Source organism: Acinetobacter sp. GW821-FHT09D10, from assembly GCF_059416285.1.
Map to the genome: position 1 here is coordinate 1 of NZ_JBWKOW010000003.1, position 57,671 is coordinate 57,671.

Below are 57,671 nucleotides of genomic sequence, written 5' to 3' on the forward strand. Positions count from 1 at the left end.
ACCCAGGTCTACGTTTTGCGATCCGTGAAGGTGGTCGTACTGTAGGTGCTGGTGTTGTTGCGAAAGTAACTGCATAAGCATAATATAGTGACGGATTACGTCTCAGGTTGAGGGCTTTGGCTCTCAACTTGCATTATAGGTCAGTAGTTCAATTGGTAGAGCGTCGGTCTCCAAAACCGAATGTTGGGGGTTCGAGTCCCTCCTGGCCTGCCATATTTTCAAATAAAAAGCTTGATGCTGGCTTAGTTGTTCATATAATAAGTCGCGAGTTCTACGACGAGTACAAAAATGTCGAATGATAAATCGCGTGACGCATTGAGCGACGCGCCAATTCCTCAAAGAAATAATTCTGCTGAAGTTGTTCGTTCTGGTTCGCCTCTAGATATTGTTCTATGGGTGATTGCGATTGCATTATTGGTTTTAGCTGTTATGGCGAATCAGTATTTGCCAGCGCATTGGGCACCTGCAAACAATATTTGGGTGCGCGTTGGGGCAATTTTTGCTTGTGTCGTTGTGGCTTTAGGTTTATTATACGCCACCCATCAAGGTAAAGGCTTCGTTCGTTTGCTAAAAGATGCACGAGTCGAATTGCGTCGAGTAACTTGGCCAACAAAACAAGAAACAGTCACTACATCGTGGCAGGTTCTATTGGTTGTAGTTGTTGCATCATTGGTTTTATGGTGTTTTGACTATGGTTTGGGTTGGTTAATTAAGTTGATTATCGGGTAAAAGAGCTATGAAACGTTGGTACATTATTCATGCCTACTCTGGCTATGAAAAACAAGTGTTACGTTCACTTACAGAACGAATCCAGCGTAGCGCTGTTGCTGATAGCTTTGGTGATGTCCTTGTTCCTACCGAAGAAGTGGTAGAAATGAAGGATGGTAAGAAACGTAAATCTGAGCGCAAATTCTTTCCTGGCTATGTGTTAGTCGAAATGGAAATGAATGATGATACTTGGCATATCGTTAAAGAATGTCCAAAGGTTCTAGGTTTTATCGGTGGTACACCTGAAAAACCAGCACCAATCACTCAGCGTGAAGCGGATGCGATTCTTGCGCGTGTACGTAATACTGGTGAAGCACCACGTCCTAAGACGATGTTTGAGCCAGGCGAAGAATTACTTGTTATTGACGGTCCATTCACAGACTTTAAAGGTGTTGTGGAAGAAGTTCAATACGAGAAGTCACGTTTAACGTTGACGATTAACGTATTTAATCGACCAACTCAGGTTGAACTCGAATTTCGCCAAGTCGAAAAAACGATTTAATCTTAATTGGTTGAAAAACGCCCGATTTTATCGGGCATTGTTGTTGTAATAAAAGTGTAGCGTAAACATTGGGGAGCCTAGCGGCGTTTGTACCCAGAGGTATTTTAAAATGGCTAAGAAGATTGACGGCTATATCAAGCTGCAAGTTCCAGCTGGTAAAGCAAATCCATCTCCACCAATTGGTCCTGCATTAGGTCAACGTGGCGTAAACATCATGGCATTCTGTAAAGAATTCAATGCTGCTACACAAAAAGTTGAACAAGGTCTTCCAATTCCTGTAGTGATTACTGTGTACAACGACAAGTCGTTCACATTCATCATGAAAACTCCACCAGCTTCTATTCTTCTTAAGAAAGCTGCTGGTATCCAAAAAGGTTCACCTGTACCAAACAAAACTAAAGTTGGTAAGTTGACTCGTGCTCAGTTAGAAGAAATTGCGACTACTAAAGAACCAGATTTAACTGGTGCTGATTTAGACGCACGTGTACGTACCATCGCTGGTTCTGCGCGTTCTATGGGCTTGGAAGTGGAGCTATAAGACATGGCAAAGTTAACTAAACGTCAAAAAGCCATTGCTGCTGCTGTTGAAGCAAACAAAGTTTACACTTTGGAAGAAGCGGTTCAAGTTCTTAACAGCTTACCTGCTGCGAAGTTCAAAGAATCTTTAGATGTAGCTGTAAACCTTGGTGTAGACCCGCGTAAATCTGATCAGGTTGTTCGTGGTGCGACTACATTGCCTGCTGGTACTGGTAAAACTGTACGTGTAGCGGTATTTGCTCAAGGCGCGCAAGCAGAAGCTGCTAAAGAAGCTGGTGCAGACATCGTAGGTTTTGATGACCTTGCTGAAAGCATCCAAGGTGGAAACCTTAACTTTGATGTTGTAATCGCTGCTCCTGACGCTATGCGTGTTGTTGGTAAGCTCGGTACAATCCTTGGTCCACGTGGTTTAATGCCAAACCCTAAAGTTGGTACTGTAACTCCTGATGTAGCGAATGCTGTTAAAAACGCTAAATCTGGTCAGGCTCGTTACCGTGTAGACAAAGCGGGTATTATCCATGCTGCGATCGGTCAGTTAGGCTTTGATGCTGCTGCTATTCGTCAAAACGTTGAAACCTTAGTTGCTGACTTGAAAAAGTTAAAACCTGCAACTTCTAAAGGTGTATACATCAAAAAGATCACTTTGAGCTCAACTATGGGTCCTGGTCTTACTGTTGATGTAAGCAACGTTTCTAACTAAGTTTAAAACTTAGTCAAGAATTTTAAAGTCCTGATTGAGGGCAGGGTGTAAAAAGTCATAGATTTTTTACACTCATTCAAAGTAATGCTTTGTTTCCTCACTCATCAGGCGGACTTTGAATTGATAAATGTAAATTTATCAGCGTCAAAGACCACAGGCGAAGAGACTTCTTTTGAATATCTTCTTAATAGCCCAGCCTGCGTAGACGCGGTGGTGTGATTTATTCCTCCTCCGCGTGTAAGTCAAATCTTTGTTGACTTGCGAATTGGGAGTGTACTTTTTTGAGTACATAAATCACCGTTAGGAGGTTTTACAATGGCTCTTCTTATTGAAAGCAAAAAACAGATCGTTGCTGAAGTGGCTCAAACTGCTTCTACAGCGTTCGCTGCCGTTGTTGCTGACTATCAAGGTTTAACTGTTGAGCAATTAACTGCTCTTCGTGTTGAAGCTCGTAAACTAGGTGTTGCTACACGTGTTGTACGTAATACTTTGGCTAAACGTGCTCTTCAAGATACGCAATTTGCAATCTTGAATGACAACCTTGTTGGCCCAACAATCTTAGCATTCTCAACTTCTGAAGACGATATGGGTGCAGCTGCACGCTTGTTTGAAGAATTTGCTAAAACTAACAAAGCATTTGAATTAAAAGCTGCTGCATTTGACGGCAAACTTTATCAAGGTGCTGAAGTTAGCGTTATCGCAAACCTTCCAAACCAAGAAAAAGCGCTTACTATGCTCGCATCTGTTCTTCAAGCTCCTATTTCGAAATTGGGTCGCTTACTTACAGCGCTTCAAGAGAAAAACGAGTCAGAAGCTGCTTAAGCTTAAATCTACTTCCACACCATTCAATACCCATTTGGAGTTAATCTCATGGCTTTAACAAACGAAGAAATCCTAAACGCAGTTGCTGAAAAAACTGTTCTTGAACTTGTTGAACTTATTTCTGCTTTTGAAGAAAAATTCAACGTATCTGCTGCTGCTGTAGCTGTAGCTGCTGCTCCTGCTGCTGCTGCTGCTGAAGAACAATCTGAATTCAACGTTGAGTTGACTTCTTTTGGTGCTAACAAAGTAGCTGTAATTAAAGCAGTTCGTGAAGCAACTGGCCTTGGTCTTAAAGAAGCTAAAGACCTAGTTGAAGGTGCTCCTCAAGTTCTTAAAGAAGGCGTTTCTAAAGAAGAAGGCGAAGAACTTAAGAAGAAACTTGAAGAAGCTGGTGCTACAGTTACACTTAAGTAATTGTAAAAGGAGTCGGTTTTTAAATCGGCTCCATAAAATGGCTGATGGCTCTTGGGTCATCAGCCTTTTTGCGTTACAATAATCGGCTCGATTTTTGTTTGTTCTGTACAATAATTGTCGTGTTTTAGAATAATCAGAGTAATTTCAAATGTTTACCAATATTTTTCTTTTTAAAAAATATTGTTAAGCGTTTTAATACCACTAAAAATTGCAGCATTTGTAAACAGTGGTGGCCATATCGGCCTGTGTAATTCCTTCTGAGCCCGTTCTGCAGGCGGGCTTGGTTTACTTTCCGAGGACTCCAGATGGCATACTCATATACCGAAAAGAAACGGATCCGTAAGAATTTTGGTAAATTGCCCCAAGTAATGGAAGCACCGTACTTACTTTCGATCCAGGTCGATTCGTATAGAACGTTCTTGCAAGGTGGCAAATCTCCAAAAAACCGCGAAGATATCGGTCTCCAAGCCGCATTTCGTTCAGTTTTCCCTATAGAAAGTTATTCTGGCAATGCTGCTTTAGAATTTGTTGAGTATAGCCTTGGTAAGCCTGAGTTTGATGTGCGTGAATGTATTTTACGTGGTTCGACTTATGCGGCACCAATGCGCGTAAAAATTCGTTTGATTATTAAAGATCGCGAAACTAAATCTATTAAAGACGTACGTGAACAAGAAGTCTACATGGGTGAAATGCCACTCATGACAGACAATGGTACCTTTGTGATCAATGGTACTGAGCGTGTAATCGTATCTCAATTACACCGTTCACCTGGTGTGTTCTTTGATCACGATAAAGGCAAAACACATTCAAGTGGTAAAGTACTTTATTCTGCACGTATTATTCCTTACCGTGGTTCATGGTTAGATTTCGAATTTGATGCAAAAGATTTAGTTTATGTACGTATTGACCGTCGTCGTAAATTATTAGCAACTGTTGTGTTGCGTGCATTGGGTTATAACAATGAACAAATTTTGAATTTGTTCTATGAAAAAGTGCCTGTATATCTTGATATGGGTAGCTATCAAATTGACCTCGTTCCAGATCGTCTGCGTGGCGAAATGGCGCAATTTGATATTGCAGACAATGATGGCAAAATCATTGTTGAGCAAGGTAAACGTATTAATGCACGTCACGTACGTCAAATGGAAGCTTCTGGTTTAGCTAAGCTATCAGTTCCTGATGAGTACCTGTATGAGCGTATCACTGCTGAAGATATTACTTTACGTAATGGTGATGTGATTGCTGCAAATACATTGTTAAGCCATGAAGTTATGGTGAAACTGGCAGAAGGCGGTGTTAAACAGTTCAATATCTTGTTTACGAACGATATTGACCGTGGTTCATTTGTTGCTGACTCATTACGTGCTGACACAACATCTGGTCGTGAAGAAGCATTAGTTGAAATCTATAAAGTAATGCGTCCAGGCGAGCCACCAACAAAAGAAGCTGCTGAAAACTTATTTAATAACTTATTCTTCTCTTCTGAACGTTATGACTTATCTCCAGTAGGTCGTATGAAATTCAACCGTCGTTTGGGTCGCCCATACGAAGTTGGTACTGACCAGAAGTCACGTGAAGTAGAAGGTATTTTATCGCACGAAGATATCATCGATGTATTACGTACATTAGTTGAAATCCGTAACGGTAAAGGTGAAGTCGATGATATCGATCACTTAGGTAACCGTCGTGTACGTTCTGTTGGTGAAATGACTGAAAACCAATTCCGTGTTGGTTTGGTTCGTGTTGAACGTGCTGTTAAAGAACGTTTAAGCCAAGCAGAAACAGATAATTTATCTCCGCAAGATCTCATTAACGCAAAACCAGTTGCAGCTGCAATCAAAGAATTCTTTGGTTCGAGCCAATTGTCTCAGTTTATGGATCAAAACAACCCATTATCTGAGATTACACATAAACGTCGTGTTTCAGCGCTTGGGCCTGGTGGTTTAACGCGTGAACGTGCGGGCTTTGAAGTACGTGACGTACATCAAACTCACTATGGTCGTGTATGTCCAATTGAAACGCCGGAAGGTCCAAACATTGGTTTGATCAACTCGCTTTCTGTGTATGCAAAAGCAAATGATTTTGGTTTCTTGGAAACACCTTACCGTAAAGTGGTAGATGGCCGAGTAACTGATGCTGTTGAATACCTTTCTGCTATTGAAGAAGTAGGTACTGTTATTGCACAGGCCGATTCTGCGATAGATAAAGATGGTAACTTAACAGAAGATTTTGTTTCTGTTCGTCACCAAGGTGACTTTGTACGTATGCCACCTGAAAAAGTGACGCATATGGATGTATCTGCACAGCAGGTTGTATCTGTAGCTGCATCACTTATTCCATTCCTTGAACACGATGACGCGAACCGTGCATTGATGGGTTCAAACATGCAACGTCAGGCAGTTCCTACTCTACGTGCGGATAAACCGCTTGTAGGTACAGGTATGGAAGCGAACGTTGCACGTGACTCGGGCGTATGTGTGATCGCGAACCGTGGTGGTGCGATTGAATATGTAGATGCTTCTCGTATCGTTATTCGTGTAAACGAAGATGAAATGATTGCAGGTGAGGCTGGTGTAGATATTTACAACCTCATTAAATATACACGTTCTAACCAAAACACTTGTATCAACCAAAATATTATCGTGAATTTGGGTGACAAAGTTGCTCGCGGTGACATTCTGGCAGACGGTCCGTCAACAGATATGGGTGAGCTTGCGCTTGGTCAAAACATGCGTGTAGCGTTCATGACGTGGAATGGTTACAACTACGAAGACTCGATCTTATTATCTGAGCGTGTACTTCAAGAAGACCGTTTAACTTCTATTCATATTCAAGAATTATCATGTGTAGCGCGTGATACTAAGTTAGGTGCGGAAGAAATTACTGCTGATATTCCTAACGTAGGTGAAGCTGCACTTTCTAAACTTGATGAGTCAGGTATCGTTTATATCGGTGCGGAAGTTACTGCTGGTGACATCCTTGTTGGTAAAGTAACGCCTAAAGGTGAAACTCAGTTAACTCCTGAAGAAAAATTGCTTCGTGCAATCTTTGGTGAGAAAGCAGCTGACGTTAAAGACTCATCTTTACGTGTTCCATCTGGTACTAAAGGTACAGTTATCGATGTTCAAGTCTTCACTCGTGATGGCTTAGAGAAAGATGACCGTGCGATGGCAATTGAAAAAGCACAGCTTGACGCTTACCGTAAAGACTTGAAAGAAGAATACAAGATCTTTGAAGAAGCAGCTCGTGAGCGTGTAATTCGTTTGCTTAACGGCCAAGAGTCTAACGGTGGTGGTTCGACTAAACGTGGCGACAAGCTCGTTGCAGATATGTTGTCTGGTTTAGAACTTGTTGACTTACTTGAAATCCAACCTACAGACGAAGCAATTGCTGAACGTTTATCTCAAATTCAAGTGTTCTTGAAAGAGAAGAGCGCAGAAATTGATGAGAAGTTTGCAGAGAAGAAACGTAAGCTTTCAACTGGTGATGAGTTAACAACTGGCGTTCTGAAAGTTGTTAAGGTTTACCTAGCAGTTAAACGTCGTATTCAGCCTGGTGATAAAATGGCTGGTCGTCACGGTAACAAAGGTGTTGTATCTAACATTTTACCTGTTGAAGACATGCCACACGATGCTAACGGTGTGCCGGTAGATATCGTATTGAACCCATTGGGTGTACCATCTCGTATGAACGTGGGTCAGATTCTTGAGACTCACTTGGGTATGGCAGCTAAAGGGCTTGGTGATAAAATCGAAAAAATGTTGAAAGAACAGCGCACAGTTTTAGAACTTCGCGAATTCTTAGACAAGATTTATAACAAAGTCGGCGGCGAGCAAGAAGATCTTGATAGCTTAACTGATGCTGAAGTCTTAGCACTTTCAGGCAACTTGCGTGCTGGTGTGCCTTTGGCTACTCCTGTATTTGATGGTGCTGAAGAAAGTCAAATTAAAGACTTACTTGAATTAGCTGATATTTCGCGTACTGGTCAAACAGTATTGTTTGATGGTCGTACGGGTGAACAGTTTGATCGTCCTGTAACTGTAGGTTACATGTACATGCTCAAATTGAACCACTTGGTTGATGACAAAATGCATGCGCGTTCAACTGGTTCTTACTCACTTGTTACACAACAACCGCTTGGTGGTAAAGCACAGTTCGGTGGTCAGCGTTTCGGTGAGATGGAGGTCTGGGCACTCGAAGCTTACGGCGCAGCATATACACTTCAAGAGATGTTAACTGTTAAGTCGGATGACGTTGAAGGTCGTACACGCATCTATAAGAATATTGTAGATGGCAACCATTATATGGATCCGGGTATGCCTGAATCGTTCAACGTATTGACCAAAGAGATCCGTTCTTTAGGTATCAACATTGAACTGAAAAATGGTGACTAAGTCGTAAGACTCACGATTTTTTAGGAAAAAACAATATTTGTGACCCAGTCGGGTAAGCGTTGCTTCCCGACACACGGAGAAAAAAATTGAAAGACTTGCTCGATATCATGCGTAAGAAAACGGACTCAGATGGTCATGCACCAATTGAGTTTGACCGTATCCGTATTGGTCTTGCGTCACCAGAAATGATTAAGTCATGGTCTCATGGTGAAGTTAAAAAACCCGAGACAATTAACTACCGTACTTTCAAACCAGAACGTGACGGTTTGTTCTGTGCCAAAATTTTTGGTCCAGTAAAAGATTACGAATGCTTGTGTGGTAAATACAAGCGTATGAAATACAAAGGCGTCATTTGTGAAAAATGTGGCGTTGAAGTAACTACAGCGAAAGTTCGTCGTGAACGTATGGGTCACATTGAACTTGCTTCTCCAGTTGCACATATCTGGTTCTTAAAATCGTTACCATCTCGTATCGGTTTATTACTTGATATGACGCTTCGTGATATCGAACGTGTATTGTATTTCGAATCATACGTTGTAACTGACCCAGGTATGACTCCGTTTGAAAAGTATCAACTTTTAACAGACGAAGAATACTTCAATGCACTTGAAGAGCACGGTGATGAATTCACTGCAAAAATGGGTGCAGAAGCGATTCAGGACTTATTAAAAGATATCGATCTTGAAGCTGAAATCGCACGTTTACGTGAAGAAATTCCTCAAACAACTTCTGAAACGAAGTTGAAAAAAGCGTCTAAACGCTTGAAATTGATGGAAGCATTCAACGATTCAAACAATAAGCCAGAATGGATGGTGATGAATGTACTTCCGGTACTTCCACCTGATTTACGTCCATTAGTTCCACTTGAAGGTGGTCGTTTCGCGACTTCTGACTTGAACGATTTATATCGTCGTGTCATTAACCGTAACAACCGTTTGAAGCGTCTTCTTGATCTTGCAGCACCAGACATTATCGTACGTAACGAAAAACGTATGTTACAAGAGTCTGTAGATGCATTACTTGATAACGGTCGTCGTGGTCGTGCAATTACTGGTTCTAACAAACGTCCATTAAAATCTTTGGCAGATATGATCAAAGGTAAACAAGGTCGTTTCCGTCAGAACTTACTTGGTAAGCGTGTTGACTATTCTGGTCGTTCGGTAATTACTGTAGGTCCTACTTTACGTCTTCACCAATGTGGTCTTCCGAAGAAAATGGCACTTGAATTATTCAAGCCATTCATTTTCGCGAAACTACAAGCTTCAGGTCAGGCAACAACCATTAAAGCTGCGAAAAAAATGGTTGAGCGTGAGACTCCAGAAGTTTGGGACGTTCTTGCTTCTGTAATTCGTCAACATCCAGTAATGTTGAACCGTGCGCCAACACTTCACCGTTTAGGTCTTCAAGCATTTGAACCTATTCTTATTGAAGGTAAGGCCATCCGTCTTCACCCACTCGTTTGTGCTGCGTTTAACGCCGACTTCGATGGTGACCAAATGGCGGTACACGTTCCATTGACACTTGAAGCACAGTTAGAAGCTCGTGCATTGATGATGTCAACAAACAACATCTTGTCACCAGCAAATGGTGAGCCGATCATCGTTCCTTCTCAGGACGTTGTCTTGGGTCTTTACTACATCACACGTGATGCAGTAAATGCTAAAGGCGAAGGCATGGTGTTTGCTGATACTCACGAAGTAAACCGTGCACTTGCAACTGGTCAGGTTGCGATTCATGCTCGTGTTAAAGTACGTGTGCATCAAACTGTTATCAATGAAGATGGTGAACGTGAACACGGCACTATTATTGTTGAGACAACACCAGGTCGTTGTTTGCTTTGGGAAGTTGTTCCACAAGGCTTAAGCTTTGACATGATCAACCTTGAGATGACTAAAAAGAATATCTCAAAGTTAATCAACTCTTGTTACCGTAAACTTGGTTTGAAAGATACAGTTATCTTTGCTGACCAATTAATGTACTTGGGCTTCCGTCAAGCGACTCGTTCAGGTGTATCTGTAGGTATGGAAGACATGTTAATTCCACCTACTAAGCACACAATTATTGATAAAGCAGAAACAGAAGTTCGTGAAATCGAACAACAGTTCGAACAAGGTTTCGTAACTGCTGGTGAGCGTTATAACAAAGTTGTCGATATCTGGGCGCGTACAAACGACCAAGTTGCTAAAGCAATGATGGATAACTTGTCTTATACCGTTGTGAAAAACAAACAAGGTGAAGACGAGAAGCAAAAATCATTCAACAGCATCTATATGATGTCTGACTCTGGTGCCCGTGGTAGTGCGGCACAGATTCGTCAGCTTGCTGGTATGCGTGGCTTGATGGCAAAACCGGACGGTTCGATTATCGAAACGCCGATTAAAGCGAACTTCCGTGAAGGTTTGACAGTACTTCAGTACTTCATTTCAACACACGGTGCGCGTAAAGGTTTGGCCGATACAGCATTAAAAACTGCGAACTCTGGTTATTTGACACGTCGTCTTGTAGACGTAGCACAAGATTTGGTAATTACTGAGCCTGACTGTGGTACAGCGGGTGGTTTAGTAATGACTCCATTCATTCAAGGTGGTGATGTAATCGAACCATTACGTGACCGTGTATTAGGTCGTGTAACTGCTGAAGATGTACGTCGTGCATCTGATGATGAAGTTGTATTACCTCGCGGTACGTTAATTGACGAAAAAATCGCAGCTCATCTTGAAGAAGCGGGTGTGGATGAAGTCAAAGTACGTTCAGTAATTGCTTGTGAATCTGCTTTTGGTGTATGTGCTAGATGTTATGGCCGTGACCTTGCACGTGGTCACTTGGTTAACCCAGGTGAATCAGTAGGTGTAATGGCAGCACAGTCTATTGGTGAACCAGGTACACAGTTAACGATGCGTACGTTCCACGTTGGTGGTGCTGCGAGCCGAACTTCTGCTGCAAACAGTGTTCAAGTACGTAACAAAGGTACTGTACGTTTCCATAACGTGAAAACTGTACAGCATGCAAAAGGTCACTTGGTTTCAGTTTCTCGTTCAGGTGAAATTGGTATTGCCGATGATTTAGGTCGTGAACGCGAGCGCTATAAACTTCCTTACGGTGCAAGCATCTTGTTGAAAGATGGTGAATCTGTAGAAGCTGGCGGTATTGTGGCGACTTGGGATCCGCATACGCATCCACTTGTTACAGAAGTTGCTGGTAAAGCACGTTTCAGCCAAATCGCTGATGGTGTAACTGCAACATCAAAAACTGATGATGCAACTGGTATGACTACCGTTGAAATCTTGCCTGTAACAGCTCGTCCTGCTTCTGGTAAAGATTTACGTCCTGCAATCGTGTTGGATACAACAGATGGCGGCGAACAGTTCTACTTCTTGCCACAAAACACAATCGTAACTGTTCGCGATGGCGAAACGATTGGTGTGGGTGACGTTATTGGTCGTGTACCACAAGAAACATCACGTACTCGTGATATTACCGGTGGTCTTCCGCGTGTAGCTGACTTGTTCGAAGCACGTAAGCCGAAAGAACATGCAATTCTTGCTGAAGTTTCAGGTGTTGTAAGCTTCGGTAAAGAGACTAAGGGTAAAAACCGTCTGGTAATTAGCCCTGATGATGGTTCTGAGATCTACGAAGAGTTGATTCCAAAATGGCGTCAAATCAACGTGTTCGAAGGCGAGCATGTGAACCGTGGTGAAACTGTTTCTGACGGTCCACAAAACCCGCATGACATCTTACGTTTGAAAGGTGAAGTTGCATTAACTAACTACATCGTGAACGAAGTTCAAGACGTATACCGTCTCCAAGGTGTAAAAATCAACGACAAACATATTGAAGTTATCGTACGTCAAATGTTGCGTAAAGTTGATATCACCGATGGTGGCGATACAAGCTTCATCAAAGGCGAGCAAGTGGATTACATCCGCGTTGTTCAAGAGAACCAAGCTGTCTTGGCTCAGAACAAGTTCCCTGCGAAGTTCGAACGTCTATTGATGGGTATCACTAAAGCATCGCTTTCTACTGACTCGTTCATCTCTGCTGCATCGTTCCAGGAAACAACTCGTGTGTTAACTGAAGCGGCTGTAACAGGTAAAGAAGATGATTTACGTGGCTTGAAAGAAAACGTTGTAGTAGGTCGCTTGATTCCAGCTGGTACTGGTCTTGCATACCACCTAGAACGTCGTCGTCAAGAAGCAGAAGCTGCTGAACATGAGCTTCACAATGACTTCAGCGAAGTAGACCAAGCATTCAGCCAAGCATTAAACTCAGAACAATTCTAAGTTTAGACTGGCAATAAAAAAGGCACCTAAGGGTGCCTTTTTTATTTATAACAATTAAAAGTGGTAATTACAAAAACATATTGAAGAGCCATTATTTCATTACTTAAGCGGGATAAACCCTCCACAAAAACGTATTAGGCTACATCCTTATGAAGACTGGAGTAAATCTAATGAAAAAAATGATGATGATTGTTAGTGTTGGCCTGATGTCAACAACTTTGTTTGTTGGTTGTCAAAATGCAAGCCCAGAAAGTAAACGTATTGGTTCAGCTGCGATTGGCGGTGGTGCAGGTGGTGCTGTCGGAAAACATGTGGGCGGTAATATTGGTGCCGGTTTAGGAGCGGCACTTGGTGCAGGGGTTGCAGCTAATGCAAAAGGGTCTAACAGTAAAACAGTACGTAATAGTGCAATTGGTGCCGGTGTGGGTGCCGTGTTAGGTGGCGCAATCATTGGTGGTGATACTGGTGCTGCTGCAGGCGGAGCACTAGGTGGTAGTGCTGGCGCAGCTTATGAAGAGAAGAAAGGGAAGTACTAAAAGTACACTTAATAATGTTTAAACCTTAGAAGTCTTTATCTTATTAGAGACTTCTTTTTTATGCCTTTTTTATAATTAAAATTTCAATGAGTAGGTATAAAAGGAAGAGCTTTACAAAATATCAATCGATTAGGACAGACGAATAACACAATCTGATCAAATTCCTCATAAAAGAGGATTATGCTTTTTATTAGAACAGATAATAGTGAGTATGGTCATGAAAAAAACAATTGGATTAGTTTCTGCTGTGATGCTGTCTACGCTTATGTTTACAGGTTGTCAAAATATGAGTCCATCTGACCAGCGTATTGGTGCAGCAGCAGCAGGTGGTGCACTAGGTGGTGGCTTAGGTAACCATGTAGGTGGCGGTGTTGGTGCAGGTTTAGGTGCAGCAGTAGGTGCTGGTGTTGGTTCAAATACCCAAGGCGGTAGTAAGCAAACCACGACTAAGAGCGCGATCGGAGCGGGTATTGGTTCTGTAGTAGGTAAAGCAATATTGGGTGGTGACTCTGGTGCTGCAATTGGCGGTGCGATTGGTGGTGGTGCTGGTGCAGCGATTGAAGAGAAAAAATAAAAATTTAGCACATTAATAAAAATAAGCGCTTATTCAGCGCTTATTTTTATTGTTGAAAGGGTTTTGCTTTTTTACGTCTGATATAAAGCGTTTTTTGAACTTCAGCAATTCTTACTCCAGTTTCATCAAAAATGTTTAAATGATAGGTTCTTAAAACAGGTTCGAAGTTGTCGGCAAGTTCACGAATTTGCTCAATTTCAGCCAAGTCGACTCGAATATCTGCATGCACAGTGCTTCGACCAGGGGAAAGAAAATTAATCTCAGCAGCTTTATCCCAAACAATATATTTTGATCCGAGATGATGCAGCAGAATCATCATATAAAATGGATCAACCATTGAATAAATACTGCCCCCGAAATGCGTTCCAACCAAATTTTGGTTTTTCCAAGTCAGAGGCATTTTTACTCGTACATGACAAAGTTCTAAATTCATGATTTCAATATAAATCCCTGCTCCCCGATAAGGTGGGTAGTGATTAAATAGAAATTTTGAAATCGTAGGATTGTTCTGAAGTCTTCTTAAAATAGCCATAATAGTCAATTTTTTTTATTGAAACAGTATTCATACTAGATAAGTATCATCTTTTTTATATTGATGGCAATGCTCTATCCGACTAACGACATGATCGATTGAAAAACAAGATAGGAAATGATTATGCAGCCAAAAGTTCATACAGTAACAACAAGTGACCAACAAACGCTTTGTGCCAAGACATGGGGCGACGAAAAAAATACACCGTTGGTTTTAGTACATGGTTATCCTGACAATCAAGAAGTATGGGAATCCATCATTGAATATTTAATCAATGACTTCTACATTGTCACCTATGATGTACGTGGGGCGGGTTTGTCTTCTATACCAAAACGTATACGTGATTACCGTTTGGAGCGTTTATCTCTAGACTTACAAGAAGTCGTTGATGAATTATTACTAAATCGTCAATTTCATATGGCTGCGCACGATTGGGGTTCGATCCAGTCTTGGGAGTCGGCAACAGAGCCTAAATTTAAAGGGCGTTTATTGTCATATACAACAATTTCTGGACCATGTCTTGATCATGCAGCTTTATTTTTGCGTGATAAATTTAAATCTTCACCAGGTCAAATCTTAAAAATATTAACCAAATCTTGGTATATCGGTGCATTCCATCTTCCGTTGCTAGCACCAACAGTGTGGTCTCTTTTTAGCCCTGAAAAATGGGGGAAAGTTCTGACTCAGCTGGAGAGGAAAAGTAATTTACCTTTAAATAATAATATTAGTGCTGATGGTAAATATGGCATTAATTTATATCGTGCCAATTTTATTCCTCGTTTAACTGGCCCACGTCAACGTTATGCGCAATGTCCAGTTAAAGCGGTTATTTTAAAATATGATACTTTTGTGAGCCCTGAATATATCACTGAGGCTATGCCAAAGTGGGTAGAAAAATTTGAATATGTAGAGCTTGAAGCAAATCACTGGGCAATTCTGAGTGAGCCTGCGAAAATTGCAGATCATATTCGTCAGTTTATTAAGGCTCAAGCTTAATGATTGAGTGACTGCATAAAACAGTTAATTCGGCGATATTTTCGGCTTCATAGATCTGAATCTGATAGAATATCGCCTTTTGTTTTGCTCTGAATTTATTCATGAATGCTGTCGTTATTGCGATTGCAGTGATGTTTTTATTATCACTGGCACGCGTTTCTGTCGTACTGACTTTAGTGGTTTCTGCCATTGTAGGCGGCCTCGTAGCAGGTTTAAGCCTTTCTCAAACCGTTGATGCCTTTAACGCTGGTCTTGGTGATGGTGCTGAAGTCGCACTTGCCTATGCAGTGCTAGGAGCATTCGCTCTAGCACTTTCAAAATCTGGTTTACCTGATTTACTTGCTCATAAACTTATTGGTTTGTTAGGAATGGAAGCGGGAAAAAGCCGTCAAACTAAAGTGAAATATCTACTATTAGGTATTTTACTTATTTCAGCTATTTTCTCTCAGAACCTTATTCCGGTTCATATTGCCTTTATTCCTGTACTCGTTCCGCCATTATTACGGGTAATGAACCATTTAAAGTTAGACCGTAGAGCCGCAGCCTGTGTGCTTACTCTAGGTTTAGTCGGAACTTATATTTTCCTTCCAGTTGGGTTTGGTGCAATTTTCCTTGAACAAATTTTGATGGGAAATATCAACAAGGTCGGTGCGGCGTACGGCTTGCATGTAGAGCGTGGGATGATGTCAATTGGCATGGCCATTCCAGTTTTAGGAATGGTTTTAGGTACTTTGGTTGCTGTATTTATTAGCTACCGGAAGCCAAGGATTTATGCCGATCGCGCTATTACGCCAACCACAACGATTGATTTAGATAAGCCTCTTCGTGCAACTAATCAAGTCGAAACAGCTGACTTAAAAGCAGATGCTGAAGAGTTAAAGCATGAGGCAGAGCAGGCACCAGTGATTGCGAAGAAAACCATTTTTATGGCACTTCTTGCAATCGGTCTGACACTCGCTGCACAGCTCTATTCCGGTTCAATGATTTTGGGTGGTTTAGTCGGTTTTGCTGTTCTATCTACTGCTGGAATTTTTAAGTGGCAAGATGCAGATGATGTCTTTGTACAAGGCATGCGGATGATGGCTCTAGTGGGTTTCATTATGATTTCCGCTGCGGGCTTCGCATCAGTGATGACCCATACGGGAGATATTAATCAGCTAGTGAACGGTGTAGTCGATATTATCGGAGATAACCGAGCACTTGCTGCTTTCTTAATGCTATGCATTGGTTTATTTGTCACAATTGGTATTGGTTCATCTTTCTCAAGTGTACCTGTACTTGCTGTCATTTATGTACCTTTATGCGTACAGTTTGGATTTTCACCATTAGCGACTATTGCTCTTATTGGGACAGCCGCAGCATTAGGTGATGCAGGTTCACCAGCTTCTGATTCAACCTTAGGACCAACAGCTGGTTTAGGTGTAGATGGGCAACATGATCATATTTGGGATACGGTTGTACCTACATTTATTCATTTTAATATTCCGCTATTAATTTTTGGCTGGATTGCTGCAATGGTTTTATAAATTTTTATAAAATATTGAATGATTAACCTTCTTAATGATGATCTTTAGATTTAAATTACGAAGGTTTTTTATTAACTAAATAAAAGATGTATTTAAAATAAATTATATTAAAATACTCAGAATTAAAAAGTATATTAAAATGGTTGGTAATATAAAATAATCTTGATTAATAAGGTTGGTTTTAAAACCAATTAAAATAGTTGGTTAATATATAATTTTATTTAAAACAGTTATTTAAAAATAAACGATAAAATAATTTTATAATGAGTATTGCATGATTTTAAAATACATGTTTATTATAAATATAAATAAGTTTGGAGATATTAAAGTGTTCAAAAAAGTTTTGGTTGTTGCATTAATGGGGATGTCTTCTTTTACTTTCGCTGGTAACTGGCAAGTGAAATTTGGTGGTAGTGTTATCGCTCCTTCGGAAGACACAACAACTCCTTTGGGTGTGGTAAAAGCAGATAATGAATATGCATTTACGCCATCAGTAGAATACTTTTTTGGCCAATCTCCATTTTCCGCAGAGTTATTATTAGCAACACCTATTAATCATGATGTTTTGTTAGATGGAAACAAGGTAGCGCGTATTAAACAGTTACCGCCAACGATTACTGCCAAATACCATTTTAAAAACTCGACACGTTTCACACCATATATTGGTGTTGGTGCTACAGCATTTATTCCTTGGGATGAAGAAGGGGTAGCGGTAAAAGTTAAAGAAGATTTTGGTGTAGCAGGACAAGTTGGTTTTAATTTTCAGCCTGCTGATGCTAAAAACTGGGGAGTATTTGTAGATGTTCGTTATATGGATATTAGTCCTGAAGTAACAATTGATCCTTCAGTTGCTAATTATAAGTTTGATTTAGATATTAATCCGTTTGTTTACACTTTAGGTTATAGCTATAAATTTTAAGCATAATAATAAATAGAACAATATAATAATAAACCTAGACTCAGGCACCTCACATATATTTTATGTGAGGTTTTTTTATGAGTTTTACTTGCACTAAAAAAAGCATAAAACAGACAGTTTTCTACACATCTTATGCATATTTTTTTCTAAACTAATTTTTATTCATTACAAACATGGGAATAAAATCATGAATAACAAATTAGCGATGTGTTTGGCTCTTTTTAGTGGTATTGCTTTTACACAGAGTTTGCAAGCAGCAAGTTTCTCGTGTGATGCTGCAAAAACGAAAACGGAAAAAAGTATTTGTAAAAACCGTTCCTTAAATGATGCAGATGTAAAAATGGCAACAACCTATCAAATTGTTCTGCATGCTTTACCAATGGGCGGACGTGATAATCAAAAAGATGCTCAGCAGCAATGGCTGAAAAAAAGAAATGCTTGTGCGGCTGGTGTAAGTTGTATTGCTAAAGCTTATCAACAACGTCAAAAGCAGTTAGACACAATATTGCAAGATAGAGTGCTAAGCCATGGTCCATTTTAATTAGAGTAAAAATTTTTAATATTCAGGATTGAAAAATTCTAGAAGTACTCCATTCATAAAGCATTCGAGAACAAACAGACTTCAAAATTTAAGGAGTGATTTATGAGTGAACAAGCATCACAAAATTATAGTTTCCAAGCGGAAGTTGCACAGCTTTTACATTTAGTGACGCATTCTCTCTATTCTAACCCTGAGATTTTCTTACGCGAGCTTATCTCTAATGCATCAGATGCATGTGATAAGTTGCGCTTTGAAGGAATTAATCATCCTGAATATTATGAAAATGATCCAGATTTACATGTACGAGTCATTTTAAATAAAGAAGATAAAACGTTAACGATTTCTGATAACGGTATTGGCTTAAACCAGCAAGAAGCGATTGATAACTTAGGTACGATTGCAAAATCGGGTACTAAAGATTTCATGTCAAAATTGACTGGTGATCAAAAAGCAGATGCTCAGTTGATTGGTCAGTTTGGTGTGGGTTTTTACTCAGGTTTTATTGTTGCCGATAAAATTACAGTGGAATCACGCCGTGCAGGTCTAGATGCATCTGAAGGGGTGCGTTGGATTAGTGGTGGTACAGGCGAGTTTGAAGTTCAGCAAATTGATAAGGCTTCACGTGGTACTGACATCATTCTTCACTTGCGTGATGACGCACTTGATTATTTAGAGTCTTATAAAGTTAAGCAGATTATTAATAAATACTCTGATCACATTAGCTTGCCAATTGAAATGGAAAAAGAAGTTTGGCAAGAGGAAGAAGCTGCTGAAGGTGAAGAGTCTAAAGGCGGTCAAATGGTCAAAACTGGCGAGTGGGAAGCGATTAACTCGGCAAGTGCGTTATGGACACGCAACAAGAGTGAAGTGACTGAAGAGCAATATGTTGAGTTCTACAAAAATTTAACTCACGACTTTGAAGCGCCATTGGCTTGGGCGCATAACCGAGTTGAAGGTAGCACCGAATATACCCAATTACTTTATATTCCAAGTAAAGCACCGCATGACATTTTTACTCGTGAAGCAAAAGCGGGCATTAAGCTTTATGTAAAACGCGTCTTTATTATGGATGATGCAGATAATTTAATTCCAAATTATCTACGTTTTGTTCAAGGTGTGGTGGATAGTGCTGACTTACCGCTTAATGTAAGCCGTGAGTTGCTACAAGAAAGTCGTGATGTAAAAACGATTCGTGAAGGTAATGCACGCCGTGTATTAACTGTGCTTGATGGTTTGGCTAAATCGGAAGATGAAAAAGACCAAGAAAAATTCAAGACCTTCTATAGTGAGTTTGGCTCAGTTATTAAAGAAGGCTTGGGCGAAGACTTTGGTAACCGCGAACGTATTTTAAAATTATTACGTTACGCGACTTCAACAAATGATGAAGTGACGACTTCTTTCGCTGACTATAAGGCACGTATGAAAGAGGGCCAAAAAGCCATCTATTATGTGACTGCTGACAGTTTAGCGGCAGCGAAAAACTCGCCACAGCTTGAGTTGTTCAAGAAAAAAGGCATTGAAGTCTTATTAATGGCAGAGCGTGTTGACGAATGGGCAATGAACTTTGTTCAAGAGTTTGAAGGTACGCCATTAAAGAATGTCTCTAAAGGCGCGGTTGATTTAGGTGACTTGCAAGATGCTGAAGAGAAAAAAGCACTTGAGCAAGCAGCTGAACAGTTCAAACCTGTTGTTGATAAGCTAAGTGATTCATTGAAAGCGAAAACCAAAGAAGTACGCGTAACTACGCGTCTGGTCGACTCTCCTGCGTGTTTAGTAACAAGTGAAGGTGAGTTATCACCTCAACTTATTCGTATGTTAAAACAAGCGGGGCAAGAAGTTCCTGAAATCAAACCAATTTTAGAAATTAACCCTGAGCATCCATTAGTGAAAAAACTTGAAGGTTCAGAACATTTTGATGATTTGGCAAATGTGATTTTCGATCAGGCCGTTATTGCTGAAGGTGGTTTACCAGAAGACCCAGCAGCTTATGTAAAACGTATTAATAGCTTGTTGCTGAAATAATTCAGTATAAAAAAAAGCCTCTGAACCTTCAGGGGCTTTTTTGTGGATAAAGAAAAAGTTATCCACAATTTGGTAATTTCTGACTAAAAATTAGCTTCTAGATTCATTTGAACGCTGAGTTGATGTCTCGGATCATCATCAATATGGTTAAAAAAGTTAAGGTCATTTTGCATAAAAAGCCAATTTCGCCACACAGGCTGGCGCCATGAAATATAAGGTCCCCAGCTATTTAGTCGCATATCATTTTTGGTATATACACCACCACTATAGACACCGTAAGTAAGATGATTATCCTTTAAAAATTGATATTGCTGGAAAGTCCAATTTCCCCAGTTGTAATCTTCATTTTCACTCTTATTTACATTAAATTTATTAGAAAATAATGTGTTATCTTGCATTTTCTGCGTTAGGTTGAGAGTGGTTTCAGTATAGTGCCGGCTGGTCGAACCGTAACGAAAGACCTGTTCAGTATCCAAACTAATGTTATGTCTTAAGTTCCACTTTTTCTTTGCCAAAAATTGTACATAGACATCATTTTCTGAGTTTGAACCTAGATCAAGATTATTTTCAAAAGGCATCCAGGTTGAAATGGTGGCCCAGCTTGCACTGAGTGGATTAGTTGGTGCAGCTTGATTTGATGAAGCCTTCTTCTTTTTCTTACCCAAGGCTTTATAAGGGTGTTCAGGCTGGGTTGCACGCTTCCATAATGTATCATTTCCAAATACAGCCATAAGTTCTTGAATTAAAGCTACATCGGGTAAACCATTATTTGTCTCTATTTCACAAGGAGAGAGTGCAAATGGCAGAGACAGTCTGTTTGTTTTGCTGAGTTGGTTCGACGAGTAGGAATGTCGTCTTGAACGTTGGTGCTTTATAGAACTGTAAAAAAATTGAGTATGCGGAAGTAAAGCCAATACGCCCAGACTATAAATACAAACTAAGACAGTTGATCTGTAGTGAAATGAAAAAGAAGAGAATTGATTCATCGTTCAGAATAAAAAAGAATCAAAAATTAGAATAATATTTTAAGAGGCTAAGCTTAAATTTTTATTTAAAAGTGTTTTATTATTCATCACCTTGAATGAAGTTTCCAAGGTGATGTTTACAGGCTTAAAAAAGTGCTTCTAGACGTAAGAATGTGCTGACGAAATGATTGCGATCTTCGCGGTGGTCATTAAAGTAATTTACATCTCCCTGAACAAAGAACCATTCACGTAAAACGGGTTGACGCCATGAAACAAAAGGCCCCCAACTATTTAAACGTAAGTCATTGTCGTTGTAATAACCGCTGGTATAAATACCATAGTTAAAACGGTTATTTGCAAAGAAATTATGCTCGCGGAAAGTCCGGTTTTCCCAAGCTAGATCATCATCTTGATCGTCGGCATAGGTCAGGCTGAACTGATTCGATAAAATTGGTTGATTTGGTCTGGCATGTGTAAGTTCAAGATTGGTACGTAAATAGTTTTCGCTGTCTATGCCATAACGATAAATTTGCTCAGCATAAAATTTAAAATCATTACGTAATTGCCAATCTCTCGATGCTTTTAAACGAACGTAAATATCATCTCCAGAACGAATACCTAAGTCAGCATCTGTTTCAAAAGGCAATTTTTTCGAGAAATCTGACCAACGTAAAGCAATAGAACTGTTGTCATCTCGAGTTTGTTTACCATCTAATTTCTTATTTGAATCTTGATTCGGGTTCTGGTTAATATTGGCTGGGCTATTATCAAATTCGTTATCTAAAGAGTCATCACCAAATACCACGCTTAGACGTTTTTCTAGAGTAGGTAGCTTAATCCTACCGCGAATTCTGGGCTTAATTTCAAAGTTATCGTATTCATTCCAATAGTTATCGACCATTACGCGAATAGTTGCTGTTGCAGGTTTCTTTGGATCGACTTCACCAAACCAGTTGTCAATTTTTTCAGAAGTACGATCGGCCCAATTACGAATGTTCTTTTGTTTACGGTCAACCCATGTCTGATCTTCTGTTTGTTCAGTAGGTGGAACAATAGGTTGATTAGACTGCTCTGGAAAAATGGTGGGGGTCGCATCTACCCAGCGCGGAATCTGATCTAGAAGATTTTCATCTGTTGTGGCTTCTGTTTGTACTCCAGAGCTTGAACCTTCGACCATTTGAGTTGAAGAAGTATGAGTTGCCTCTGCATGAGTTATGCACACCGAACCGAACCCAAGCGTTAAAAGTGCAAAAAGCTGCCGATAAGGAATTACGTAAAATGTTTTCATATCTATCTTTATGTTTTGTTGTTGTTTCCACTTTTGTTGATTTTTCTAATAAAATCAAGAGGGCGACACAAAAGTTAAGTAAATTTAACTTTTCTTACATATTTGAAATAAATTAAAAAGTTTAAGCTAGTAGCGCTTTTTTTTAACCAAAAAAATCCCCCAGTTAAGGGGGATTATAGATCAAGGAAACTTCAAATTCCGATCATTAAACACATAAAAAACAGAACATTACAGCGCGAATATTCTAAGCGGCAATGATAAACTGATTTTAAACAATTAGATAGTTCTTTTTTTAGAACGCTCTATTGCTAAAATGGTGATAAAACATACGATTTAATCACACTTTTAATTGTGCTGATTTATTTCTGTGGAATATCACATGATTCATCATTACAAACAGCCGCATCATCCTGTTCAACTTCTTCAGCATTTGCTTTGAGCTGTGCTTGCTCTAAGACGTTTAAAAAAACTTCACGTGGTTGAGCACCTGCAAGCGCAATTCTTTGATCAAATACAAAAAATGGCACGCCAGTAACATTTAACTGCTCTTTCGCAATTTTTTCGTCATGACGAACAAAGTCAGATAGTTCATTTGTATCTAATACAAATTCAACTTCGGCATTATCAAGACCAATACGAGAAGCGATTTCTTCAACAACCTCACGTTCACCAATTGCCAGACCTTCGGTCATATAAGCATGGAAAAAAGCTTCTTTTGCTTGGTTGCCTAGGCCTTTGCTTTGTGCAAGGTGAATAATGCGGTGTGCATTGAAACTATTGCCAGAGTTAGCCTTTTGCCATTGGAAATCAATACCTTCAGAGGCAGCCATGGCCGCAATATTTCGCTCCATTTCTTCCATCTCTTCATAGGTACGGCCGTATTTTTTAGCCAAACGCTCTGTATTTGATGTGTCATGCTTTGCTGGCGCATCAGGATCTAATTCAAAGCTATGCCAGTGAATTTCAAGATCAATACCTGCTTCAGCAGCTACATGTTCAAGGCGTTTTTTTCCGATATAACAGAAAGGACAAACTACATCAGACCAGACATCAACACGCATGGGAGAATCTCATAAATTTTAATTACCCATCATAATAGGGATGATGTCCAAGGATTTAAAGCTTTGAATAGCGAATAGAGTGTTGCGTATTGTGAAATAAATGGCATATAAAGAAGATATAAGCTCTATTTCATAACTATAAAGAGCAAAACTATAAGAAGGGAAATAGGAGGTGTGTATGCGCCGAGTTTTGATTGCAATTGCAAGTCTGGTTGTTATCACGAGTATTATTTTTTTCACCTATCAACATATCAAACAGCAACAGGCCAAAGACAGTAGCCAAATGTTTGATGTGGTCATGACTGAAAAAATGAACCAGCTTTATGACCAAGCACAAGACTGGTCTAAACCCATCCAACTCGATATTCACGATAAACGTTTGGCAGGTCACTATAAGCAAATTTCAGAATTTCTCTTAAGTTATTGGATTCAAAATATAAATGCACGTAATGAATATTTAAGAGAATTAAAAGCAGCAAAGTGGGATACTTTTTTAAATGTTGATCGTTTAGATCTTGATAAAAAACAGAAGTATGTGGAAACAGAAAAAATGTTAGGCGATGTTCGTACGGCTTCAGATAAATATCAAACTCAATATGAAAAAATTCATAAAACTTTCTTAGCAAAAGTTCAGGAATTATCTGTGGATGCAGAGATGAGGCAACTGCTGGAAATGAAATTGGGGTCTCAACAAAAGGCTGATCAAGATCACGCAATTTTTATGATTGAACTACAAATTTTAGATAAAGCAGAAGAAATGTTTAAACTTCTAAAAAACTATCCATGGCAAAAGAAAGACCAGATGATTCTTTTTCATGAAAATGCTCAGGTCAAAAAATTTAACCAGCTTTACCAAGATGTTTTAAAGCTGAATGCAAAAGTTGAAAAAATTAAGAAAAGGAACGTAGCTGCATTAGAGGGAGATTTAAAAGAATAAATTGAACGTGAGCATCAAAATTTATGGATTGGTGCTCTCAGCTTTCCCTTTACTTAAAAAAGATTGTAATAAACTTTGAGAAGATTGTAGTTTGATTAACTGCTGGGACACGTGCATGAGCTCAGTTTGCAGCTTTTCTTGAACTACTGAACATAGCGTAAATACGCGTTCATCTAAATCAAAACAAGGCAACAAAGCCTGAATGTCTTTTAGATTCATTCCCGCATCATTTAATATTTTAATTTTCTTAATATTTTCAATATCTTTTTGCGTATAACTTCGATAGTTATTGCTTGTTCGATGAGGCTGTATAAGCCCTAAACTCTCATAATAACGCAGCATACGAGGGCTTACTTTTGTGAGTTCGGCAACTTTGGCAAGGTTCATAAAATAGGGTTGACCTTAACAGTGGTGTCATATTTAGCATGTTTGTATCTTTCAAAATGGTACTTGTTTCATGATCAGAAAACTCATTTTATTGGTGTTATTCGGCTTCATGTCATTTGTTACAAATGCCAAAACAATTGAACTTCGGGAGAACAACATGCGTCAAATATTTGTACTTCATGGTTATTCAGCTTCTATAGATGATCACTGGTTTTTAGACCTAAAACATCAAATAGAAGATGAACATACAACCGTTACTTTAATTCCATTTCCAGATTCTGAACATCCAGATGTAGATGCGTGGCAGAAAGTTTTAGATCAACAGATCCCTAGTGTGGATGAAAATACCTATTTTGTTGCACACAGTTTAGGGGTAATTACGTTGCTGCACTTTTTACAAAGACATGATTACCAGAATGTTGGTGGAATGATTTTAGTATCTGGATTTTCTGGAACTATTTCAGATTTTTCTCCACTCGATGCTTATATAACAAAAAGCAAAGTCGATACGAAATACTTTAAGGACATAAAGAAAAAGCTTGTGTATTTGTCTGATAATGATGATTTGGTTCCACCAAAACTTACGATTCAATTGGCTAAAGAAATTGATGCGCCGTACATTACAGTACCAAATGGCGGGCATTTTTTAGGAAGGGAAGGTTATACGACGTTTCCACAAGTCGTGAATTCTTTAAAAGAGATGTTAGAGAGCAAATAAAATTTATAAGATAAATCGCACTCTATAGTCTGAACACTTTTGTTCAAGTTATAGAGTGCTTTATAGGATGCAGTTTTAATAAATAGAAGAACCGTACTATTACATTAAAAAATTTAATTATATTTACCGTTTATCTGAGCATTACTGAATCAAATTCGACTTTGTTGTAGCCTATTTATAGATACTTTTAATTTAATCATCATCTTTTAATTTGAATAGGGTGACTGATTTTTGGAGCAAGTTATGAACTTTCTAAAACAATCAGCTTTGATTGCTGCATTTGCTTTTATGGGGTTGCCGACTGTTCAAGCTGAAGAGGTCGCTACTTTACCAACAATTCGCGTTATGGCTGAATCTGAGCTGCGTGAAGAGGTAGGATTTGTACCCTTCCAAGAAGATAAAAAAGTGCGTCAGGCTATGCAACACCGTGAGTATAAAACTCATAATGATATACAGAATGCTTTAGTCCCTGAAGGCATGACTACAGTAGATTATCAGCCAGTTATGGCACAACCAGATTTGTCTCAACTTTCTCCATTCTTACAACAATACATTTTAGCGGTAGCAGGTGGAATACAGTCTTCTGATCCAACCAATGGTATCTTTGAAATGTTAAGAGATTTGAATATTAATCGAAGTAATGTCGACGCTTATCGTGAGGGTACGATGAAAGTGAATATTCAAGATATTAGAGATTTACAGCAGAAAATTAAAGATGGTCTTCAAGGCCATTAAAAAAATCCCCGCATTGAGCGGGGATTTTCTTTATCTTGGTGTTAATTAAACACGTTCGATAATCGTTGCAATACCTTGACCAAGGCCGATACACATCGTCGCAAGACCAATTTGAGTATCTTGTTGTTCCATTACGTTTAACAACGTAGTGGTGATACGCGCACCAGAACAGCCTAGTGGGTGACCCAAAGCAATCGCACCACCATTTAAGTTAATGATGTCTTGCTTGTCATAAACACCTAAGCCTTTCATTACTGATAAGCCTTGAGCAGCAAATGCTTCGTTTAACTCGATAGTTTGAATATCAGCCATCGTTAAACCAGCACGTTTAAGCGCTTTTTGAGTTGCTGGAACTGGACCGTAACCCATGATTGCAGCGTCGCAGCCTGCAACTGCCATAGAGCGAATTACAGCGCGTGGTTTTAAACCTAACGCTTGTGCGCGCTCAGCAGACATAAGCAACATTGCAGAAGCACCATCAGACAAAGCTGAAGATGTAGCCGCAGTTACAGTACCGCCTTTTGGATCGAATACAGGACGTAATGCTTTGAACGATTCAAGGTTTGCATCTGGACGAATCACTTCATCGATGTCACAAAGGATTTTAAAACCATTTGCATCGTGACCTTCAACACCAACGATTTCGTTTTTGAAACGACCTTCTTGTGTTGCAGCCCAAGCACGGCGGTGAGATTCAACACCAAATGCATCTTGCTCTTCACGGCTAATACCATTCATGCGACCTAACATTTCAGCTGTTAAGCCCATCATGTTAGATGCTTTAGCATAGTGTTTAGATGCTTCTGGGTTAAGGTCGATGCCATGCATCATACCTACGTGGCCCATGTGCTCTACACCACCAATAATGAAGATATCACCTTGGTTAGTTGCAATCTGTGCAGCAGCAGTATGAAGCGCTTGCATAGATGAACCACAAAGACGGTTTACCGTTTGACCTGCCACAGTTTTTGGTAGGTCAGCCAATAAGCCGATGTTACGGCCAATGTTCATACCTTGCTCTAGAGTCTGGTTTACACAGCCCCAGATCAGATCTTCAACTTCATTGGTATCAAACTGGTTACGAGCAACGAGTGCACGAACTAATTCAGCAGATAAGCTGTCAGCACGTACATTGCGGAACATACCGTTTTTGGTTTTACCCATTGCAGAACGTACGCCATCAACGATGACAACGTCACGTGGATTTAAAGTAGCCATTCACGTTGCTCCTTAACCGTAGAATTTTTTGTTGTTAGCAGCCATGTCACGCAACATTTGTGGCGCTTCATAAGCCTTACCTAAGTGTGCATATTTGTCGCAAAGCGCAACGTATTCAGCTACACCTGTCTGGTCGATATAACGACATGGACCACCACGGAATGGAGGGAAACCTACACCCATAATCATTGCCATATCAGCTTCAGCTGCAGTTGCAACGATGTTGTCTTCTAAGCAACGAACTGTTTCGTTACAGAAAGCAAGCATCATGCGGTCAATGATTTCTTGGTTATCAAACTCGCGTTTTTCACCAGTGACGAAAGGAGCAATGATTTCATACGCTGTTGGATCAACAGTTTTTGCTTTCTTGCCTTTCTTGTCGAGTTCGTATTTGTAGAAACCAACGTCATTCTTTTGACCAAGACGTTTAGCTTCGTACATTGCTTGGATTGAACCTTTGTAGTCTGGCTTCATACGGTCTGGGAAACCTTCAGCCATCACTTCTGCACCATGTACACCAGTGTCAATACCTACAACATCGATGAGGTAAGCAGGACCCATTGGCCATCCAAACTTAGACATTACATTGTCAACTTGCTGGAAGTCTGCGCCGTCTTTTACAAGAAGGTCAAACGCACCAAAGTAAGGGAACAATACGCGGTTAACCAAGAACCCTGGGCAGTCATTTACAACGATTGGTGTTTTACCCATTTTTTGAGCAAGAACAACAGTAGTGGCAATCGCTTCTTCAGAAGTCTTTTCACCACGAATCACTTCTACCAATGGCATCATGTGAACTGGGTTGAAGAAGTGCATACCTACGAAGTTTTCAGGGCGTTGTAAAGCTTTCGCTAAACGCGTGATTGAAATCGTAGAAGTATTAGACGCAATAATCGTATTTTCACGAACATGCTTTTCAGTGTCCGCAAGAACGATTTCTTTAACTTTTGGATTTTCGGTAACCGCTTCAATCACGATGTCGACTTCTTTAAACTCGTCATAGCTTAAAGTAGGGCGGATACGTGCAAGGGTTTCACCCATTTGCGCAGGTTTCATTTTCTTACGTTCAACTTGTTTAGTTAACAAGCTGTTCGCTTCTGACATACCTAGTGCAAGTTGTGGATTACCAATATCTTTCATGATAATTGGTGTGCCTTTGCTTGCCGCTTGGTAAGCAATACCACCACCCATAATACCAGCGCCAAGTACAGCTGCTTGGTTTACAGGGTGAGCACCTTTTTCATGTTTCTTAGCAGTTTTCTTAACAACTTGGTCATTGAGGAATAAACCAATCAATGCACCAGCTTGTGGAGTAATTGCTGCTTTAGCAAAACCTTCAGCTTCAGCTTTTAATGCTTCGTCACGTGCAAGGCTTGCACCTGCTTGTAATGAGTCAAGTAATAATTTTGGAGCAGGGTATTGAGCAGGATTCGCTTTAGCAAGTACAGCACCTTTTGCTGTGTTGAACGCCATCATTTGTTCAAGCGGGTTCAATTTTACAGCATCAAGTTTTTCTTGACGTTTTGCTTTCCAGTTTAAACGACCAGAAATTGCTTGCTTAACCAAGTCCGTTGCAGCATCAAGTAATTTATCAGCAGCTACAACCGCATCTACAGCACCATCTTTTAGCGCAGCAGCCGGTTTTTTCGGAGCAGCCATCGCCATCCATTCAACCGCGTTGTCGATACCGATAACACGGCTTAAACGTACGCTACCGCCAAAACCTGGGTAAATACCAAGTTTAATTTCTGGTAAGCCAACCTGTGCAGCTTCTGACATCACTCGATAGTCACACACTAAACACATTTCAAAACCGCCACCTAACGCCATACCGTTAATAGCAACAACTTTTGGAATGTCTAAATCTTCAAAGCTATTGAAGATTTCGTGAACAGGCATAAGCCAGTCAACAATCGCTTTTTCACCTTGAGCGAAATTTTCACCAAACTCGGTAATGTCTGCCCCAACAATAAATGTTGATTTGCCAGAGGTAACAACTAAGCCTTTAATATCATTATTTGCTTTTACCGCAGCAATAGCAGCTTGGAAATCTTCAATTGTTGCACGGTTAAATTTATTGACCGACTCACCTTGTAAGTCAAAGCGGAATTCTGCAATTCCGTCCGAAAGCATTTGGACGGTAATGGCATTGCCAGCGTGGATCATGCCTGATCTCCTTGGTTTTGGAGGACTTCTAAATTGATGTTATGAAGCGTGTGCACAGCTTTGGTACACATTTATGCTTCGCTAATCTTACGATAACTATATCTAAAAAAAACCTGACAAGTTGTATCAAGCCGTGACGCAAGGGTCATCTTATTTTTTATTTAATTCATCTCTAGTAAATGCATAAAAGAAATCATAAAGATAGGTGTAAACCAAAGTCATTTGTTTTAATTTAATTTTTTCTTTATAACGCATTGGAATTATCAAATTTTTATATAAAAACGATTAAGTTTTAAAGCTTAACTTTTTGTCAAAAAAGTCAATTGTTCAAGTCATAGCCTATAAAATAAAATAGGAATATGCATAAATTTTAAGTTCTTAAAGTTATGGAAAAATAACGTATATTTATTTTTTTTATTTAAAGTATGATCTCTATCATTTGACTTAATTTTTTTACATTGGCTTTTTATAAGTCAATTTTGTTAAAATTTGCGCCAATTAAATAAACCTCCGGTTTCTATTACCTTAAATATAAGGTGAAGTTGCCCCAATCTTTTAAAAGAGTAGCAATATGATTAAGTGGATCATATTAGCGATTTTTGTGATATCAGCATTGTATATCCAACATCGCGGCAAAGTGCGTCACTCGTTTTATCGTCAGTTTTTTGACCATTCAACCTTGCTCGCACCGATTAACTTTTTAATGTACATCTTTTCAAAGGTGCCGAATCAGCCTTATATCGACACTCAGCATTTTAAAGATTTAAAAGTGTTGGATGACAATTGGGAAATGATTCGTGATGAAGCGAAAGCTTTATATGATCAAGGTGGGATTAAAGCATCGAGTACTTATAACGATTTAGGTTTTAACTCATTCTTTAAAACAGGCTGGAAACGTTTTTATTTAAAATGGTACGAATCAAGTCATCCATCTGCTGCTGAGCTTTGTCCAAAAACCACAGCTCTTCTTAAAACATTGCCAACGATTAAAGCCGCAATGTTTACTGAGCTTGCACCCGATAGCCGTTTGGTAAGACACCGTGACCCATATGCAGGTTCATTACGTTATCACTTGGGTTTAATTACACCAAATGATGACCGTTGTTTTATTGATGTCGATGGTGAAAGATACTCTTGGCGTGATGGTCAAAGTGTAGTTTTTGATGAAACTTATATTCATTACGCTGAAAATAAGACAGATCAAAACCGTATCATTTTCTTTGCAGATGTTGAACGTCCAATGAAAGTGAAATGGATGGAACGTTTCAACCATTGGTTCGGTCGTAGTGTGATGACCGCGGCAAGTTCACCGAATGAAACAGGTGACCAAACAGGGGGCTTAAATAAAGCTTTTGGTTATGTCTACCAAATTCGTATTAAAGCCAAAGCATTAAAAGCTAAAAACCGTAAGTTGTATTACTTTTTAAAATGGTTCCTGATGCTTGGGATTTTCTTCCTAATTTTTGTTCGACCATATGTATTTTAATAAAAGCGCCCGAAAGGGCGTTTTTTGTTTTAAGCTAAAAATAGCCTGCTATAAGGAATAGGTTATTAATGAAATATATATTAAATCATTAGTCAATAAGTTTGCCATTTTTGAAAACTTGAATAAGACTTCCTTACCAACCATAGATGACAACGTGATCTGTCTCTGACTCAATCATTAAATATCCTTTTTCTATATCGCCTTCAACAATGATCTCCACTTCAGAATTTGATTCAATATCATATTCTTCTGCCCAAGGTTCGAGTATTAATTTCATTTTCTCATTTTTCGAGTTTCTATAAATAAACTTTTGTTTTAATCTCATAATTTTATTCTCCTAATTATAATTCCATATATATTATTGTTGTGATTTGTCTTTATCTTTTATTTTGGTAAGGAATTCATCTTGTAGATCTCCACTTAAAATTACTGTCTTCTCATTTTCTGTATATGTCAGCATAAAGTCACCTGAGATCTGATCTAAGCTCACAGGACCATCAATAATACCTAAAATTGTACTTGTAGTATCAATAGTAGTCTGTTTAATGATCTTAAATAAGGTTTCCTTATCCTTTTGAGTTAAAGATTGATAAAAAGTGAGAGCATCAAACCAGTAGGGATCTTTTTTAATTTTATCATCCATTAAAGTAGATGAATAAATCTGTTTATAAGTATCGATATATTCATCTGAAACAGTATTTATAAGTTCTTTGACAAATTCTTTAGTATTCATAGGAATTAACCTTTATTAAATTTTGTGACTCATTTCACAGTGCTGGCAATTTGTTACAACTATTAAAAACCAATAAGCAATTTTGATTCTACAATGGCGCGGTTTTTTCGAAGACTGGTTAGCGGAAGTAGGTTTTAAAATGGCTCATGCTCATCACGCAGTTCATGCACATGTTCACCATATCAAAGTGAGAAAAGAAGAAAGCTCTCAGGATGATTTAAAAATGAAAGTGATGCTAAGACAAGCAGCTCCGACGTCTGAAAAACATAAAAAATCTGATGTTAAAAGACAGCCATCTGAAGATCAAAATATTAATTTGCACAAGTTCTCAAGTAAGCTTGAAAGTATATCTGCCAACCATAGCAAAGAAAAATGTGCCAAAAACATCCGTATTGCTTTACAAGCAGCAGGAGCAGATGTGTCTAAGCACCCAGTAGCTGCCTCTGATTGGGGGCATACGCTTGAGAAGAATGGCTATAAGAAAATTAAACCTGCTTTTAACCGTCCTCAAGAAGGTGATATTTATATTATTGAGCGGACAAGTGGCCACACATATGGTCACATTGCGGGATATACAGGCAATGGCTGGTTCTCGGATTTTCGCCAAAAAACCTATGCGGTCTATAAAGAGAAAGACGTTAAATATAGCTACTATCGTCTCGATTCTTAAAATAGTACGACATAGTCTGTCGGGGCCTATCAAAATCTCTTTTCAAATTTGGCTTCTGGCACAGTAAAGCACTTGAAAAGTAGTGGTTAAAACATCACATTAGCTATTCAGTATTAAGCCATGTCTGCCGATAGTGAATCAAAACGCTCGTCCCCATATTGAAAAAATTTTAGCCCACATGACCCAACTTCCAGGTGTTTATAAAATGCTAGGGAAAGAGGGCGAATTGTTATATGTCGGCAAAGCAAAAAACCTAAAAAATCGGGTGTCGAGTTATTTTGTTAAAACGATTGAGCATCCTAAAACTCAGGCTTTGGTTGCACGAATTTATAATATTGAAACTTTGGTGACTCGTTCAGAAACCGAAGCGTTACTCTTAGAACAAAACCTAATCAAACAACATCGTCCGCCTTATAACATCATGCTGCGGGACGACAAGTCATATGTCTATATTTTTGTTTCGTCAGATAAGCCCTATCCTCGGCTTGCTAGCGGTCGTGGCAAAGGGAAGCATCAAATTGGTAAGTTCTTTGGACCTTATCCAAGCGCCTATAGCGCTCGCGATACTTTACTGGTTTTACAAAAACTTTTTAATGTTCGTCAGTGTGAAAATAGCTATTTCTCACAGCGCAAACGCCCATGTTTGCAATATCAGATCAAGCGTTGCTCTGCACCTTGTGTAGGTCTGATTTCACCCGAAGATTATAAAGAAGACGTTAATAACAGTATTCGTTTTTTGCAAGGCGACACCAAAGAGTTAAATCAAGAGCTCATTGCTAAAATGGAGCAAGCTGCGGCTGAACTTGAATTTGAAAAAGCTGTTTTTTACCGCGACCGATTGTCTTTGCTTCGTGAAGTACAAGCACAACAGGCTGTTTTTAAGGTTAAAGGTGAAGCGGATATTCTGGCAATTGCATATCAGGCTGGCGTGACTTGCGTACAAATTATGTATGTAAGAAATGGGCGAATGTTAGGCGGTAAAAGTTATTTCCCAGACATGCTTGGCGATGATCTTGGCCAAATGCTCAGTGACTTTATGGCTAACTTTTACTTTCAGGTTGCAGATGAAGTTCCAAATGAACTCATTGTGAATATTGCATTACCTGATCGTAAGGAGTTAGAAGAAGCATTGGCACAGCAGTTTGGTAAGAAGGTCCAAATTAAGAGTAGTGTGCGAGAAACTCGTGCGGAGTGGCTAGAGCTTGCTGAAATGAATGTTCAACATGCCATTAAGGGGCAGTTGAGTAATCATTTAGAACTTAATGAACGTTTTCATCAGTTAGAACAGGTGATTGGAAGACCAGTCGATCGTATTGAATGCTTTGATATTAGTCACACCATGGGTGAAGCTCCAATTGCATCATGTGTGGTGTTTGACCAAGGTGGTGCTCGTAAGCGTGATTACCGCCAATTTGCCATTCAAGATATTACTGGTGGTGATGATTACGCTGCCATGCGCCAAGCCTTAACACGACGTTATAAAAAAGCCATATTGCCTGATCTGTTGTTGATTGATGGCGGTAAAGGTCAACTTCACATGGCGATGGACGTCATGCAAGAACTTGGGCTCGATGCTTTTATGGTGGGGGTATCTAAAGGTGAAGGGCGTAAACCAGGCCTTGAAACTCTACATTTTACAGATGGCACTAAAATTCAATTACCAGAAGACAATAAAGCATTGCACTTGATTCAGCAGGTGCGTGATGAAGCCCATCGCTTCGCAATTACTAAACACCGAGCTAAACGTGATAAACGTCGTAGTACATCGGTTTTAGAAGCAATTCCGGGATTAGGTCCTAAACGCCGTCGAGATTTATTGACCCATTTTGGTGGGATTCAAGGGGTTTTGAAAGCCTCGGAAAAAGACCTCACACTTGTGCCTGGTTTTGGTGAGATGATGGCCAGAACAATTTATAAAATTCTCCATGAATAATCATGCGAATAATGTGAGTGACAAAATAATTCGCAAATTACTCAATGATTGACCATTCACATTCCAATCAAAATGATGAAAGATATTTCCTAATAACACTTTCATTTTAGGGAAAGGAATGTCATTGCTGCGATTATTTGAAGAAATAAAAGAAAAGGAATGGATTGAAATACCTGAAGGATGGTTACAAGGCCGCACGGTTTTTGGTGGTTTTGTTGCAGGGTTATTGATGCAAAAAGCTTGTTCAAATATTCACGACCCAAATAAAAGATTATTAAGTTGTAGCATTACTTTTGTGGGCCCTGTACAGCAGGGACCTGCCCAATTGACTATTGAAATTTTAAGGGAAGGAAAGTCGGTCACTACGCTTGAAACTCGTTTATGGCAAGATGGCGCGGTACAAACTATTTTGGTTGCAAGCTTTGGTGTGCCTCGCACTTCGAATATTGAAGTACGACAAGAACCTATAGTTCCAGTTTATGCGCAACCGGAAGACTTACAACCTCTTCCTTTTGCTAAACAAATGCCAGAATGCTATCAACATTTTGATGTATGCTGGGCAGAAGGTCATTATCCTGTTACAGGAAGTCAGTATGCTGACTTTGGAGGATGGTCAAGATTTTCTCCAGAAAAGCATGTAAATCGTCAAATGACTTTGCCAGATTTAATTGTTTTGATGGATATTTGGCCACCCGGTGTATTGCCGATGTTTAAACAAGTTGCTCCTGCAAGTTCTTTAACTTGGCACATTACCTATGTGCATCCGATCCAGCATCAACTATGTGACTGGTTTAAATATAAAGTGGTAACTGAATATGCTGGTGAAGGTTATTCCACAGAATATGCGCATTTATGGGATCAAAATGATCATTTAATTGCAATTTTACGGCAAACTGTTACGGTATTTACCTAAGCAGTCTACTTCCTCGATTCATATATTTCGTATAAAGTGGCTGTTACAGATAGATACAATATTGAAGAATGTATTTTTGTCTGTTACAAGATGCTTGAAGACTAAATTGGCGGTGTTTATGACCACAGGGCGAATCCTGAATATCCCAAATATCCTAACTTTGGCGCGTATCGCGCTTATTCCTGTATTTTTGGTGATTGCGTATTGGCCGCCTGCAATGGGTATTGGTGAGCAAGAAGGAAGTATGAGTCGTCATATTATCTTGACTGCAATTTTTGTGTTTGCTGCTATTACCGATTGGTTTGATGGCTATTTGGCACGAACTTTAAACCAGACTTCAGCATTTGGCCGTTTTTTAGATCCAGTTGCAGATAAGCTTATGGTGGCAGCAGCACTGATTGTTTTGGTGCAATGGAACCCGACCATATCAATGGCTTTTGCTGCAATTGTCATTATTTCAAGAGAGATTACAGTTTCTGCTTTACGTGAGTGGATGGCAGAGCTTGGCGCAAGAACGAGTGTGGCTGTATCGACAGTAGGTAAATATAAAACAGCTTTTCAGATGATTGCCATCAGTGTGTTTTTACTTAATTGGCAACCTTTAGAAATGCTGGCATATGCCTTGTTATATACCGCTGTGATTCTTACTTTATGGTCAATGTTTATTTACCTAAGAGCCGCTTGGCCTTATTTAAAGCAACCTTAATTTCAGATTGAATGATTAAGCCTTTCTATAATGAAAGGCTTTTTTATTTTCGGATAGTGCAAGAATCGGGTCGTCACCGAGCTTTAGGTACTTTAATGTAAGATATAACTGCTAAGGAGGTGACACATGCAAATGCTTTCTTCTCGGCAATTTGCTGTAATTGCCACTGTAATTGAATATTTATATGAACATCTGGACCAGCAACCTAGTCTGGACGATGTTGCGAGTCACATGAATTTAAGTTCAGGTTATATTCAACGCCAGTTTCAAGAATGGGTGGGTATTAGCCCGAAAAAATTTGTTCAATATATGAGTTTGCAACAGGCAAAATATTATTTGATGCAGCAACGCAGTTTGTTAGACACTGCTTTAAACACGGGTTTGTCTGGTACCGGTCGTTTACATGATTTGTTTATTCAGCTTGAAGGCATGACGCCTGGTGAATATAAACTGCAAGGTGAAGGGGTTACACTTAATTATTCGATTGAAACGAGTCCCTTTGGTGAGTTGCTGGTTGTAAGTAGCGATAAAGGGATATGTTCTGTTCGCTTTATCGATACTCGTGAAAATATCGAAGAAATAATTAAACAGCAGTTCCCTAAAGCTCAATTAAAAAATCAGGCGCCGATTTGGCATCAACAAATTGCGCAGTGGTTTGAACAAGATTTCTCAGAACACTTACAGCACAAGCTTCCGCTTAACTTAGCAGGGACTCCGTTTCAGCTACAAGTATGGGAAGCGTTACTGACCATTCCAGAAGGTCAATTGCGGACCTATCAAGATATTGCAGAGCAAATTGGCAAACCTAAAGCCGTTAGAGCCGTTGCTACAGCAATTGGACAAAACCCGATTGCATATTTAATTCCTTGCCATCGGGTGATTCGTGCAACGGGCATGGTCGGAGAATATCATTGGCAAAAGGGGCGTAAATTGGCATTGTTAGCTTGGGAGATGTCAAAGCAACATGGAGAGACCGAATGACCTTGGATTTATTTGCTCCAGAGCCTTGTAAAAATTTATTGCCTTATGATGGTGAAGTTCAGGACTATGGTTGTATTTTAAGCCTAGAAGAAGCTGAACAATATTTTCACTATCTTTACCAACATCTCGCGTGGAAACATGACGAGGCTAAGTTGTATGGCAAGCACTTTATCACTCCCCGAAAAGTGGCATGGTATGGAGACAATTATTATCAATATAAATATTCGGGTGTCATTCGTGATTCTTTGCCTTGGGATCGAGGGCTTGCCAAACTAAAACAATTGGTAGAACAGCGGCTTTCAGAAAAATTTAACTCGTGCTTGGCAAACCTTTATGAAGATGGAACACAAGGTATGGCTTGGCATAGTGATTCGGATGTTTCTTTAGCAAAGACCACAACGATTGCATCTTTAAGTTTTGGAGCTACCCGTAAATTTTCTTTTAGACACATTCAAAGTAAAGAAAAAGTTGAATTGTGGCTACAGCCAGGCCAACTCATCGTGATGCGTGGTGAAACGCAACAACATTGGCAACATCGTTTAAATCGCTCAACAAAGATTTTACAGCCGCGTATTAATCTTACTTTCAGGCAGTTTCAGTTTTCATGAATTTCATTAAAAATTCGGCAAGAAAAAAGCCCATGATGGCAACATGAGCTTATTCCTCTGAGGGGGATGCTTCTATTGATGAGCTGCTGATGAAAAGAATCATCAATAAGAGCTAAAATCATAATATGAGAATATTGTGATCTATTCAATGCATTAAAATGTAAGAAAAGGTTAAATTATCATAAAGTCGGGTTTTAAATTTCACCTTTTTCAGATAACTCCATAAAACGTTGTTCAATAAGTGCTGCATTTTCTTGCAAAATTTCGGTGAGCTTTTCAACATTTAAAAAATCAAAACGATTTTTAGAAGCAACTAAAGTTAAAGCTAAAGGTACTTCTTTGTTCGAAAAACGAACTGGAACGGCAAGGCCAGAAACATTGGGGTCAATCTCACCTTGTGAGAAATAGAATCCTTGTTTTTTAATTTTACGCATACGCTGAATAAAGCTTGGTTCATCTTCAGCAAAACCTGATTGTTTTAATTCTTGCTGGTAACGATGATAGTAGTCCTGCATCCGTTGTTTACTTAAATGCGAAACCATCGTTTTTGGAGATGACCCCACGTAAATAGGTCTTGGGCAGCCTCGACCATATGAGAGTAATTCGGTGTCTTTGAATATTTCATGGTGAATATCAATACAGTAATCATCATTTAAATAGGTGAGCAAGCAGCACAGTTCGGTACGCTCTACAATATTTCGCATAAATGGTGTGCTGATTTGAACTAACGGATCAGTGGTTCGAGAAATATAGTCAAGAACGGCAATTTTTGAGCCTAAGGTATAATCGCCAGACGTTCCATTAATGCGTTTTAATAGATCGGTAGACACCAGTTCTTTCAGATAACGGTAACTGGTTGGTTTAGACAAGCCAAGTTCTTCGCAAATAATATCGACATTAATTATTGGACGCGAAACTGAAAATAGGTCCAGTACGGTTAAAATTTTGCCAAAACTTGAAATTGCCATAGCGTCTTGTTCGTATCCTTTAACAAAGAGTCATGTTTGAGTTCTTATAACAGAAAAAAAGAAAATTTGTCTCAATTCTAAAATAAATGCCTGATTTGAGTATTTTACTCTGACAAAGAGAAAACTTCTCTTGGCTTATACATCATATACGATTATCAAAAAATATATCAAATTATCAAATAGAGATATTTTAGTTGACTAAATCGCTTTATTTTGAAAAAATTGCCAAACAAAATATCTAATCGAGAAATTGGTCGATTCTAGGCGAATTTCTTGATACCTCTTCTTTCCAAAGTTTGGCCGTTTAAATAACGTCCAAATTGAAATCATCTGGGCCAATCGGGCAGGATGTGGAAAAATCATTGTATTGAAGGATGCTCCTCATCTCATTTGCTTTTAGGCAAATGGCACAGTTTTGTTGTCTCTAGAAAGGCAATTTAACATTGAAGGGCATGCTCATCAGTTCAAATCTGTATTTGAGATGAGTTCATGTTATTAAAGCAAATACTGGCGTTTCGCCCGAGTAGGCTTGATCTGATCTTTGCAATAAAAACATTTATTGCCGGAATGCTGGCGTTATTTGTTTCATTTGAATTAGATCTGATTAACCCGATGTGGTCGATTGGTACGGTCCTGATTATTGCCAATCCTTATTCAGGAATGGTGTCCTCTAAGTGCGTCTACCGTGTGGTAGGGACGATTGGTGGGGCTGTGATTGCCTTAACGCTAACGCCACATCTAATTAATACACCTTGGTTGTTTACCGTGGTGTTGTCGTTGTGGGTAGGTTTTGCACTTTATGTGTCTTTACTTGACCGGACTCCACGCAGTTATGCTTTTATGCTGGCGGGTTATTCGACAGCCATGATTGTCTTCAATGCGATTACGTATATTGATCAATACAATATTTTTGATATTGCTTTAGCTCGGGTCATAGAGATTTCGATTGGGGTGATTTCAAGCGCTGTGGTTTCTGCCACTATTCTTCCAATGCACATTGGTTCTGCGATTAAGCAACGCGTCATCAAAACGCTTAAAGATACAGAAAATTTGTTTGCTAATTTATTAATTGCTGACCCGCAACAGAACAATACTCAACTTTTAGCGACCATTACTCGCGACACCACAGATATTCATGCTTTGGCAGTACATTTGAGTTATGAAAAGGGTGAGTTGCATGGCATGACCAAACCATTGCAGGAAATGCTTCATCAAATCTCAATGGTGGTCGCTAATCTGGTCGCTTTATCTGAACGTATTAAGCAACTTCAAGAGCTTCGGTTTATCGAAACTCATTCAGAAAAACTGCAACAGCTCTCAGCGCATGTTGTACATTTTCTGGAGCAAAAAGATCTGATTATTGATGAAAATATTTTGCAGTTACCTGATGAGTTTGAAAGTGATTTTGCAAGTTTGATGGAATCAGCTTCTACACATCAGCAAGTTTTGGTCGCAGCTATGAAAATGGATGTACGCCATTTCATTAGCAATGTTTTAGCGGTTAAAGTCTTGTGGCAGCGAATTCAGCAAGGTAATAAAGAAATCCCTGACAACATTACCCCAATGACCACTAAATATCCAAGTTTACACCGTGATCATGGCGTAGCTATACGAGGTGGTATTAGTGCAGTCCTTATTACATTTATTGTGACTGGGGTCTGGATTATTTCGGGATGGAAAGCCGGATTTATGATGGCGCAAATGGGCGCAGTAACGGCCTGTATTTTAACGGCCTTAGATAACCCTGTTCCAGTTTTGCGTATTTTCATCTGGGGCAGTATCGCTTCAGCGGTTTTAGTCTTCGTTTATGCATTTGGTATTTTTCCTCATGTCACCACATTTTGGGAACTTGGACTGGTTTTATTACCTATGTTCCTGTTTGCAGTTTCTATGATGGCCAACCAGATGCTTATGCCAGTGGGTATGGTTTTGGGTATTAATACCATGATGGGCCTAAATCTACACAATGCTTATAGCATGGATGCAGTGTCTTATCTTGATGGTTCTTTTGCCATGATCTTGGGTGTCTTAGTGTCTTTAGTTGTCATTGACGTTGTTCGTGCAATGTCTCCAGACACGAGTGCAAGCCGTATTTTGGCCTTGCATTATCGTGCCATGCGACAAGCGATCTATCTGCCTTATGGCCTTGATTTTAAAGTTCACTTACGCAGCATGTTAGATCGGATAGGGATTCTAAACAGCAAAATGGTGCAATCAGGCGAGATTAAAACTTCAATTCATCAAGCACTGATTGAGTCGAGTAGTATTGTTGATTTAAGCCGATTGCAAGAGTTAGCCAATCAGTTTCCTCAGACATCCGAACTCACTCAGCATATTGGTGATTTGCAACAAAATCTGGATGAACTGTTTAGAGCTAAAGAAAATGATGCAGACAATACTGCGGCTTTAGTGGAAAAAATCCATCGAGCTTTATTTGAACTAAAACAGCTTGCTTCAAATGTTGACGATATGACTATGCGACAAAGATTACTTATTTCACTTAACAATATTGCTTATAGCATGTGTCATGTTTCATCAGATCAAATGAGTGAAAACAGCACCTTTAGAGGAGCCACAGCAAATGGGTGAGTTTAATGTTTATGGCATTTACGTGCCTTCTTTGCTCGTTCAAGCCCTCTTGGCATATATATGTTTCCGTGGATTAAGTGTTTTAACCAACAAGTGGATTGCACAAGGCTGGATTGCATTACCTAGTATTTTTAATTTGTGTTTTTACCTTTTATTGCTCTTGGTGATACATCAAATTTTTGTTGGGGTAGGTGCATAGAGATGATTGCGAAATTAAAGATTGAGTTAGGTGAGTGAAATGAATCAGGTGGATTTGAAAAAAGTCATCCGTCCAGTAATTTTGATTATCGCATTAATGGTTGCAGTTTATACCATTGTGCATTTGTGGAACTACTATAATGCAGCGCCGTGGACACGAGATGGTCGAGTTCGTGGTGACGTTATTCAAGTATCTTCGGATGTAGCCGGCCTTGTCACAGAAGTTTTGGTTCAAGATAACCAGAGTGTGAAGAAGGGTCAGGTGCTCTTTAAAATTGATGTGTCTCGTCGAGCTTTAGATGTCGAGCAGGCAAAATCTGATTTAGCAAAAGCGAAAGCAGCATTTGCTCAATCACAAGCAGGCTTAGCTCAAGCAAAAGCAAACCTGATTAAATCAGATACCAATATTCGTTTAGCTGAAAAAAATGCGAGCCGCTATTCAAACTTAATGGATGGAGCAATTTCAAAGCAAGAACAAGATCAGGTTTTTGCAACACGTGATCAATCCCATGCCGAGCATGAGCAATTACAAGCAGCAATTGAACAAGCAGAAGCAACTGTTAAGCAACAGCAGGCCTTGATTGAGGCAGCAACGAGCAGTTTACATTTGGCTGAGCTTAATATGCATCGTGCCGCAGTGGTTGCACCAGCGGATGGTACTTTATCTAACTTTGATATGAGCCCAGGAAACTATGTTCAAGTAGGCCAAGCTGTTGCTGCATTACTTGACCGTAAACAACTGTATGTGGTGGGTTATTTTGAAGAGACCAAATTAAATCGTATTCATGTCGGTGATCAGGCCACTGTACAGTTAATGGGTGATAACCAAAAAATTAAAGGCCATGTACAAGGTATTGCATCGGGAATTGAAGATCGTGAGCGTTCAAGTAGCTCTAAGCTTCTTGCCAATGTAAACCCAACCTTTAGCTGGGTTCGTTTAGCACAGCGTGTACCCGTGAAGATCGTATTAGATGAAACACCGAAAAATCAGCTTGCTTTTGTCTCGGGACGAACTGCTACCGTACATATTGTTGAGAAGTAAAAAAGAAGGAAGGCTTTAGCCTTCCTTCTTTTTTTAAATCTTAGGGTGTTAAACCGACTGGATTTCGATACCAACTCTGAATGAGTAGTGCAGCTGCAAAACTATCTGCTGATAGCTTTTTTGCTCGACCTTGTTCTTGGTAAAAACCTAACTCTTCTCTCGCTTCACGTGTCGTTAAACGCTCATCTACCATTAAGGTTTCTATGTTGGTTTGATGACGTAAACGTCTCGCAAATTTGCGAGCACGTGTAGAAAGTTCTGACTCGCTATCGTCCATATTTAGGGGAAGGCCAACCAAAAATAAATCGGGTTGCCATTCTTTCACGATTTTTAAGAGCTGATCCCAGTTCGGGATACCATCTTTCATGACAAATAGAGGGAGAGGGTTGGCACTTTCAATTGAAGACTGGCCAATCGCCATTCCCATTTTTTGAGTGCCAAAGTCAAAAGCCATAATCGATTTTGATTGTGTTTCGGTCATTAAGCGTGTCCGATTTCAGATGCTAGCCACGCACGATCTACACCAATTTTTTTATAAGCTGCATCCCAACGATCGTCATAAGGTAGGTTAAAAATCAGATCCATATCGGCATCACAAATGAGCCAGTCACCACGCGTAATTTCGTCTTCTAACTGGTTTTTGCTCCAGCTCGCATAGCCTAATGCAATTTGGTATCGACCTACACCTTCGTTATGAGCAATCGCATCAAGAATATCTTTACTGGTCGTAATACAAACATTTTCACCTACAGCAATAGATGAATGCCATGTTGGTTGCCCAGTATGGAGAACAAATCCAGCTTCAGGACGTAAAGGACCACCTTGTAAAACCGCATGTGGATTTACATTGTCAGCTTCAATGTCGAGATCATTGAGTAATTCTTTAATTTGAATACCGGAAGGACGATTAATAATAATGCCTTGAGCACCTTCCTCATCATGACGAGCAAGATAAATTACAGTGTTTGCGAAAAAGTCATCTGCCATTTCTGGCGGGGCAATCAGACAACGGTGAGTCAGGTATTGTTTGGTCACCTAAGCGGTTCTCCCTCAAAAAATGTCACTAGAGGGCCTCTCGACCCTTTTATCTATATAGGTTCTTTTTATCAACATACAAGAGTTAATCGGATTTCGCCAATCTTTTTCTCTCATTTTCTTTATTAATTTGAAGAAGCCTGAAATTTAAGTTGGCGTAATTGTTTTGCGTGCTGCAAGGTTGTTTCATTAATTTCAACACCACCTGACATGCGAGCTAACTCAAAAATGATTTGATTTTCATCAAGTTCTATAATTGTACTGCTGGCTGGGTCAGTTTGTTGTTTTTTCACTAATAAATGCTGATCAGATTGTGCAGCAACTTGTGCTTGGTGAGTAATACATAGGAGCTGGACATGTTGCGCTAAGTCGGCAAGTAAACGTCCCACAACTTCTGCGGTGCCGCCACTAATCCCGACATCAATTTCATCAAATACCAAAACTTCGGATTCGGTTTTTTCAGCATTCATGACTTGCATCACGAGTGCAATACGAGAAAGTTCACCACCAGAGGCCACTCGTGCCAGTGGTTGTGGAGGAATACCTTTATTGGCAGTAAATAAAAGTTGAATAAAGCTTAAACCCTCTGCACCTGGTTGTTCTAATGGTTCGAACTTAAACTCGAAGTGTGCTTCTGGTAACGCTAAAGGTTTCACTTGTTCAGTTAATTGTTTAGCAAGCGGAGCGGCAGCTTCACGACGAATATTGTCTAAATGCTGAGCTTTTTCTAAAAACTCCTCATGCGACTTTTCAACTTGCTCTGCCAGTGTTTCTGGGTCTTCAAGTTGATGTAGTTGCTCAAGCTCACGTTGCCAAGCTTCATATTCTTCTTTAAGTGTTTCCGGTTGAGTCCGATATTTGCGTGCCAGACGATGAAAAACCTCAAGTTTAGAGTTGAGCTCTTCCATTCGCTCTGGATCAAAGCTCTGACGATCAATAAATTGACGCAAGTTCGCCGTTGCATCATCTATTTCACTTTGAGCATTCAGCAAAGAGTTATAAATTTCAGAAAGTTGATCACTACGCCCGGCATGAGATTCTAGACGGCGAATAATCGAAGACATTTCTTGAGTAATATTCTGCTCAGCTTCATCTAAAACATTTAAGCTATAGCTACAGTCTTGCATGATATGTTCATGATGACTGAGACGATCAAATTCTTGCTCAATTTCTTTATAGTCCGTTTGAATGACGTCTTCGAGTTCTTCGATTTGATGCTCTAAAGTGCCAATACGCTGCAAACGTGTTGCTTGTGCATCCAAGGCTGCTTGGTGCAAACGAATCGTGCGTTGCCACATACTATAGGCTTCACGTACATCATTCGCTTCAACATAAAAATTGTTATAACGATCTAGCCAATGCTTTGGATATGGTGGCTCAAGAAGCTGCTGCTGGCTGTGTTGACTATAGAGTTGAACGAGCAAACGGCCCAATTCTTTGAGTTCAGATAAACTGCTAGGGCGGCCATTGACCCATGCTTTACTACGTCCAGTTGCAAAAATAACACGGCGTAAATGAATTTCCCCAGAATCATCATCTAGCTCGTGTTCTTGTAGCCATTTTTCTTCAGGGCTATTATTTTGATAGGTAAAAACAGCGGTGATATCCGCTTTGTCTGAACCATAACGGACATAATTCGTATCGGTACGTTCCCCTAGACAGGCAGAAAGTGCATCCAGTAATAATGATTTTCCGGCACCTGTTTCGCCTGTTAGAACATTAAATCCTTGTTCTATATCAATAGCTAAATGATCAGCTAATGCAAAATTAATTAAAGTTAAATGTGTGAGCATAAACGCATCCAACGCGCCAAATTATGGGTTAAAGATAGAGAAGTTTTGAATTTGCTACAAGTGATCTATTATTCTAACTGAAATTATAGAACAGCAAGATTGCGGATATTTACAATGAAAAAAACATTAAGCTTACCGAAACCACCGATAGGGATGATTAACCGTCATAAAAAAAACAATCCTGCGGAAATGAATAAAATTTTAAATCAACATTTTAATGCATTTAAACAGGCTGCCGCACAAGGCGATTATGCCAAAGCTTATCAACATGTTAAACAGGCTGTTAATTTAGTTCCCAAGCATCCGGGAGCATTATCCGATTTGGCATATACAGAGCTACGCTTACGCCGTTATAACGATGCCTATCAACACTATTTGCAAGCGATTCAGGCGAGTGGTTCCGCTGTAAATACAAATTTATATGATGGATTAACAGAAGTTTGTCATCATTTAAATAAAAAAGAAGAAACAATAAAATTTGGACGCTTGGCAATTACAACAAAAAAAGAACTCGTTAAGAGTGAGCCTGTTTTTCCGATTCCAAATCATGCACCTCCTGAGTTTAGTTCAAATCCTCAAGAAAATATTATTGCCTTTTCATTGTTTGGAGCAAACCCGCGTTATTGTGAAACTTCTATTTTAAATACTGAGTTAGCCAAACAAGTTTATCCAGAGTGGACGTGCCGATTTTATGTCGATGATACCGTTCCAGTGCTTGTGCAACAGCGTTTAAAAGAGAAGGGTGCGCAAGTGGTACCAGTGACGGACTCTCAAAAACAACTATCAGGGCTATTCTGGCGTTTTTTTGTGATGGATGATCCGACAATTAAGCGTTTTCTTATACGTGATGCCGACTCGATTGTATCGCACCGTGAAAAGGCGGCTGTAGATGCGTGGCTCAAGAGTGAGAAGTGGTTTCATTTAATGCGAGATAACTATTCTCATACTGAGCTAATTTTGGCTGGAATGTGGGGCGGATGTACCGGGATTTTTCATAATATTGAAGCACATATCAGAGATTATGTTGCCACCGGACGTTATCTGGATAATCGGGTAATGGATCAGCATTATTTGCGTTATTGTATTTGGCCGACTTTAAAACAGAGCGTGCTTATACATGATAGTCAGCAATTTGATTCAGATGCTCTCGATTTTCCAGCGTATGATCTGGTGTTAATGCAAAATGACAGTGAAAATTTTCATGTAGGAATGAATGACGGTTCACCGGTAGTTGCTACAGCAGTTGCCCATCCAACAGCGCAAAGAGTGTGTTGGGTACTCCTAGATGAAAATCAGGTCGAAGTTTGCAGATACGATGCAATTGTGTCGAATAGTCGAAATATTGAGATTAATTTACCTCATGCTTTTGCCAAAAAAATTCAGGCCGAGCAGTGGAAATTACAAGTCTATCCGTATGAAAACTGATTGATTAGTTATTTAGGCACAATTAAACTACATTCATCATAATTTATATAAATATAGCATTATCTGGAGAATGTGCATGAGTACAAACCAATTTGATCATGTAACGGTCATCAAAAAATCAAACGTTTATTTTGGTGGAGCATGTATCAGCCATACCGTGCAATTTGAAGATGGAACGAAAAAAACACTAGGTGTTATTTTGCCGACTGAGCAAGCCTTAACTTTTGAAACGCATGTCCCTGAGCGTATGGAAATTATTTCAGGTGAATGTCGCGTAACAATTGCGGACAGTAATGAAAGTGAATTGTTCCGTGCAGGCCAATCATTTTACGTGCCTGGAAATAGCGTTTTTAAAATCGAAACTGATGAAGTCCTCGATTACGTGTGCCATTTAGAAGGCTAAGAAATTCCTGTTCAAATCGGGTACACTATGCCCAAAGAAATCCTGTGAAGTTGGCTTTGCAGGATTTTTATTTTTTTGCTCAAACGTTGTTAGAGGTCATGCATGGCAAAACAGGAATATTATTATGGCGTTCATTCAGTGGAGTCATTGCTAGAACTTGAGCCGGAGCGTGTGCTAACCCTGTTTACTTTAAAAGGACGGGATGATCAGCGTTTGCAAAAGATTTTGCAATTGGCAGAGCCTTTTGGAATCAGTGTACAAAAAGCAAGCCGCGATAGTCTTGAAAAACTTGCAGGTCTACCATTTCATCAAGGCGTAGTTGCAGCAGTGCGTCCGCATCCTGTCTTAAATGAGCAAGATCTTGATCAAATCTTAAGTGAAACTCCAGATGCCTTGTTGTTGGCATTAGATCAGGTAACAGACCCACATAACTTAGGGGCTTGTATTCGTACTGCCGCTGCGATGGGTGTGCAAGCAGTCATCGTTCCTCGTGATCGTGCGGCAAGTTTAACGCCAACTGCTCGTAAAGTTGCAGCGGGTGGGGCCGAGAAAGTTAAATTCATTCAAGTCACAAATTTAGCTCGTACATTGGCTCATCTTAAAGAAACAACTCATGTGCGTGTGATTGGCACCATGCTTGATGAAAGTGCGTTACCACTTCAAAAATGCGATTTTTCTGGCCCAGTCGTGATTGTGATGGGAGCTGAAGATACCGGTTTGCGTCCTATTACACAGGCACAATGTGATCATAAAGTTTATATTCCGATGGCAGGAAATCTACAAAGTCTAAATGTCAGTGTAGCGACTGGTATGGCTCTTTATGAGGCTTGCTGCCAGCGTTCTGAGGTATAATTTAGCTGCCTTTCTAGTTTTTAAGTCATCTTGATATGTCTCCCCGTAAGCAAGGTTATTTCTTTGTATTGGTGACCATGTGCATTTGGGGCGGGTTTACGCTTTTTGCCCGTTTAAATGCACAGTGGCACATCAGTGCTTGGGATATTGCCGCACTGCGCTTCGCTATAGCCTTCTTAATTTTAATGCCTATTCTGATCTATAAAAAAGATCTCGCTTTTTTATGGAGTAAGCATGCGGTTATTCTGGCCTTGATTGGTGGGGTCATTTATTGTCTTACCGTCTATACCGCTTTTCTCTATGCTCCCGCCGCTCACGCTGCAATTTTCTTAAATGGCTGTATCCCAATTTGTACTGCGTTCGCAGCATATATTTTATTTAGACAACCATTTGATAAACATACATGGGCTAGTCTGGCAATCATGATCGCTGCTTTAGGTCTCATGAGCGTTTTGATGCTGCAAGGTAATGCTTCTGCTTTTGGAATAGGTGATCTGCTACTTTTTATTAGTGCGATTTGGTGGGGTATTTTCACTGTGTTACTTAAACAGTGGAAACTGTCTGCATGGCACTCAATGGCAAGTGTTGCGATTTGGTCTGCAATTATTTATTTGCCCATCTATGTTTTATTTTTGCCTAAGCATTTTATGGAAGTCAGTCCTGTTCATTTAGCCATACAAGGCATTTTCCATGGTGTGTTCGTAGTCATTATTGCAACTTTGACTTATGTGGCAGCCATTCAGCGACTTGGTGCTTTTAAAACTGGAAGCATTGTCACTTTGGCGCCTTTTATTGCAGCCATATTGGCCGTACCTCTGTTAGGGGAGGCGTTAAGCCCATCGATTGTCGTAGGTTTAGTTGGAATGGGAGTAGGTGCCTTACAACCTTGGCGATGGTTCCGACCAGATAGCTTGGCACAAAAAATTAAACAGCAAAATGAGCCAGATTAGTCTGTACGTTTCAAATAACTTTGATGTAAAGGCTCTAATTGTTGATGTAAATGTTCAAGTAAACCGTCATTAAACACAATGTCATTGGCAAGTTCGCGTTTTCGCTCACGTGGCATTTGCGCCGCAATAATTTTCTGAATTTGTTCTTGGTTTTGCCCATCGCGTTGGCTTGCACGCTGAATTTGAGTTTGTTCACTCGCATCAACTAATAACGTGTGATTAACCAATTCATGCTGGTTAGTTTCAAATAGCAATGGTGAAACTAAAATCACATAAGTGCTACGCGGATTTTGCAATTGTTGAATAATAGATTGGCGGATTGCAGGATGAGTGATTTGCTCAAGTGTATGGCGTGCTTGTGGATTTTGAAAAATATACTCGCGTAGGGCACGACGATCTAGGCTTCCATCAGGTTGAAGTACCCAATCTCCAAAAGTTTGTTGAATTTTTTGAAGGGCAGGTTGGCCTTTTTCAACCACTTCGCGCGCAACGATGTCGGCATCGACGACTTGTATTCCTTGGGATTCAAACCATTGTGTTGCAGCAGATTTCCCGCTACCAATTCCACCTGTGACTCCCAGAATAAAAGCCATTTTAACCTCCCAAATAGATTTTCATAATATGATCACCCCATAAAAAGGCAACCCAGCCTGCAATGGCAATATACGGCCCAAAGGCAAAGGGCTGATTGTCATTGCGTAATTTTAGTAAAATGATGCCAATAATTGCACCTAGTAAAGATGACAATAGCACAATTAATGGCAGCATCAATGGCCCCATCCATGCACCTAATGCCGCAAGCAACTTAAAGTCGCCGTAGCCCATGCCTTCTTTGCCGGTAATTACTTTAAATAGGTAATACACAATCCACAGGCATAAAAAACCAATTAAGTAACCCCAAATGGCTGAGGTGGGTGTGGTGTAGATGCTAAAGGTATTAATGCCTAAACCCAGTGCGGCCAAAGGTAAGGTAAAGCGGTCAGGTAGCAGCTGAGTATCAAAGTCTATAAATGTTAAAGCAATTAAAACCCAAGTCAGGACTAGTCCAAAAAGCATTTGTATGGTTGGGCCAAACACCATGACCACAACTAGTGAACATGCCATTGTTAATAGTTCGATGGCTGGGTAGCGCATGCTAATTGCGTGTTCACAATGCCCACATTTACCTTTTAAAAGTAGCCAACTTATGACAGGAATATTTTGATACCAACGGATGGGCTGATGGCATTGGGGGCATGATGAAGCGGGCTTACTTAATGTTAGCTTTTCATGGTCAATGATTGGTTGTTCAGGATTGAGTAACATTTGACATTCTTGCTGCCAATCTTGTTCCATCATTTTTGGGGTGCGATAAATCACCACATTCAAAAAGCTACCAATACACAGGCTCAATAGTGCAACTGCAATATAAAGTGCAGTTAAGTTTTGAATAAAATAAGCAATAATTTCTTGCATTACACGACTGAGCCCATTTGGAAAATTGGAAGATACATAGCAATAACCAGACCGCCTACAAGTACCCCTAAGATTGCCATAATTAAAGGTTCCATCATTGAAGTTAAGCCATCAACGGCATTATCAACTTCATTTTCATAGTAGGTGGCAACTTTGTCGAGCATGCTGTCTAGTGCACCAGATTCTTCACCAATTGCGACCATTTGTATAGCCATAGATGGAAAACGATTTGAAACGCGCATCGCAAATTGGAGTTGTTGACCTGTTGCAACATCTTCACGAATTTTCATTACAGCTTGTTCATAAATAACATTATTGGTTGCACCAGCTGTTGATTCAAGGGCATCAATGAGCGGAACACCTGCTGCAAAAGTGGTTGCTAAAGTACGGCTGTAGCGGGCAATAATCGCCTTGTAAACAAGATCACCAAAGATAGGTAACTTAAGCGTGAGTTTGTCTAAACCATCACGGAATTTTTTACTGCGCTTTTTAGCTTCCATAAAAGCAGCAATAATTGCACCAATCACAATAATCATAATGAACCAGTATTCCTGCATCCATTTCGACATATTTACAACCATTTGTGTAAACGCAGGCAAATCTGCGCCAAAGGAAGAAAACAGGTCTTGGAAGACAGGAACTACTTTAACCATCAAAATAATAGTCACAACCACAGCAACCACAATAACCGTTGCTGGGTATTTCATGGCTTTCTTAATTTTCTGCTTAAGCAACTCACTTTTTTCTTTGTAAATTGCCACGCGGTCCAGCATGGTTTCAAGCGCACCAGACTGTTCGCCAGACTCTACAAGAGAACAAAACAGTTTGTCGAAGTGCTGAGGATACTTTCTTAAAGCTGAGGCAAAAGTACCGCCACCTTCAACTTCACCTTTAATACCGAGCACCACCTCGCGCATCGCTGGGTTTTCTAAACCTTCCGCCACAATTTCAAAGCCTTGTACCAGTGGAACACCAGCTTTCATCATGGTTGCAAGTTGTCGGGTAAAAATCGTGATATCGAGCGTTGATACTTTTTTCTTAAATAAACCTTCAAGAATATTTTTACGCTTTTCCCGAATATTACGGACAGTTACACCTTGTTTGCGTAGGGTTACTTTAGCTAAAGCCATATTTTTAGCTGGAAGTTCCCCCTTAATTTTTACGCCTTTACGGTCAACCCCTTCATAAGCAAAAGTCGGCATCAACTGTGCCTTTTTGACAGTCATGACATTATCCTTATTTTAAATTGTCTTTTATTCACTGGTCACGCGGTTGACTTCTTGTAAAGAAGTAACACCTTGCATGACTTTCTTTAAACCTGAGCGACGCAGATTACTAAACCCCAATTTTTCAGAAGCAGCAGCGATTTCTAAAGCGTTGCCGTCTTCCATAATAATCTTGGAAATCTCAGGTGTGACTTTCATTACCTCATAAATACCTACTCGACCTTTGTAACCCTCACGACATTCAGGACAACCGACCGGTTGAAAAACTTGAAAATCGGGATGTGTTAGATCTTGTTCGGTAAAACCCATTTCTAATAGGCTTTGTTTAGGAATGTCACTAGGCACCTTACATTGAGGGCATAATCGACGTGCCAAACGTTGAGCAATAACCAAATTGACCGATGTCGCAATATTAAAAGATGGAACTCCCATATTGCGTAGACGAGTAAGTGTTTCAGGGGCACTGTTAGTATGTAGTGTGGACATTACCATATGGCCCGTCTGAGCAGCTTTAATCGCGATTTCAGCTGTTTCTAAATCACGAATCTCACCGACCATAATAATGTCAGGGTCCTGACGTAAAAATGATTTAAGTGCAGCCGAAAAAGTAAGACCTACTTTAGGGTTCACGTTAACCTGATTAATGCCTTCGAGGTTAATTTCGACTGGATCTTCGGCAGTAGAAATATTGGAGCTTTCAGTATTTAAAATGTTGAGGCCCGTATATAAGGATACTGTTTTACCAGAACCTGTAGGACCAGTAATTAAAAGCATACCTTGTGGCTTATCTAATGCTTCCATAAAGAGTGCTTTTTGCTCTTCTTCATATCCTAGAGCATCAATTCCCAGCATGGCACTAGACGGATCGAGAATACGTAGAACTAGCTTTTCACCAAATAAGGTCGGAAGAGAGTTCACACGAAAATCAATTGCTTTAGATTTCGATAGCTTGAGTTTGATACGACCATCTTGAGGAACACGCTTTTCGGAAATGTCCATTTGAGACATCACTTTTAAGCGTGAAGCCAAACGGTTAGCCAGTTGCAAAGGCGGATTTGCAATCTGACGCAAAACGCCATCGACCCGATAACGGACCCGATACGATTTCTCATAGGGTTCGAAATGCAAGTCTGAAGCCCCCATACGAATCGCATCTATTAATAACTTGTTAACATATTTAACAATAGGTGCTTCATCGCCCTGAGGAGTGTCATCATCCTCTTCTGGAGCGGTTGAGGTATCAAGATCTACATCCAGATCAAACTCTTCATCACTAAATTCGAAACTACTTTCTTCAGTAAATTGCTGCGCCAGAATTTTCTCAAGTTTATGGTGCTCGACAATAACCGGCTCAACCATAAGCTTGCTGTTGAAGCGAATAGCATCAATAGCATCAACATTGCTGGGATTACTGGTTGCAACATATAAAATCTGTCCTCTTTGTACGAGAGGCAAGACCCGATGTTTTAAAATCAGTTTCTGGTCGACCAAATCTTTAGGAATCTGGCTGGTATCGTAAACGTCCAGATCAAAATATGGTTCAGCAAATTCAATAGAAATTGTTTCAGCTAATAAAGAAGGGGAGAGATGAACCTCTTCAATCAGGTACGAAACTGTATCCTGTTTAGCTCTTTTTGCTGCATCTAATGCTGTTTGCATGGTCGCTGCCGACACATGTTTTTCTTCGACTAATCGTCGAAAAAACCCCGAAAATTTTGGAGATGTATGTATGACTGACATCTGCCTACCTGTGCTCATATGTTTATAATTGGTATATAAAAAATTATACTTTTGTTATCTAAAATTACTACCTGAGAAAATGATGCTCTCGTCTTGATCCGCTTATCAAAGCTTGAACCAGTCGAAGTTTTTATTCATTAATTTTTAAAAGCTAAGGCTTTGGGCTCAATAAAGTTTTATTACTGATTTCAAATAGTAGAAAAGATATGAGCAACCCCGTTAAAGAAAAGTATCTGAAATTTGTAGAAATGCGTGTAGAATGTGCTGCATTTTTGATGAAAGGTGAGCCGTATGTCGGGTTCGACGATTACGCCTTGGGTAGTTGGCAACTGGAAAATGAACCCAATGCGTGCCAATGCCAAACAACTTATAGAAGAATTTAAACAACTATTGCAACAAAACCAAATTGCAGATGAAAGCTGCCATGTCGGGGTTGCTCCAGTTTCTATTGCACTTGCAATGGTACAAACACAATTGCAAGATGCTGCAAGAACAGTATATACAGTTGCACAAGATGTATCGCGTGTAGCAGGTACAGGCGCCTATACTGGTGAAGTCAGTGCAGAATTATTAAAAGATAGCCAAATTAATTTTGTATTGGTGGGTCACTCTGAACGCCGTGATTTATTAGGTGATAACGTTGAAACTTTGAAGGCAAAACTCCAAAATTCTTTAAATGCAGGCTTAACTGTCATTTATTGTGTGGGTGAAAGTCTCGAACAGCGTGAACAAGATTTGGCAGAGCAGGTTGTATTGCAACAAATCTGTGATATAGCTCCTGTAGTTACCGCAGAACAATGGCAAAAGCAAATTGTAATTGCTTATGAGCCAATCTGGGCAATTGGTACAGGTAAAACTGCTTCACCACAAGATGCACAGGCAATGCATGCTAAAATCCGTGAAGGTTTAAGTCAGATTACTTCAGCGGGTCCAGACATTGCGATTTTATATGGCGGTAGTGTAAAAGCTGAAAATGCAGTCGAGTTGGCAGCATGTCCAGATATTAATGGCGCGTTGGTTGGAGGTGCTTCGTTAAATGCAGCATCTTTTTATCAAATCGTAGAAGCCTTTGCACAAAGTAAATAACGAGGATAGGGTATGCACTCTTTTGTACTGATCGTACATATTATTTTAGCGGTACTGATGATTGGCTTGATTCTAGTGCAACACGGTAAAGGTGCGGATGCGGGTGCCTCTTTTGGCGGCGGCGGAGCAGCCACTGTATTTGGTGCATCGGGTTCAGCTAACTTCCTTACTCGCCTTACTGCTGTGTTAACAGCCTTGTTTTTTGTGACTAGTTTAACCCTAGCTGTTTTTGCGAAAAAGCAAACTACAGAGGCTTATAGTTTAAAAACTGTACAAACTACCGCGCCAACACCAAGCACATTGCCTGAAACTTCGCCAACTGCACCAAAAACCAGTCAATAATTCGAAATAGGGCTTTCCTTTTGTGGTGGGAAGCACTAGAATGCGTCCCACAAGCTGCGGTGGTGGTGGAATTGGTAGACACGCTACCTTGAGGTGGTAGTGCCTTCGGGCGTGGGGGTTCAAGTCCCCCCTTCCGCACCAGCTTTTAACCAGAAAGTTGATGCGTGTGGTTTGTTTTTGTTGCGGGATGGAGCAGTCTGGTAGCTCGTCGGGCTCATAACCCGAAGGTCGTTGGTTCAAATCCAGCTCCCGCTACCAATTTGATTAAGGTGCAACTTAATCAGGCAAATATCTAGTAAGTTTACATTGACTTTATTTGATATTTGTATATAATTTTTGCACGTTGTTGCGGGATGGAGCAGTCTGGTAGCTCGTCGGGCTCATAACCCGAAGGTCGTTGGTTCAAATCCAGCTCCCGCTACCAAGTTTCTTAAAAGAGGCTCACAAACAAGTGGGCCTTTTTGCACAGTGGACTATTGTTTTCTGTGCAAGACAGGGGCGATTAACGCCCTTTTTTATTGGTTATCGTATCGCTATCGTGTAGTTTCGACATCAATTGGTCAAATAGTCATGCTTCACTATAGTAGGTCTGTGTCGGTTAAAACAACCGATTGAATCGCACGAGAATGACGAGAGTAAATGAAATTATCAAATAAATCCCAAGCATTGCATGACTTAATTGTTCCTGCAGTACAAGCATGTGGTGTCGACCTTTGGGGAATCGAGTTTCTCCCACAAGGCAAACGTTCATTATTGCGTATTTATATCGACAAAGCGGTAAGTGAAGATGCTGAGCCTGTACTTGATGAAGATGGCGAAGTAGAACAAGGCCGTGGTATTGGTGTACAAGATTGTGTGCGTGTAACACAACAAGTCGGCGCAATGCTGGATGTTCATGATCCAATTTCAGGTGAGTATTCATTAGAAGTTTCTTCCCCGGGCTGGGATCGTCCATTTTTTCAACTAGAACAGTTACAAGGCTACATTGGACAACAAATTGCTTTGCGTTTGATTGCAGCAGTAGAAAACCGTCGTAAATTTCAAGCAAAACTTATCGCAGTAGACCTTGAAAATGAAGAAATTCAGGTTGAAGTTGATGGGCAGCATGTGCTTGAGATCGACAGCAACAATATCGATAAAGCAAACTTGATCTATCAAGATTAAATTTATTTAAATTTTATAAGAAATCGGTAGGTGACTTATGGGCCGCGAAATTCTTACCGTTGTTGAAACGGTTAGTAATGAAAAAGGTGTTAGTCGTGAAGCGATCTTCGAGGCTTTAGAACAAGCTCTAGTTGCCGCAACGAAGAAAAGATTTTACGAAGGTACGCATGCTGAAGAAGCTCAGCTTCGTGTAGAAATTGATCGTAAAACTGGTGATTACAGTACGTTCCGTCAATGGACTGTTGTGGCAGATGAAGATCATGAAATGCCAGCTTGCCAAGATGCGATTTCTGACCTTGACCCATCTAAATGGTCAATTGGTGATGTACGTGAACTCGAAGTAGAATCTATTGAGTTTGGTCGTATCGCTGCACAAATTGCAAAACAAGTTATTGTACAAAAAATTCGTGAAGCTGAGCGTGCTTTAGTTGCTGATGCATACGAGTCTAAAGTTGGTGAGTTGATTTACGGTGAAGTGAAAAAACAAACCAAAGATGGCTTTATTATCGATTTAGGCGACAACGCAGAAGCTTATCTTGCGCGCGAAGAAATGATTCCTAAAGAAATTCTTCGTCCAAAACAACGTATGAACGCTATTTTATACAATGTGAACCGTGAAGGTCGTGGCGCTCAGTTGTTGTTATCACGCGCTAAGCCTGAAATGTTAATTGCTTTAATGAAAAAAGAAATTCCTGAGATTTCTGAAGAAATTATTGAAATTAAAGCAGCGGCACGTCAACCAGGCGTTCGTGCTAAAATTGCAGTGAAAACAAATGACCATCGTATTGACCCTGTCGGTGCATGTATTGGTATGCGTGGTACGCGTATTCAAGCAGTACAACAAGAGTTAAACGGTGAACGTATTGATGTAGTGGTCTGGTCTGATGATCCAGCTCAGTACATTGCAAGTGCATTAGAACCAGCTGATGTTTCAGGCATCGTGCTTGATGAAGATGCAAGAAGTGCCGATATTATTTTTGCAACCAGCGATCAATTGGCTCGTGCGATTGGCTCACAAGGCCAGAACGTTCGCTTAGCTTCTGATTTAACTGGCTACAAACTCGACATGATGCTTGAAGAAGAGTATCGTGCTCGTCAGCAAAATGAAGCTCAGCAATATCTTGACATGTTTGTATCACGTCTCGATATTGAAGAAGATTTAGCAATGGCATTGGTGGAAATGGGCTTTACCTCTTTAGAAGAGATTGCTTATGTTCCAGCTGAAACTTTTGACGAAATTGAGCTTGATGCTGAATTGGTTGAGTTATTGCAAAGTCGTGCAAAAGAAGCAGCACTTACTGATGCTTTGAAACAGCAAGAAAATATTCAAGAACCGAGCGCAGACCTTCTAACTATGGAAGGCATGACTTCTGAGATCGCTTACTCGCTTGCCGCGCGCGGTATTATTACTGTCGACGATTTGGCAGATCAGGCTACTGATGATATCTCTGATATTGAAGGTCTTGATCATGAAAAAGCAGGTCAATTGATCATGAAAGCTCGCGAATCATGGTTTAACTAGGAGATGAAATATGACGGACAAGTCGATTAAAGAGTTAGCTCTCAGTGTAGAACGTCCTGTTGAGAAGCTCCTAGAACAGGCTCGTGAAGCAGGTTTGCCTCAACGTACAGCAGACGATATTATTACCACTGAACAACAGGATACTTTAGTCAATCATTTGAAAAAAGTGCATGGTCAGGAAAGTGGTAACACAGGAAAAATTGCGTTGAAACGTAAAACAACCAGTACCGCTAAAGTTGCAAGTACTTCAGGTAAAGCAAAAACAATTAACGTAGAAGTACGTAAAAAACAGGTTTTTGCTAAACCAAACCCT

56 protein-coding genes, 4 tRNA genes and 1 pseudogene (1 of these 61 running past the window's edge) are annotated in these 57,671 nt (G+C 39.9%); 43 read left to right on the plus strand and 18 right to left on the minus strand.

Going from position 1 to position 57,671, the window contains the following annotated elements; translation table 11 throughout:
* The 12 genes from AC07M3_RS09025 to AC07M3_RS09080 form a co-directional block, all read left to right on the plus strand.
* Nucleotides 1-77, plus strand: a 77-nt coding sequence (locus AC07M3_RS09025; RefSeq protein WP_445585612.1) for an EF-Tu C-terminal domain-related protein, incomplete at its 5' end; no start/stop codon positions are given.
* Between the two features lie 60 nt (nt 78-137).
* Nucleotides 138-213: transfer RNA gene (locus AC07M3_RS09030), tRNA-Trp, on the plus strand.
* Between the two features lie 75 nt (nt 214-288).
* Entirely contained in the window at nt 289-729 is a 441-nt protein-coding gene (secE, locus tag AC07M3_RS09035) for a preprotein translocase subunit SecE (RefSeq protein WP_133747509.1), read from the plus strand.
* A 7-nt stretch (nt 730-736) separates the two neighbouring features.
* Complete coding sequence (gene nusG, locus AC07M3_RS09040) at nt 737-1,270, plus strand: transcription termination/antitermination protein NusG (RefSeq protein WP_003654499.1); 534 nt, start codon at nt 737-739, stop codon at nt 1,268-1,270.
* A gap of 109 nt (nt 1,271-1,379) precedes the next feature.
* Nucleotides 1,380-1,808, plus strand: a complete 429-nt coding sequence (gene rplK, locus AC07M3_RS09045; RefSeq protein ID WP_003654500.1) for a 50S ribosomal protein L11 — start codon at nt 1,380-1,382, stop codon at nt 1,806-1,808.
* Nucleotides 1,809-1,811: 3 nt separating this feature from the next.
* Entirely contained in the window at nt 1,812-2,507 is a 696-nt protein-coding gene (gene rplA / locus AC07M3_RS09050; protein ID WP_003654501.1) for a 50S ribosomal protein L1, read from the plus strand.
* A 315-nt stretch (nt 2,508-2,822) separates the two neighbouring features.
* Nucleotides 2,823-3,329, plus strand: a complete 507-nt coding sequence (gene rplJ, locus AC07M3_RS09055) for a 50S ribosomal protein L10 (protein WP_005037259.1) — start codon at nt 2,823-2,825, stop codon at nt 3,327-3,329.
* Nucleotides 3,330-3,377: 48 nt separating this feature from the next.
* Nucleotides 3,378-3,743 carry a 50S ribosomal protein L7/L12 gene (gene rplL, locus AC07M3_RS09060; protein WP_005037257.1) on the plus strand — a complete coding sequence of 122 codons (366 nt, stop codon included), beginning with the start codon at nt 3,378-3,380 and terminating at the stop codon, nt 3,741-3,743.
* 305 nt (nt 3,744-4,048) lie between these two features.
* Complete coding sequence (rpoB, locus tag AC07M3_RS09065; RefSeq protein ID WP_199989963.1) at nt 4,049-8,137, plus strand: DNA-directed RNA polymerase subunit beta; 4,089 nt, start codon at nt 4,049-4,051, stop codon at nt 8,135-8,137.
* Nucleotides 8,138-8,223: 86 nt separating this feature from the next.
* Nucleotides 8,224-12,417 (plus strand): DNA-directed RNA polymerase subunit beta', encoded by a 4,194-nt coding sequence (rpoC, locus tag AC07M3_RS09070; RefSeq protein WP_017391399.1) that lies wholly within the window; start codon nt 8,224-8,226, stop codon nt 12,415-12,417.
* A 170-nt stretch (nt 12,418-12,587) separates the two neighbouring features.
* Complete coding sequence (locus AC07M3_RS09075; protein ID WP_045436740.1) at nt 12,588-12,953, plus strand: hypothetical protein; 366 nt, start codon at nt 12,588-12,590, stop codon at nt 12,951-12,953.
* A gap of 217 nt (nt 12,954-13,170) precedes the next feature.
* Nucleotides 13,171-13,527 (plus strand): hypothetical protein, encoded by a 357-nt coding sequence (locus tag AC07M3_RS09080; protein ID WP_003654509.1) that lies wholly within the window; start codon nt 13,171-13,173, stop codon nt 13,525-13,527.
* Between the two features lie 46 nt (nt 13,528-13,573).
* Here the strand turns inward: AC07M3_RS09080 and AC07M3_RS09085 are convergent, their stop codons facing one another.
* Nucleotides 13,574-14,059 (minus strand): DUF4442 domain-containing protein, encoded by a 486-nt coding sequence (locus AC07M3_RS09085; RefSeq protein ID WP_005045166.1) that lies wholly within the window; start codon nt 14,057-14,059, stop codon nt 13,574-13,576.
* Nucleotides 14,060-14,176: 117 nt separating this feature from the next.
* Here AC07M3_RS09085 and AC07M3_RS09090 point away from each other — a divergent pair, with 117 nt between their 5' ends.
* From AC07M3_RS09090 to htpG, 5 genes are all read left to right on the plus strand, one after another.
* Nucleotides 14,177-15,055, plus strand: coding sequence for an alpha/beta fold hydrolase (locus AC07M3_RS09090; RefSeq protein ID WP_307012067.1), 879 nt, complete (start codon nt 14,177-14,179; stop codon nt 15,053-15,055).
* Between the two features lie 101 nt (nt 15,056-15,156).
* Complete coding sequence (locus tag AC07M3_RS09095; RefSeq protein WP_133747512.1) at nt 15,157-16,581, plus strand: Na+/H+ antiporter family protein; 1,425 nt, start codon at nt 15,157-15,159, stop codon at nt 16,579-16,581.
* A 328-nt stretch (nt 16,582-16,909) separates the two neighbouring features.
* Entirely contained in the window at nt 16,910-17,500 is a 591-nt protein-coding gene (locus tag AC07M3_RS09100) for an OmpW/AlkL family protein (protein WP_494567122.1), read from the plus strand.
* 187 nt (nt 17,501-17,687) lie between these two features.
* Nucleotides 17,688-18,041, plus strand: a complete 354-nt coding sequence (locus AC07M3_RS09105) for a lysozyme inhibitor LprI family protein (protein WP_281836811.1) — start codon at nt 17,688-17,690, stop codon at nt 18,039-18,041.
* A gap of 102 nt (nt 18,042-18,143) precedes the next feature.
* Nucleotides 18,144-20,063: a molecular chaperone HtpG gene (gene htpG / locus AC07M3_RS09110; protein WP_307012061.1), complete on the plus strand. Its 1,920-nt coding sequence runs from the start codon at nt 18,144-18,146 to the stop codon at nt 20,061-20,063.
* A gap of 83 nt (nt 20,064-20,146) precedes the next feature.
* On the opposite strand, the gene AC07M3_RS09115 is transcribed toward htpG, so the two are convergent.
* The 3 genes from AC07M3_RS09115 to AC07M3_RS09125 form a co-directional block, all read right to left on the minus strand.
* Complete coding sequence (locus tag AC07M3_RS09115) at nt 20,147-21,049, minus strand: selenocysteine synthase (RefSeq protein ID WP_494567123.1); 903 nt, start codon at nt 21,047-21,049, stop codon at nt 20,147-20,149.
* Nucleotides 21,050-21,173: 124 nt separating this feature from the next.
* Nucleotides 21,174-22,316 carry a hypothetical protein gene (locus AC07M3_RS09120; RefSeq protein ID WP_494567124.1) on the minus strand — a complete coding sequence of 381 codons (1,143 nt, stop codon included), beginning with the start codon at nt 22,314-22,316 and terminating at the stop codon, nt 21,174-21,176.
* Nucleotides 22,317-22,675: 359 nt separating this feature from the next.
* Nucleotides 22,676-23,377, minus strand: coding sequence for a DsbA family oxidoreductase (locus AC07M3_RS09125; protein ID WP_494567125.1), 702 nt, complete (start codon nt 23,375-23,377; stop codon nt 22,676-22,678).
* Nucleotides 23,378-23,555: 178 nt separating this feature from the next.
* On the opposite strand from AC07M3_RS09125, the gene AC07M3_RS09130 reads away from it, so the two are divergent.
* Nucleotides 23,556-24,314, plus strand: coding sequence for a hypothetical protein (locus tag AC07M3_RS09130; RefSeq protein ID WP_494567126.1), 759 nt, complete (start codon nt 23,556-23,558; stop codon nt 24,312-24,314).
* A gap of 21 nt (nt 24,315-24,335) precedes the next feature.
* Here AC07M3_RS09130 and AC07M3_RS09135 read toward each other — a convergent pair whose 3' ends face one another.
* The gene (locus AC07M3_RS09135; protein WP_494567127.1) at nt 24,336-24,701 is read right to left on the minus strand and encodes a MerR family transcriptional regulator; all 366 of its coding nucleotides are present in this window, start codon (nt 24,699-24,701) and stop codon (nt 24,336-24,338) included.
* A gap of 70 nt (nt 24,702-24,771) precedes the next feature.
* Between AC07M3_RS09135 and AC07M3_RS09140 the strand changes: the two genes are divergently transcribed.
* Together AC07M3_RS09140 and AC07M3_RS09145 are read left to right on the plus strand one after the other, a co-directional pair.
* Nucleotides 24,772-25,419, plus strand: a complete 648-nt coding sequence (locus AC07M3_RS09140) for an RBBP9/YdeN family alpha/beta hydrolase (protein WP_494567128.1) — start codon at nt 24,772-24,774, stop codon at nt 25,417-25,419.
* 243 nt (nt 25,420-25,662) lie between these two features.
* Entirely contained in the window at nt 25,663-26,154 is a 492-nt protein-coding gene (locus AC07M3_RS09145; RefSeq protein ID WP_494567129.1) for a hypothetical protein, read from the plus strand.
* A 45-nt stretch (nt 26,155-26,199) separates the two neighbouring features.
* Here the strand turns inward: AC07M3_RS09145 and fadA are convergent, their stop codons facing one another.
* The 3 genes from fadA to AC07M3_RS09160 form a co-directional block, all read right to left on the minus strand.
* Nucleotides 26,200-27,372: an acetyl-CoA C-acyltransferase FadA gene (fadA, locus tag AC07M3_RS09150; protein WP_004640802.1), complete on the minus strand. Its 1,173-nt coding sequence runs from the start codon at nt 27,370-27,372 to the stop codon at nt 26,200-26,202.
* Nucleotides 27,373-27,384: 12 nt separating this feature from the next.
* Nucleotides 27,385-29,538 carry a fatty acid oxidation complex subunit alpha FadB gene (fadB, locus tag AC07M3_RS09155; RefSeq protein WP_004640803.1) on the minus strand — a complete coding sequence of 718 codons (2,154 nt, stop codon included), beginning with the start codon at nt 29,536-29,538 and terminating at the stop codon, nt 27,385-27,387.
* A 150-nt stretch (nt 29,539-29,688) separates the two neighbouring features.
* Nucleotides 29,689-29,805: a hypothetical protein gene (locus AC07M3_RS09160; RefSeq protein ID WP_100222434.1), complete on the minus strand. Its 117-nt coding sequence runs from the start codon at nt 29,803-29,805 to the stop codon at nt 29,689-29,691.
* Nucleotides 29,806-30,109: 304 nt separating this feature from the next.
* Here AC07M3_RS09160 and lpxO point away from each other — a divergent pair, with 304 nt between their 5' ends.
* Complete coding sequence (gene lpxO / locus AC07M3_RS09165) at nt 30,110-31,024, plus strand: lipid A hydroxylase LpxO (RefSeq protein ID WP_198496430.1); 915 nt, start codon at nt 30,110-30,112, stop codon at nt 31,022-31,024.
* Nucleotides 31,025-31,157: 133 nt separating this feature from the next.
* Here the strand turns inward: lpxO and AC07M3_RS09170 are convergent, their stop codons facing one another.
* Nucleotides 31,158-31,349 carry a hypothetical protein gene (locus AC07M3_RS09170; protein WP_494567130.1) on the minus strand — a complete coding sequence of 64 codons (192 nt, stop codon included), beginning with the start codon at nt 31,347-31,349 and terminating at the stop codon, nt 31,158-31,160.
* A 33-nt stretch (nt 31,350-31,382) separates the two neighbouring features.
* Entirely contained in the window at nt 31,383-31,757 is a 375-nt protein-coding gene (locus AC07M3_RS09175) for a transposase (RefSeq protein ID WP_133747524.1), read from the minus strand.
* Nucleotides 31,758-31,896: 139 nt separating this feature from the next.
* Between AC07M3_RS09175 and AC07M3_RS09180 the strand changes: the two genes are divergently transcribed.
* From AC07M3_RS09180 to AC07M3_RS09205, 6 genes are all read left to right on the plus strand, one after another.
* Nucleotides 31,897-32,427 (plus strand): CHAP domain-containing protein, encoded by a 531-nt coding sequence (locus AC07M3_RS09180; RefSeq protein ID WP_494567265.1) that lies wholly within the window; start codon nt 31,897-31,899, stop codon nt 32,425-32,427.
* Nucleotides 32,428-32,560: 133 nt separating this feature from the next.
* Complete coding sequence (gene uvrC / locus AC07M3_RS09185) at nt 32,561-34,360, plus strand: excinuclease ABC subunit UvrC (RefSeq protein WP_494567131.1); 1,800 nt, start codon at nt 32,561-32,563, stop codon at nt 34,358-34,360.
* 118 nt (nt 34,361-34,478) lie between these two features.
* Nucleotides 34,479-35,273 carry a thioesterase family protein gene (locus AC07M3_RS09190; protein ID WP_494567132.1) on the plus strand — a complete coding sequence of 265 codons (795 nt, stop codon included), beginning with the start codon at nt 34,479-34,481 and terminating at the stop codon, nt 35,271-35,273.
* 118 nt (nt 35,274-35,391) lie between these two features.
* Complete coding sequence (gene pgsA, locus AC07M3_RS09195; protein WP_004640822.1) at nt 35,392-35,979, plus strand: CDP-diacylglycerol--glycerol-3-phosphate 3-phosphatidyltransferase; 588 nt, start codon at nt 35,392-35,394, stop codon at nt 35,977-35,979.
* Between the two features lie 126 nt (nt 35,980-36,105).
* Nucleotides 36,106-36,960, plus strand: coding sequence for a methylated-DNA--[protein]-cysteine S-methyltransferase (locus AC07M3_RS09200; protein WP_494567133.1), 855 nt, complete (start codon nt 36,106-36,108; stop codon nt 36,958-36,960).
* A complete protein-coding gene (locus tag AC07M3_RS09205) occupies nt 36,957-37,568 on the plus strand; it encodes an alpha-ketoglutarate-dependent dioxygenase AlkB family protein (protein ID WP_494567134.1) in 612 nt (203 codons plus the stop codon). The genes AC07M3_RS09200 and AC07M3_RS09205 overlap by 4 nt, the downstream gene beginning before the upstream one ends.
* A 194-nt stretch (nt 37,569-37,762) precedes the next feature.
* Here AC07M3_RS09205 and AC07M3_RS09210 read toward each other — a convergent pair whose 3' ends face one another.
* Nucleotides 37,763-38,536: an IclR family transcriptional regulator gene (locus AC07M3_RS09210; protein ID WP_003654555.1), complete on the minus strand. Its 774-nt coding sequence runs from the start codon at nt 38,534-38,536 to the stop codon at nt 37,763-37,765.
* A gap of 367 nt (nt 38,537-38,903) precedes the next feature.
* Between AC07M3_RS09210 and AC07M3_RS09215 the strand changes: the two are divergent.
* From AC07M3_RS09215 to AC07M3_RS09230, 4 genes and pseudogenes are all read left to right on the plus strand, one after another.
* Nucleotides 38,904-39,035: pseudogene (locus tag AC07M3_RS09215) on the plus strand (hypothetical protein).
* The gene (locus AC07M3_RS09220; RefSeq protein ID WP_494567135.1) at nt 39,026-41,125 is read left to right on the plus strand and encodes an FUSC family protein; all 2,100 of its coding nucleotides are present in this window, start codon (nt 39,026-39,028) and stop codon (nt 41,123-41,125) included. The pseudogene AC07M3_RS09215 and the gene AC07M3_RS09220 overlap by 10 nt, the downstream one beginning before the upstream one ends.
* The gene (locus AC07M3_RS09225; RefSeq protein WP_004640831.1) at nt 41,118-41,324 is read left to right on the plus strand and encodes a DUF1656 domain-containing protein; all 207 of its coding nucleotides are present in this window, start codon (nt 41,118-41,120) and stop codon (nt 41,322-41,324) included. The genes AC07M3_RS09220 and AC07M3_RS09225 overlap by 8 nt, the downstream gene beginning before the upstream one ends.
* A 39-nt stretch (nt 41,325-41,363) precedes the next feature.
* On the plus strand, nt 41,364-42,365 hold the full coding sequence (locus AC07M3_RS09230) for an HlyD family secretion protein (protein WP_494567136.1): 1,002 nt from the start codon (nt 41,364-41,366) through the stop codon (nt 42,363-42,365).
* A 40-nt stretch (nt 42,366-42,405) separates the two neighbouring features.
* On the opposite strand, the gene ruvX is transcribed toward AC07M3_RS09230, so the two are convergent.
* From ruvX to recN, 3 genes are all read right to left on the minus strand, one after another.
* Nucleotides 42,406-42,846, minus strand: a complete 441-nt coding sequence (gene ruvX, locus AC07M3_RS09235) for a Holliday junction resolvase RuvX (protein WP_002115066.1) — start codon at nt 42,844-42,846, stop codon at nt 42,406-42,408.
* The gene (locus tag AC07M3_RS09240) at nt 42,846-43,400 is read right to left on the minus strand and encodes a YqgE/AlgH family protein (protein WP_003654562.1); all 555 of its coding nucleotides are present in this window, start codon (nt 43,398-43,400) and stop codon (nt 42,846-42,848) included. Before AC07M3_RS09240 ends, ruvX begins: the two co-directional genes overlap by 1 nt.
* A gap of 125 nt (nt 43,401-43,525) precedes the next feature.
* Nucleotides 43,526-45,193 (minus strand): DNA repair protein RecN, encoded by a 1,668-nt coding sequence (gene recN / locus AC07M3_RS09245; protein ID WP_056483137.1) that lies wholly within the window; start codon nt 45,191-45,193, stop codon nt 43,526-43,528.
* 114 nt (nt 45,194-45,307) lie between these two features.
* Between recN and AC07M3_RS09250 the strand changes: the two genes are divergently transcribed.
* The 4 genes from AC07M3_RS09250 (at nt 45,308) to AC07M3_RS09265 (ending at nt 48,823) form a co-directional block, all read left to right on the plus strand.
* The gene (locus AC07M3_RS09250) at nt 45,308-46,618 is read left to right on the plus strand and encodes a tetratricopeptide repeat protein (RefSeq protein WP_494567137.1); all 1,311 of its coding nucleotides are present in this window, start codon (nt 45,308-45,310) and stop codon (nt 46,616-46,618) included.
* 76 nt (nt 46,619-46,694) lie between these two features.
* A complete protein-coding gene (gene ppnP / locus AC07M3_RS09255; RefSeq protein WP_003654567.1) occupies nt 46,695-47,021 on the plus strand; it encodes a pyrimidine/purine nucleoside phosphorylase in 327 nt (108 codons plus the stop codon).
* 102 nt (nt 47,022-47,123) lie between these two features.
* Complete coding sequence (rlmB, locus tag AC07M3_RS09260; protein ID WP_494567138.1) at nt 47,124-47,873, plus strand: 23S rRNA (guanosine(2251)-2'-O)-methyltransferase RlmB; 750 nt, start codon at nt 47,124-47,126, stop codon at nt 47,871-47,873.
* 35 nt (nt 47,874-47,908) lie between these two features.
* The gene (locus AC07M3_RS09265; RefSeq protein WP_004640840.1) at nt 47,909-48,823 is read left to right on the plus strand and encodes a DMT family transporter; all 915 of its coding nucleotides are present in this window, start codon (nt 47,909-47,911) and stop codon (nt 48,821-48,823) included.
* On the opposite strand, the gene coaE is transcribed toward AC07M3_RS09265, so the two are convergent.
* The 4 genes from coaE to pilB are packed head-to-tail and all read right to left on the minus strand — an operon-like array spanning nt 48,820 to nt 53,244.
* Nucleotides 48,820-49,416, minus strand: a complete 597-nt coding sequence (coaE, locus tag AC07M3_RS09270; protein ID WP_004640841.1) for a dephospho-CoA kinase — start codon at nt 49,414-49,416, stop codon at nt 48,820-48,822. The two genes, AC07M3_RS09265 and coaE, sit on opposite strands and share 4 nt — an antisense overlap.
* A 1-nt stretch (nt 49,417) precedes the next feature.
* Nucleotides 49,418-50,278 (minus strand): prepilin peptidase, encoded by an 861-nt coding sequence (locus AC07M3_RS09275; RefSeq protein ID WP_494567139.1) that lies wholly within the window; start codon nt 50,276-50,278, stop codon nt 49,418-49,420.
* Nucleotides 50,278-51,504, minus strand: coding sequence for a type II secretion system F family protein (locus AC07M3_RS09280; RefSeq protein ID WP_198496440.1), 1,227 nt, complete (start codon nt 51,502-51,504; stop codon nt 50,278-50,280). The genes AC07M3_RS09275 and AC07M3_RS09280 overlap by 1 nt, the downstream gene beginning before the upstream one ends.
* 27 nt (nt 51,505-51,531) lie before the next feature.
* Nucleotides 51,532-53,244, minus strand: coding sequence for a type IV-A pilus assembly ATPase PilB (pilB, locus tag AC07M3_RS09285; protein ID WP_494567140.1), 1,713 nt, complete (start codon nt 53,242-53,244; stop codon nt 51,532-51,534).
* Between the two features lie 291 nt (nt 53,245-53,535).
* Between pilB and tpiA the strand changes: the two genes are divergently transcribed.
* From tpiA to infB, 8 genes are all read left to right on the plus strand, one after another.
* The gene (gene tpiA, locus AC07M3_RS09290; protein ID WP_092710026.1) at nt 53,536-54,330 is read left to right on the plus strand and encodes a triose-phosphate isomerase; all 795 of its coding nucleotides are present in this window, start codon (nt 53,536-53,538) and stop codon (nt 54,328-54,330) included.
* A 12-nt stretch (nt 54,331-54,342) separates the two neighbouring features.
* Entirely contained in the window at nt 54,343-54,672 is a 330-nt protein-coding gene (gene secG, locus AC07M3_RS09295; RefSeq protein WP_092710024.1) for a preprotein translocase subunit SecG, read from the plus strand.
* Nucleotides 54,673-54,728: 56 nt separating this feature from the next.
* Nucleotides 54,729-54,813, plus strand: a tRNA-Leu gene (locus tag AC07M3_RS09300).
* Nucleotides 54,814-54,853: 40 nt separating this feature from the next.
* Nucleotides 54,854-54,930: transfer RNA gene (locus AC07M3_RS09305), tRNA-Met, on the plus strand.
* An 89-nt stretch (nt 54,931-55,019) separates the two neighbouring features.
* A tRNA-Met gene (locus tag AC07M3_RS09310) sits at nt 55,020-55,096 on the plus strand.
* A 215-nt stretch (nt 55,097-55,311) separates the two neighbouring features.
* Nucleotides 55,312-55,836: a ribosome maturation factor RimP gene (gene rimP / locus AC07M3_RS09315; RefSeq protein WP_003654583.1), complete on the plus strand. Its 525-nt coding sequence runs from the start codon at nt 55,312-55,314 to the stop codon at nt 55,834-55,836.
* A gap of 37 nt (nt 55,837-55,873) precedes the next feature.
* Nucleotides 55,874-57,358, plus strand: coding sequence for a transcription termination factor NusA (nusA, locus tag AC07M3_RS09320; protein ID WP_003654584.1), 1,485 nt, complete (start codon nt 55,874-55,876; stop codon nt 57,356-57,358).
* A 10-nt stretch (nt 57,359-57,368) separates the two neighbouring features.
* Nucleotides 57,369-57,671, plus strand: partial view of a translation initiation factor IF-2 gene (gene infB, locus AC07M3_RS09325; RefSeq protein ID WP_198496444.1) — the beginning only. 2,397 nt of this gene lie beyond the right edge of the window; only the first 303 of its 2,700 coding nucleotides appear in the window; the start codon lies at nt 57,369-57,371; the stop codon falls past the right edge of the window.

Excerpts from the sequence above, each read along its gene's own strand:
- AC07M3_RS09120 (WP_494567124.1), bottom strand. The coding sequence starts at position 22,316 with ATGAAAACATTTTACGTAATTCCTTATCGGCAGCTTTTTGCACTTTTA.
- AC07M3_RS09125 (WP_494567125.1), bottom strand. The coding sequence starts at position 23,377 with ATGCGTGTTGATGTCTGGTCTGATGTAGTTTGTCCTTTCTGTTATATC.
- AC07M3_RS09210 (WP_003654555.1), bottom strand. The coding sequence starts at position 38,536 with ATGGCAATTTCAAGTTTTGGCAAAATTTTAACCGTACTGGACCTATTT.
- lpxO (WP_198496430.1), top strand. The coding sequence starts at position 30,110 with ATGATTAAGTGGATCATATTAGCGATTTTTGTGATATCAGCATTGTAT.
- AC07M3_RS09135 (WP_494567127.1), bottom strand. The coding sequence starts at position 24,701 with ATGAACCTTGCCAAAGTTGCCGAACTCACAAAAGTAAGCCCTCGTATG.
- secE (WP_133747509.1), top strand. The coding sequence starts at position 289 with ATGTCGAATGATAAATCGCGTGACGCATTGAGCGACGCGCCAATTCCT.
- htpG (WP_307012061.1), top strand. The coding sequence starts at position 18,144 with ATGAGTGAACAAGCATCACAAAATTATAGTTTCCAAGCGGAAGTTGCA.
- AC07M3_RS09115 (WP_494567123.1), bottom strand. The coding sequence starts at position 21,049 with ATGAATCAATTCTCTTCTTTTTCATTTCACTACAGATCAACTGTCTTA.
- fadA (WP_004640802.1), bottom strand. The coding sequence starts at position 27,372 with ATGGCTACTTTAAATCCACGTGACGTTGTCATCGTTGATGGCGTACGT.
- rplL (WP_005037257.1), top strand. The coding sequence starts at position 3,378 with ATGGCTTTAACAAACGAAGAAATCCTAAACGCAGTTGCTGAAAAAACT.
- AC07M3_RS09175 (WP_133747524.1), bottom strand. The coding sequence starts at position 31,757 with ATGAATACTAAAGAATTTGTCAAAGAACTTATAAATACTGTTTCAGAT.
- AC07M3_RS09075 (WP_045436740.1), top strand. The coding sequence starts at position 12,588 with ATGAAAAAAATGATGATGATTGTTAGTGTTGGCCTGATGTCAACAACT.
- AC07M3_RS09200 (WP_494567133.1), top strand. The coding sequence starts at position 36,106 with ATGCAAATGCTTTCTTCTCGGCAATTTGCTGTAATTGCCACTGTAATT.
- rplK (WP_003654500.1), top strand. The coding sequence starts at position 1,380 with ATGGCTAAGAAGATTGACGGCTATATCAAGCTGCAAGTTCCAGCTGGT.
- AC07M3_RS09140 (WP_494567128.1), top strand. The coding sequence starts at position 24,772 with ATGATCAGAAAACTCATTTTATTGGTGTTATTCGGCTTCATGTCATTT.
- secG (WP_092710024.1), top strand. The coding sequence starts at position 54,343 with ATGCACTCTTTTGTACTGATCGTACATATTATTTTAGCGGTACTGATG.
- nusA (WP_003654584.1), top strand. The coding sequence starts at position 55,874 with ATGGGCCGCGAAATTCTTACCGTTGTTGAAACGGTTAGTAATGAAAAA.
- AC07M3_RS09130 (WP_494567126.1), top strand. The coding sequence starts at position 23,556 with ATGCGCCGAGTTTTGATTGCAATTGCAAGTCTGGTTGTTATCACGAGT.
- coaE (WP_004640841.1), bottom strand. The coding sequence starts at position 49,416 with ATGGCTTTTATTCTGGGAGTCACAGGTGGAATTGGTAGCGGGAAATCT.
- nusG (WP_003654499.1), top strand. The coding sequence starts at position 737 with ATGAAACGTTGGTACATTATTCATGCCTACTCTGGCTATGAAAAACAA.
- recN (WP_056483137.1), bottom strand. The coding sequence starts at position 45,193 with ATGCTCACACATTTAACTTTAATTAATTTTGCATTAGCTGATCATTTA.
- rplJ (WP_005037259.1), top strand. The coding sequence starts at position 2,823 with ATGGCTCTTCTTATTGAAAGCAAAAAACAGATCGTTGCTGAAGTGGCT.
- AC07M3_RS09220 (WP_494567135.1), top strand. The coding sequence starts at position 39,026 with ATGTTATTAAAGCAAATACTGGCGTTTCGCCCGAGTAGGCTTGATCTG.
- AC07M3_RS09190 (WP_494567132.1), top strand. The coding sequence starts at position 34,479 with ATGTCATTGCTGCGATTATTTGAAGAAATAAAAGAAAAGGAATGGATT.
- AC07M3_RS09250 (WP_494567137.1), top strand. The coding sequence starts at position 45,308 with ATGAAAAAAACATTAAGCTTACCGAAACCACCGATAGGGATGATTAAC.
- ppnP (WP_003654567.1), top strand. The coding sequence starts at position 46,695 with ATGAGTACAAACCAATTTGATCATGTAACGGTCATCAAAAAATCAAAC.
- AC07M3_RS09090 (WP_307012067.1), top strand. The coding sequence starts at position 14,177 with ATGATTATGCAGCCAAAAGTTCATACAGTAACAACAAGTGACCAACAA.
- AC07M3_RS09280 (WP_198496440.1), bottom strand. The coding sequence starts at position 51,504 with ATGACTGTCAAAAAGGCACAGTTGATGCCGACTTTTGCTTATGAAGGG.
- pilB (WP_494567140.1), bottom strand. The coding sequence starts at position 53,244 with ATGTCAGTCATACATACATCTCCAAAATTTTCGGGGTTTTTTCGACGA.
- AC07M3_RS09225 (WP_004640831.1), top strand. The coding sequence starts at position 41,118 with ATGGGTGAGTTTAATGTTTATGGCATTTACGTGCCTTCTTTGCTCGTT.
- AC07M3_RS09205 (WP_494567134.1), top strand. The coding sequence starts at position 36,957 with ATGACCTTGGATTTATTTGCTCCAGAGCCTTGTAAAAATTTATTGCCT.
- ruvX (WP_002115066.1), bottom strand. The coding sequence starts at position 42,846 with ATGACCGAAACACAATCAAAATCGATTATGGCTTTTGACTTTGGCACT.
- AC07M3_RS09265 (WP_004640840.1), top strand. The coding sequence starts at position 47,909 with ATGTCTCCCCGTAAGCAAGGTTATTTCTTTGTATTGGTGACCATGTGC.
- rpoB (WP_199989963.1), top strand. The coding sequence starts at position 4,049 with ATGGCATACTCATATACCGAAAAGAAACGGATCCGTAAGAATTTTGGT.
- AC07M3_RS09170 (WP_494567130.1), bottom strand. The coding sequence starts at position 31,349 with ATGAGATTAAAACAAAAGTTTATTTATAGAAACTCGAAAAATGAGAAA.
- rlmB (WP_494567138.1), top strand. The coding sequence starts at position 47,124 with ATGGCAAAACAGGAATATTATTATGGCGTTCATTCAGTGGAGTCATTG.
- AC07M3_RS09145 (WP_494567129.1), top strand. The coding sequence starts at position 25,663 with ATGAACTTTCTAAAACAATCAGCTTTGATTGCTGCATTTGCTTTTATG.
- rplA (WP_003654501.1), top strand. The coding sequence starts at position 1,812 with ATGGCAAAGTTAACTAAACGTCAAAAAGCCATTGCTGCTGCTGTTGAA.
- AC07M3_RS09105 (WP_281836811.1), top strand. The coding sequence starts at position 17,688 with ATGAATAACAAATTAGCGATGTGTTTGGCTCTTTTTAGTGGTATTGCT.
- AC07M3_RS09230 (WP_494567136.1), top strand. The coding sequence starts at position 41,364 with ATGAATCAGGTGGATTTGAAAAAAGTCATCCGTCCAGTAATTTTGATT.
- fadB (WP_004640803.1), bottom strand. The coding sequence starts at position 29,538 with ATGATCCACGCTGGCAATGCCATTACCGTCCAAATGCTTTCGGACGGA.
- AC07M3_RS09080 (WP_003654509.1), top strand. The coding sequence starts at position 13,171 with ATGAAAAAAACAATTGGATTAGTTTCTGCTGTGATGCTGTCTACGCTT.
- AC07M3_RS09095 (WP_133747512.1), top strand. The coding sequence starts at position 15,157 with ATGAATGCTGTCGTTATTGCGATTGCAGTGATGTTTTTATTATCACTG.
- rimP (WP_003654583.1), top strand. The coding sequence starts at position 55,312 with ATGAAATTATCAAATAAATCCCAAGCATTGCATGACTTAATTGTTCCT.
- tpiA (WP_092710026.1), top strand. The coding sequence starts at position 53,536 with ATGTCGGGTTCGACGATTACGCCTTGGGTAGTTGGCAACTGGAAAATG.
- AC07M3_RS09275 (WP_494567139.1), bottom strand. The coding sequence starts at position 50,278 with ATGCAAGAAATTATTGCTTATTTTATTCAAAACTTAACTGCACTTTAT.
- pgsA (WP_004640822.1), top strand. The coding sequence starts at position 35,392 with ATGACCACAGGGCGAATCCTGAATATCCCAAATATCCTAACTTTGGCG.
- AC07M3_RS09085 (WP_005045166.1), bottom strand. The coding sequence starts at position 14,059 with ATGGCTATTTTAAGAAGACTTCAGAACAATCCTACGATTTCAAAATTT.
- AC07M3_RS09180 (WP_494567265.1), top strand. The coding sequence starts at position 31,897 with ATGGCTCATGCTCATCACGCAGTTCATGCACATGTTCACCATATCAAA.